At 70.4% G+C, this 52,584-nt stretch carries 46 protein-coding genes and 3 pseudogenes; 21 read left to right on the top strand and 28 right to left on the bottom strand.

Annotated elements, in window-relative coordinates; all coding sequences use genetic code 11:
• The 3 genes and pseudogenes from ACGFNK_RS44725 to solA form a co-directional block, all read right to left on the bottom strand.
• Positions 1-246 (bottom strand): annotated as a pseudogene (locus tag ACGFNK_RS44725) (ABC transporter substrate-binding protein); the annotation flags it as partial.
• 65 nt (positions 247-311) lie between these two features.
• The gene (locus ACGFNK_RS44720; protein WP_393426844.1) at positions 312-1,373 is read right to left on the bottom strand and encodes a succinylglutamate desuccinylase/aspartoacylase family protein; all 1,062 of its coding nucleotides are present in this window, start codon (positions 1,371-1,373) and stop codon (positions 312-314) included.
• Positions 1,374-1,375: 2 nt separating this feature from the next.
• Positions 1,376-2,515, bottom strand: coding sequence for an N-methyl-L-tryptophan oxidase (solA, locus tag ACGFNK_RS44715; RefSeq protein WP_393426841.1), 1,140 nt, complete (start codon positions 2,513-2,515; stop codon positions 1,376-1,378).
• 284 nt (positions 2,516-2,799) lie between these two features.
• Here solA and ACGFNK_RS44710 point away from each other — a divergent pair, with 284 nt between their 5' ends.
• Both ACGFNK_RS44710 and ACGFNK_RS44705 read left to right on the top strand, forming a co-directional pair.
• Positions 2,800-3,546: an IclR family transcriptional regulator gene (locus ACGFNK_RS44710; protein ID WP_393426857.1), complete on the top strand. Its 747-nt coding sequence runs from the start codon at positions 2,800-2,802 to the stop codon at positions 3,544-3,546.
• Between the two features lie 367 nt (positions 3,547-3,913).
• Entirely contained in the window at positions 3,914-4,657 is a 744-nt protein-coding gene (locus ACGFNK_RS44705; protein ID WP_393426838.1) for an IclR family transcriptional regulator, read from the top strand.
• Positions 4,658-4,959: 302 nt separating this feature from the next.
• Here the strand turns inward: ACGFNK_RS44705 and ACGFNK_RS44700 are convergent, their stop codons facing one another.
• From ACGFNK_RS44700 to ACGFNK_RS44690, 3 genes are read right to left on the bottom strand one after another with little or no spacing between them, the layout of a single operon-like run.
• On the bottom strand, positions 4,960-6,399 hold the full coding sequence (locus tag ACGFNK_RS44700; RefSeq protein WP_393426835.1) for an NAD-dependent succinate-semialdehyde dehydrogenase: 1,440 nt from the start codon (positions 6,397-6,399) through the stop codon (positions 4,960-4,962).
• A complete protein-coding gene (locus ACGFNK_RS44695; protein WP_393426832.1) occupies positions 6,396-9,281 on the bottom strand; it encodes an FAD-binding and (Fe-S)-binding domain-containing protein in 2,886 nt (961 codons plus the stop codon). Before ACGFNK_RS44695 ends, ACGFNK_RS44700 begins: the two co-directional genes overlap by 4 nt.
• A complete protein-coding gene (locus ACGFNK_RS44690) occupies positions 9,278-10,546 on the bottom strand; it encodes an aspartate aminotransferase family protein (RefSeq protein WP_393426829.1) in 1,269 nt (422 codons plus the stop codon). The genes ACGFNK_RS44695 and ACGFNK_RS44690 overlap by 4 nt, the downstream gene beginning before the upstream one ends.
• Positions 10,547-10,830: 284 nt before the next feature.
• Between ACGFNK_RS44690 and ACGFNK_RS44685 the strand changes: the two genes are divergently transcribed.
• Positions 10,831-12,510 (top strand): PucR family transcriptional regulator, encoded by a 1,680-nt coding sequence (locus ACGFNK_RS44685; protein ID WP_393426826.1) that lies wholly within the window; start codon positions 10,831-10,833, stop codon positions 12,508-12,510.
• Between the two features lie 100 nt (positions 12,511-12,610).
• Here the strand turns inward: ACGFNK_RS44685 and ACGFNK_RS44680 are convergent, their stop codons facing one another.
• The 5 genes from ACGFNK_RS44680 to ACGFNK_RS44660 form a co-directional block, all read right to left on the bottom strand.
• Positions 12,611-13,039 carry a tetratricopeptide repeat protein gene (locus ACGFNK_RS44680; protein WP_393426823.1) on the bottom strand — a complete coding sequence of 143 codons (429 nt, stop codon included), beginning with the start codon at positions 13,037-13,039 and terminating at the stop codon, positions 12,611-12,613.
• Positions 13,040-13,051: 12 nt separating this feature from the next.
• Positions 13,052-13,675: an FMN reductase gene (locus tag ACGFNK_RS44675; protein ID WP_393426820.1), complete on the bottom strand. Its 624-nt coding sequence runs from the start codon at positions 13,673-13,675 to the stop codon at positions 13,052-13,054.
• A 69-nt stretch (positions 13,676-13,744) separates the two neighbouring features.
• Complete coding sequence (locus tag ACGFNK_RS44670) at positions 13,745-14,851, bottom strand: LLM class flavin-dependent oxidoreductase (RefSeq protein WP_393426817.1); 1,107 nt, start codon at positions 14,849-14,851, stop codon at positions 13,745-13,747.
• 97 nt (positions 14,852-14,948) lie between these two features.
• Positions 14,949-15,287, bottom strand: coding sequence for a GNAT family N-acetyltransferase (locus ACGFNK_RS44665; RefSeq protein WP_393426814.1), 339 nt, complete (start codon positions 15,285-15,287; stop codon positions 14,949-14,951).
• 20 nt (positions 15,288-15,307) lie between these two features.
• A complete protein-coding gene (locus ACGFNK_RS44660) occupies positions 15,308-16,300 on the bottom strand; it encodes a pirin family protein (RefSeq protein WP_393426811.1) in 993 nt (330 codons plus the stop codon).
• A 122-nt stretch (positions 16,301-16,422) separates the two neighbouring features.
• Here ACGFNK_RS44660 and ACGFNK_RS44655 point away from each other — a divergent pair, with 122 nt between their 5' ends.
• Positions 16,423-16,911 (top strand): carboxymuconolactone decarboxylase family protein, encoded by a 489-nt coding sequence (locus ACGFNK_RS44655; protein ID WP_393426808.1) that lies wholly within the window; start codon positions 16,423-16,425, stop codon positions 16,909-16,911.
• 178 nt (positions 16,912-17,089) lie between these two features.
• Positions 17,090-17,461, top strand: a complete 372-nt coding sequence (locus ACGFNK_RS44650; RefSeq protein ID WP_393426805.1) for a DoxX family protein — start codon at positions 17,090-17,092, stop codon at positions 17,459-17,461.
• Positions 17,462-17,496: 35 nt separating this feature from the next.
• On the opposite strand, the gene ACGFNK_RS44645 is transcribed toward ACGFNK_RS44650, so the two are convergent.
• Together ACGFNK_RS44645 and ACGFNK_RS44640 are read right to left on the bottom strand one after the other, a co-directional pair.
• On the bottom strand, positions 17,497-17,964 hold the full coding sequence (locus ACGFNK_RS44645) for a MarR family winged helix-turn-helix transcriptional regulator (protein ID WP_393426802.1): 468 nt from the start codon (positions 17,962-17,964) through the stop codon (positions 17,497-17,499).
• 329 nt (positions 17,965-18,293) lie between these two features.
• The gene (locus ACGFNK_RS44640; RefSeq protein ID WP_393426799.1) at positions 18,294-19,085 is read right to left on the bottom strand and encodes a TioE family transcriptional regulator; all 792 of its coding nucleotides are present in this window, start codon (positions 19,083-19,085) and stop codon (positions 18,294-18,296) included.
• Positions 19,086-19,143: 58 nt separating this feature from the next.
• Here ACGFNK_RS44640 and ACGFNK_RS44635 point away from each other — a divergent pair, with 58 nt between their 5' ends.
• Positions 19,144-20,376 carry an erythromycin esterase family protein gene (locus tag ACGFNK_RS44635; protein ID WP_393426796.1) on the top strand — a complete coding sequence of 411 codons (1,233 nt, stop codon included), beginning with the start codon at positions 19,144-19,146 and terminating at the stop codon, positions 20,374-20,376.
• 58 nt (positions 20,377-20,434) lie between these two features.
• Here ACGFNK_RS44635 and ACGFNK_RS44630 read toward each other — a convergent pair whose 3' ends face one another.
• The 7 genes and pseudogenes from ACGFNK_RS44630 to ACGFNK_RS44600 form a co-directional block, all read right to left on the bottom strand.
• Positions 20,435-21,016, bottom strand: a complete 582-nt coding sequence (locus ACGFNK_RS44630) for a hypothetical protein (RefSeq protein WP_393426793.1) — start codon at positions 21,014-21,016, stop codon at positions 20,435-20,437.
• 311 nt (positions 21,017-21,327) lie between these two features.
• Positions 21,328-21,795, bottom strand: coding sequence for a MarR family winged helix-turn-helix transcriptional regulator (locus ACGFNK_RS44625; RefSeq protein WP_393426790.1), 468 nt, complete (start codon positions 21,793-21,795; stop codon positions 21,328-21,330).
• A gap of 115 nt (positions 21,796-21,910) precedes the next feature.
• On the bottom strand, positions 21,911-22,861 hold the full coding sequence (locus ACGFNK_RS44620; RefSeq protein ID WP_393426787.1) for an NmrA/HSCARG family protein: 951 nt from the start codon (positions 22,859-22,861) through the stop codon (positions 21,911-21,913).
• Between the two features lie 289 nt (positions 22,862-23,150).
• Positions 23,151-24,037, bottom strand: a pseudogene (gnd, locus tag ACGFNK_RS44615) (phosphogluconate dehydrogenase (NAD(+)-dependent, decarboxylating)).
• A 138-nt stretch (positions 24,038-24,175) separates the two neighbouring features.
• Positions 24,176-24,586, bottom strand: a complete 411-nt coding sequence (locus ACGFNK_RS44610; RefSeq protein ID WP_393426785.1) for a (4Fe-4S)-binding protein — start codon at positions 24,584-24,586, stop codon at positions 24,176-24,178.
• A 32-nt stretch (positions 24,587-24,618) separates the two neighbouring features.
• Positions 24,619-24,927, bottom strand: a complete 309-nt coding sequence (locus ACGFNK_RS44605) for a GNAT family N-acetyltransferase (RefSeq protein WP_393426782.1) — start codon at positions 24,925-24,927, stop codon at positions 24,619-24,621.
• A gap of 87 nt (positions 24,928-25,014) precedes the next feature.
• A pseudogene (locus ACGFNK_RS44600) lies at positions 25,015-26,151 on the bottom strand (alpha-L-rhamnosidase C-terminal domain-containing protein); the annotation flags it as partial.
• Here ACGFNK_RS44600 and ACGFNK_RS44595 point away from each other — a divergent pair.
• The gene (locus ACGFNK_RS44595; protein ID WP_393426854.1) at positions 26,081-26,317 is read left to right on the top strand and encodes a substrate-binding domain-containing protein; all 237 of its coding nucleotides are present in this window, start codon (positions 26,081-26,083) and stop codon (positions 26,315-26,317) included. The pseudogene ACGFNK_RS44600 and the gene ACGFNK_RS44595 overlap by 71 nt on opposite strands.
• A gap of 54 nt (positions 26,318-26,371) precedes the next feature.
• On the opposite strand, the gene gap is transcribed toward ACGFNK_RS44595, so the two are convergent.
• Complete coding sequence (gap, locus tag ACGFNK_RS44590) at positions 26,372-27,400, bottom strand: type I glyceraldehyde-3-phosphate dehydrogenase (RefSeq protein ID WP_393426779.1); 1,029 nt, start codon at positions 27,398-27,400, stop codon at positions 26,372-26,374.
• A gap of 268 nt (positions 27,401-27,668) precedes the next feature.
• Between gap and adhP the strand changes: the two genes are divergently transcribed.
• The 4 genes from adhP to ACGFNK_RS44570 all read left to right on the top strand — a co-directional run bounded on the left by adhP (position 27,669) and on the right by ACGFNK_RS44570 (position 33,281).
• Positions 27,669-28,679, top strand: a complete 1,011-nt coding sequence (gene adhP / locus ACGFNK_RS44585; RefSeq protein WP_393426776.1) for an alcohol dehydrogenase AdhP — start codon at positions 27,669-27,671, stop codon at positions 28,677-28,679.
• 100 nt (positions 28,680-28,779) lie between these two features.
• A complete protein-coding gene (gene ppdK, locus ACGFNK_RS44580; RefSeq protein WP_393426773.1) occupies positions 28,780-31,473 on the top strand; it encodes a pyruvate, phosphate dikinase in 2,694 nt (897 codons plus the stop codon).
• 298 nt (positions 31,474-31,771) lie between these two features.
• Positions 31,772-32,497 carry a CBS domain-containing protein gene (locus ACGFNK_RS44575; protein WP_393426851.1) on the top strand — a complete coding sequence of 242 codons (726 nt, stop codon included), beginning with the start codon at positions 31,772-31,774 and terminating at the stop codon, positions 32,495-32,497.
• A gap of 304 nt (positions 32,498-32,801) precedes the next feature.
• Complete coding sequence (locus ACGFNK_RS44570) at positions 32,802-33,281, top strand: hypothetical protein (protein WP_393426770.1); 480 nt, start codon at positions 32,802-32,804, stop codon at positions 33,279-33,281.
• Between the two features lie 79 nt (positions 33,282-33,360).
• Here ACGFNK_RS44570 and ACGFNK_RS44565 read toward each other — a convergent pair whose 3' ends face one another.
• The 3 genes from ACGFNK_RS44565 to ACGFNK_RS44555 are packed head-to-tail and all read right to left on the bottom strand — an operon-like array spanning position 33,361 to position 37,327.
• Positions 33,361-33,870 carry a flavodoxin domain-containing protein gene (locus ACGFNK_RS44565; protein WP_393426767.1) on the bottom strand — a complete coding sequence of 170 codons (510 nt, stop codon included), beginning with the start codon at positions 33,868-33,870 and terminating at the stop codon, positions 33,361-33,363.
• Between the two features lie 16 nt (positions 33,871-33,886).
• Positions 33,887-34,621 (bottom strand): CBS domain-containing protein, encoded by a 735-nt coding sequence (locus ACGFNK_RS44560; RefSeq protein ID WP_393426764.1) that lies wholly within the window; start codon positions 34,619-34,621, stop codon positions 33,887-33,889.
• A gap of 12 nt (positions 34,622-34,633) precedes the next feature.
• Complete coding sequence (locus ACGFNK_RS44555) at positions 34,634-37,327, bottom strand: GNAT family N-acetyltransferase (protein WP_393426761.1); 2,694 nt, start codon at positions 37,325-37,327, stop codon at positions 34,634-34,636.
• A gap of 334 nt (positions 37,328-37,661) precedes the next feature.
• Between ACGFNK_RS44555 and fxsT the strand changes: the two genes are divergently transcribed.
• A complete protein-coding gene (gene fxsT, locus ACGFNK_RS44550; RefSeq protein ID WP_393426758.1) occupies positions 37,662-39,680 on the top strand; it encodes an FxSxx-COOH system tetratricopeptide repeat protein in 2,019 nt (672 codons plus the stop codon).
• A gap of 11 nt (positions 39,681-39,691) precedes the next feature.
• On the opposite strand, the gene ACGFNK_RS44545 is transcribed toward fxsT, so the two are convergent.
• Positions 39,692-40,447, bottom strand: a complete 756-nt coding sequence (locus ACGFNK_RS44545) for a helix-turn-helix domain-containing protein (protein WP_393426755.1) — start codon at positions 40,445-40,447, stop codon at positions 39,692-39,694.
• Positions 40,448-40,668: 221 nt separating this feature from the next.
• Here ACGFNK_RS44545 and ACGFNK_RS44540 point away from each other — a divergent pair, with 221 nt between their 5' ends.
• Entirely contained in the window at positions 40,669-41,343 is a 675-nt protein-coding gene (locus tag ACGFNK_RS44540) for a DUF4097 family beta strand repeat-containing protein (RefSeq protein ID WP_393426848.1), read from the top strand.
• A 35-nt stretch (positions 41,344-41,378) separates the two neighbouring features.
• Positions 41,379-41,936: a GtrA family protein gene (locus ACGFNK_RS44535; protein ID WP_393426752.1), complete on the top strand. Its 558-nt coding sequence runs from the start codon at positions 41,379-41,381 to the stop codon at positions 41,934-41,936.
• Positions 41,937-41,966: 30 nt separating this feature from the next.
• Here the strand turns inward: ACGFNK_RS44535 and ACGFNK_RS44530 are convergent, their stop codons facing one another.
• The 3 genes from ACGFNK_RS44530 to ACGFNK_RS44520 are packed head-to-tail and all read right to left on the bottom strand — an operon-like array spanning position 41,967 to position 45,987.
• Positions 41,967-44,336: a glycoside hydrolase family 65 protein gene (locus ACGFNK_RS44530; protein ID WP_393426749.1), complete on the bottom strand. Its 2,370-nt coding sequence runs from the start codon at positions 44,334-44,336 to the stop codon at positions 41,967-41,969.
• Positions 44,333-45,112: an HAD family hydrolase gene (locus ACGFNK_RS44525; protein WP_393426746.1), complete on the bottom strand. Its 780-nt coding sequence runs from the start codon at positions 45,110-45,112 to the stop codon at positions 44,333-44,335. The genes ACGFNK_RS44530 and ACGFNK_RS44525 overlap by 4 nt, the downstream gene beginning before the upstream one ends.
• A complete protein-coding gene (locus ACGFNK_RS44520) occupies positions 45,109-45,987 on the bottom strand; it encodes a universal stress protein (protein WP_393426743.1) in 879 nt (292 codons plus the stop codon). Before ACGFNK_RS44520 ends, ACGFNK_RS44525 begins: the two co-directional genes overlap by 4 nt.
• A gap of 330 nt (positions 45,988-46,317) precedes the next feature.
• Between ACGFNK_RS44520 and ACGFNK_RS44515 the strand changes: the two genes are divergently transcribed.
• From ACGFNK_RS44515 to ACGFNK_RS44485, 7 genes are all read left to right on the top strand, one after another.
• Complete coding sequence (locus tag ACGFNK_RS44515) at positions 46,318-46,659, top strand: ArsR/SmtB family transcription factor (RefSeq protein WP_393426740.1); 342 nt, start codon at positions 46,318-46,320, stop codon at positions 46,657-46,659.
• Complete coding sequence (locus ACGFNK_RS44510) at positions 46,656-48,389, top strand: SulP family inorganic anion transporter (RefSeq protein ID WP_393426737.1); 1,734 nt, start codon at positions 46,656-46,658, stop codon at positions 48,387-48,389. The genes ACGFNK_RS44515 and ACGFNK_RS44510 overlap by 4 nt, the downstream gene beginning before the upstream one ends.
• 87 nt (positions 48,390-48,476) lie before the next feature.
• On the top strand, positions 48,477-48,869 hold the full coding sequence (locus ACGFNK_RS44505; RefSeq protein WP_393426734.1) for an STAS domain-containing protein: 393 nt from the start codon (positions 48,477-48,479) through the stop codon (positions 48,867-48,869).
• A 216-nt stretch (positions 48,870-49,085) separates the two neighbouring features.
• Positions 49,086-49,436, top strand: a complete 351-nt coding sequence (locus ACGFNK_RS44500; RefSeq protein ID WP_344395115.1) for a metalloregulator ArsR/SmtB family transcription factor — start codon at positions 49,086-49,088, stop codon at positions 49,434-49,436.
• 450 nt (positions 49,437-49,886) lie between these two features.
• Positions 49,887-50,759, top strand: a complete 873-nt coding sequence (gene purU, locus ACGFNK_RS44495; RefSeq protein WP_393426732.1) for a formyltetrahydrofolate deformylase — start codon at positions 49,887-49,889, stop codon at positions 50,757-50,759.
• Positions 50,760-50,844: 85 nt separating this feature from the next.
• On the top strand, positions 50,845-52,125 hold the full coding sequence (gene glyA, locus ACGFNK_RS44490; protein ID WP_393426729.1) for a serine hydroxymethyltransferase: 1,281 nt from the start codon (positions 50,845-50,847) through the stop codon (positions 52,123-52,125).
• A 9-nt stretch (positions 52,126-52,134) separates the two neighbouring features.
• Positions 52,135-52,584, top strand: a 450-nt coding sequence (locus ACGFNK_RS44485; protein ID WP_393426726.1) for a serine dehydratase beta chain, incomplete at its 3' end; no start/stop codon positions are given.

Here is a 52,584-nt window from a genome sequence, read left to right as displayed (position 1 = left end):
GAGCACCTTGACGGCGATACCGGTCTCCTGCGTGAACGGCGTGTAGATCGCCTTCTGCAGGGCCGCACCGTAGGCACCGCCGCTGTCACGGACGACCACCGTCTTGCTGCCGCCCTTCGCGCTGCCGGAAGGGGTGCGACTGGTGCCGGTGCCGCATGCGCTGAGGGCGGTCGCGGCGGCGAGACCCGCCGTGGCTCCGCCGACTCCGCGCAGGAAGAGCCTGCGGTCTATACGGGCGTCTCTCATGGTGTGCCTCCTGAGGGTGGTGCTACGGGGAAAGGGGGAAAGAGGGTCGGCTGGGGATGGGGGGTCTAGGGGCGGGGGTCCGCCTCGTCGGATCCGCGGCCCATGCCGGGGACCGGGAGGGTGTCGGGTCGCGTGGCCGTGTCGGGGTCCCACGGGATGGCCAGGGCGGCCAGTTCGGTGCCGGGGCGGACGGTGAGGCCGTGCATGCCGTAGACGATCCGCCCGCCGGCCGGGGCGTGGACCGTGTGCTCCGTGCCGTCGGCCGGGTCGACGATGCGGCCCAGGACGTCGCCCTCCGCCACTTCGCCGATGACGTCGGCGTCGAAGGAGAACTCCGGGTACCACAGGCCGGTGGCCTCGGCGGTGACGCCGGCGGACCAGACCCATTCGCGGATCGGCGCCGGGGCGGAGCCGTCCTGGTCGAGGACGTCCAGGTGGCGCAGTGCCGTGAGCAGGCCGTCGACGCGGCGGAGGGCCGTGGGCTCGTCCCGCTGCCCGCGTTGACCCACCTCGACGAGGACCGCCGAGATGCCCCGGCGGGCGGCGGCCGCGTGGCTGTTGCCGCCCTCGGCGGTCAGCCCGATCAGGACGTCCTCGATACCGAAGGAGCCGGCCAGTTCGGCCGTCGCCTTGTCGAGGTCCGGGTCCCCGGTGAGGCGGTAGCCGACGAAGTCCCGCAGGACCTGGTCGATGCCGCCGCAGTGCAGGTCGACGTAGACGTCGGCGCCGTCGACGAGGTGGGCGAAGAGCCAGGCGGCCATTCGCTCGGTGGGGCCGCCGTCCGGGTCGCCGGGGAAGACACGGTTGATGTTCACGCCGTCGACCGGGGAGACGTTGAGCCGGCCCTGGTACACGGCGTTGGGGTTGGCGACGGGACAGATGATCACCTGCCCGCGCACCTCAGAGGGTTCCAGCAGGTCTGCCAGGCGTACGGCGGCGTCGATGGGGGTGAACTCGCCGCCGTGCACCCCGGCGGTGATGACGACCCGGGGGCCGGGGCGGGTGCCGTTGACCAGGGTCAGCGGAATGTCCGCGGTGAGGATGCCCAGGTCCGCCCGGACGGTGCCGCGCGCCTTGGTGCCGGGCTCGGCGTGCAGGGAGCCGACGGAGAGGGTGGCGCCGCTCATGGTCATGCCTCCGTACGGTCGAGGGTGGAGATGAAGTCGATGGGCTGGGGTGAGGAGCCGTCCAGCGCGAGGTCGGCGGCGATGTCACCGAAGGCGGGCGAGAGCTTGAAGCCGTGGCCGGAGAACCCGGCGAGCAGAATCACGTTCTCGGCGCCGGGCAGCGGGCCGACCAGCGGACGGCTGCTCTTGGTGTAGCCCTCCATATAGACCGACAGGCGGGTCGGGTCGGGGTGCAGGTCGGGCAGGTAGCGGCCGATCAGATCGCTGTAGATCTCCAGCTCCTCCGGCCGCACCGTCCGGTTCAGCTGGTTGGGGTCGCCCGCGGGCTTGTGCAGGGCCTGGGAGAGGCCGAGCTTGACGGAGACGCCGTCCGGGGAGGGCAGGCCATAGCAGTGGATGGGGGCCGTGCGGATGAACGCGGGACGCTCCTCGCCGAACCAGACATCGGTGGTGGGCATGAACCAGGCGCTGACCACGCGGAGGATCTCCACCTCCCACGGCAGGCCGGGCAGCAGGTCGTTGACCCAGGGGCCGACAGTGACGACGGCCGCATCGAAGCGCTCGCTGCCGGCGTCGGTGCGGACCTCCACCCCGCCGCCCGCGACGGGCACGATCTCGCGGACCGTGGTGTAGCGGTGGATCACGGCGCCCAGCTGCTCGGCGCGGCGGGCGGCGGTCTGGATGGTCAGCTCGGGGCGGATGAAGCCGGCGCGGCGGTCGAGCACGGCCGCGTCGCCGTCCTCGATGCGGTACTGCGGGAAACGCTTGGCCAGCGTCTCGGCATCCAGGACGTCGTGGTCGAGGTCGTGCTCGGCGATGGACTCAAGGACGGTGGCCATCTGCTGCTGCTCGGTCGGCCCCATCAGCAGGCACCCGGTCAGACGGCGCAGCTCACGGCCCGTCTCCTGCTGGAGCTGCTCGTACAGGGCGTCGGCGTGCTTGAGGAGCGGGACGTAGCGGGAGTCCTCGAAGTGCGCGCTGCGGAAGATCCGGGTCTCACCGCCGGCGGCACTGCGGTCGTGGCCAGGGGCGTACCGGTCGTAGCCGACGACCTCGGCGCCGCGGGCCGCCAGCCGCCAGGCGGCCTGACTGCCCATCGTTCCCACGCCGACCACGGCGACGCGCTTCCTGGCAGCTGACACAGGACTTTCCTTTCGTATCGCCGGGGCGCATGCTGAGCCCCCGACGTGAGGCTGATCGATTCGAGGTCGTTCAGGCGGGGGCCGGGCCCTTCGTCGGGCCCACAGCTCGCAACCGTCGTGTCTCGGAGTTCCGGCTCATGTCTCCGGGATCTCTCCCGGTTGAGCCGTGCCACATTGTGGAACGCTGTGCTAGAATCTGGCACGAGAATGACAGCGGCTCGAAGGCGCGTCAAGAGGGTGTCCAGCAGAAATTCCGAGGATTAACAGGGGGAAACTGGATGGAAATGAAGAGCGTCACCAGGTCACTGCGCATCCTGGAGGCCGTCGCCCAGCATCAGCCGGTCACCGTCGGGGAGTTGACGAAGCTCTTCGGCCTCCCGAAGTCCACGGTGCAGCGCACCCTGGTCACGCTGGCGCAGGCCGGCTGGTTGCGAGCCAACCGCAAGGACACCACCCGCTGGGAGATCGGCGCCCGGGTTCTGGCCGTACGGCCCGCCGCACTGCAGGGGTCCAGCCTGTTCGCCGCCGCCCGCGAGCCCATGATCCGCCTCCGGGGCGCAGTGAACGAGACCATCCACCTGTCGGTGCCCGACGCCCTGCAGTGCATGGTCGTGGTGGACCGCGTCGACTGCGACCACGCGGTACGGACCTTCCACAACATCGGCGACACTTCTCCGCTGCACGCCACCGCAGTCGGGCGCACCATCCTCGCCCACCTTCCGAAGCAGGACGTCGAGGAACTCGTCGCGCAGGGACTGGAACGGTTCAGCGACACGACCCCCGCCAGCTCCGACGAGCTGCGCGCCGAGCTGGACCGCATCCGCACCGACAGGTACGCGATCAACACCAACCAGTACCGCCCGGGCGTCTGCGCCCTCGCCGCGCCCGTACTCGACGAGGCCGGAACACCGCTGGCCGCCGTGGCCATCTCGATGCCCGACTCCCGGTACGACGCGGACCGGGCACCGGAGTGGGGCCGCCTCGTCGCCGACACGGCCGCGGAGATCACCGGACGCCTGGTGGGTGCCTGAGCGGAAGGCGGTGGCCCGAGAGCCCCGCACCCGACAAGGGCCGGCTCGCACGCGCAAGCGTGGGAGCCGGCCCTCAGTGCATCTCGAGGCACCCACCGCCTGCGCCCACTGAAGGAGGGCCCGGGCACAAGGCGGCTGCCCCACACGGCGCGGCACAGCGCCGTCCGGGCGCTGTCGCCGGTCATCTCCGCGAGGAACAGCGGATTCCTGCAACTCGACACCGGCCCCATCACCGGCCCCACCGACTCTATGCCAGATTGTGGAACGCAGTGCTAGCATCTGGCACGACATGTCCACGACTCCTGGGAGGGAGTCGAGAAGTGAGCACGCCGCAGCCACACAACTGACGGGGGCACCGGAATTGGAAATGAAGAGCGTCACCAGGTCACTGCGCATCCTGGAGGCGGTCGCCAAGCATCAGCCCGTGACCGTGGGAGAGCTGACGAAGCTCTTCGGCCTGCCGAAATCGACCGTGCAGCGCACCCTGGTCACGCTGGCGCAGGCCGGCTGGCTGCGAGCCAACCGCAAGGACACCACCCGCTGGGAGATCGGCGCCCGCATCCTCGCTGTACGGCCCGCCGCCCTGCAGGGGTCCAGCCTGTTCGCCGCCGCCCGCGAGCCCATGACGCGGCTCCGCGACGCGGTGAACGAGACCATCCACCTGTCGGTGCCCGACGCCCTGCAGTGCATGGTCGTGGTGGACCGCGTCGACTGCGACCACGCCGTGCGGACGCACCACGCCATCGGCGACACCTCCCCCCTGCACGCCACGGCCGGCGGACACGCGGTCCTCGCCCATCTGCCGAAGTCCGAGGTCGACGAGGTCGCGTCCGGCACGCTCGAGGGTTACGGCGAGGAGACCATCACCGACCCGGCGGAGCTGCGCGCGGAGCTCCAGCGCGTCAGAGACCGTGGATACGCCGTCAACCACAACCAGTACCTCCAGGGTGTCTGTGCCATCGCGGCGCCCGTCCTGGACGGTGACGGCGTGCCACTGGCCGCCGTGGCCGTCTCCATGCCCGACTCCCGCTTCGAGCCCGGCCGGCTCGCGGATCTGGGTCAACTGGTGACCGACACCGCGACTGAAATCACCGCCCGACACCTGCGCTGAGGGCGTTCCCGGGCCGGAGACAGCCGCGTACCGCCGGGGGGACGACAGCACGCCGGTCCGAACCGTGCTTACTTGCGCTCTACGGCGCCCGCTCCCCCTGACTGGTGCAGGCCCCGCAGCGGCGGTTCCTGCCTGGCCACCCTGCGCGCGGTACGCCCCGTACCCAACCCTCACGTGCGCAGGCGGCCGTCGGGCTGGGCGAACGCGGGCCGCCTCCATGCCCGGCCACCAGGACAGGTCGGCCGGGCACGGGGTGGCCCACGGTGCGCGACGGGGCGTACGTCAGGGCAGGACAGCCGCCGTCACTGCACGGGCACCGCGAGGTACTGGTACTCCAGGAACTCGTCGATCCCGACCCTGCCGCCCTCGCGGCCCAGCCCGGACTGCTTGACGCCGCCGAAGGGCGCGGCCGGGTTGGAGACGAGGCCCGTGTTGAGGCCCACCATGCCCACCTCCAGGCGTTCGCTGACCCGCAGGGCGCGGTCGAGGCCCTCGGTGAAGAGGTAGCCGACCAGACCCCACGGCGTGTCGTTGGCGCGGCGTACGACCTCGTCCTCGTCTTCGAAGGTGAGGATCGCCGCCACGGGGCCGAAGATCTCCGTGTCCATCAAACGGCTCTCGGGATCGACATCCGCGAGCACGGTCGGCGGGTAGAAGCAGCCGGGGCCCTGAGGCGTACGGCCGCCGACGAGCACCTCGGCGCCGCGCTCCACCGCGTCGGCGACCAGCTCCTCGACCTTGGCCCGTCCCTTCGCGTCGATCAGCGGACCGACATCGACCCCGTCCCGGGTGCCGGGGCCCACCACCAACGCGCCCATGCGCTCGGCGAGCCGCCGCCCGAACTCCTCCGCCACCGACCGGTGCACGAAGAAGCGGTTCGCGGCCGTGCACGCCTCACCCATGTTGCGCATCTTGGCGACCATCGCGCCGTCCACGGCCTTGTCCAGGTCGGCGTCTTCAAAGACGACGAACGGCGCGTTGCCACCCAGCTCCATCGATGTACGTACGACGGTGTCGGCGCACTGCGCGAGCAGCAGCCGCCCGACCTGCGTGGAGCCGGTGAAAGAAAGCTTGCGAACCCGCCCGCCGCGAAGGAGCGGTTCGCACACCTCCCCCGCACGGGAGGTGGGGACGACGTTCAGCACGCCGTCCGGCAGCCCGGCCTCCTTGAGGATCGCGGCGAGAGCCAGGCTGGAGAGAGGAGTCTGCGGGGCCGGCTTGAGGATCATCGTGCAGCCGGCGGCGATCGCCGGGCCGATCTTGCGGGTGCCCATGGCCAGCGGGAAGTTCCACGGCGTGATCAGCAGGCAGGGGCCGACCGGGCGGCGGGAGAGCAGCATGCGGTTGCGGCCGTCGGGCAGGATGCCGGCGCTGCCGTCGATGCGTACGGCCTCCTCGGAGAACCAGCGGAAGAACTCCGCCGCGTACGCCACCTCTCCCCTGGCCTCGGCCAGCGGCTTGCCCATCTCGGCTGTCATCAGGTGGGCGAGTTCGTCGGTGCGGTCGATGATGATCTCGTACGCGCGGCGCAGGATCTCGCTGCGTGCCCGCGGTGCCGTACGAGCCCACCCCTCCTGTGCCCCCACGGCCGCGTCCTCCGCGAGCCGGGCGTCCTTGGGGCCCGCGTCGGCGACGTGAGCGATGATCTCGCCGGTCGCCGGGTCGTCCACGGGCAGGGTGGCGCCGTCCGCGGCGTCCACCCAGGCACCGCCGATGAACAACTGCGTGGGTGTGTCGGTCATGAGGTTTCTCCTGGTTGATCGGATCGATCGGCGGCGGGGTCGAGCAGTTCCGCGAGGTGCAGGGCGCGGATGTCGCGGTCTCCGGCGAGGTGGTCGATCTGTGTGGCGCAGCTGAATCCGTCGGCGACGACAACGGTCCGCTCGGCTCCGTCGACGGCGTCGAGGCGCGGTTTCAGTGCCAGGTCGGCGACGGCCATCGAGGTGTCGTAGTGCTGCTCCTCGAAGCCGAAGTTGCCGGCGAGTCCGCAGCAGCCCTCGGCCTCGTCGACCTTGCGTACGCCGAGTTTGCGCAGCAGGTCGCGCGGGCGGCGGCCGGTGAAGGTGGCGTATTCGTGGCAGTGGGTCTGCAGGACGACGTTGTCCGGCAGGTCGGGGGGCGTCCATTCGGGGGCGGCCAGGTCGGTCAGGGCGCCGGTGAGGGTGTGGACGCGGGCCGCGACGCGCTGGGCCGCGTCGGTGCCGAGGAGTTCGGGCACGTCACGCTTCAACGCGGCCGCACAGCTGGGCTCGGCCACGATGATGGGCCGGTCGTCGCCGTTGTCGAGGCGGGCGACCGTACGGGCCATGATGCGGCGGGCGACGGACAGCTGGCCGGTGCTGACCCAGGTCAGGCCGCAGCACAGGTCGTCCTTGGCGGTGCAGGGGATTCCGGCGTCGGCGAGTACGCGGCTCGTGGCGCCCGCGACCTCGGGGCGGAAGGCGCGCGTGAAGCTGTCGACGAAGAGCAGGGCCTTCGGAGGTTCGCCGGTCTTCGTGGCGCGCAGGGTCTTGCGCAGGGCGCGCCGGGAGGCGAACGCCGGGATCCTGCGCTTCGTGGTCACGCCTCCGAGGCGGGCGAGGACCCTGCCCGCCGGCCCGCGCAGCAGCGCGTTGACAGGCCGGGCGGCGTATCCGGCCAGGGCCGAGGTCAGGGGCAGCCAGCCCAGCGAGTAGTGGGAGCGGGGCCGGAGCCTGCCCTTGTAGTGGTGGTGCAGGAACTCCGCCTTGTACGTGGCCATGTCGACGCCGACCGGGCAGTCGCTGGAGCACGCCTTGCAGGACAGGCACAGATCGAGGGCGTCCTTGACCTCGGTCGAGCGCCAGCCGTCCTGGACGGTCCCGACCCGCACCATCTCCTGGAGGAGCCGGGCCCGGCCCCGCGTGGAGTGGTTCTCCTCGCCCGTGGCTCGGTAGCTGGGACACATCACACCGCCCGCGTCGCTGCGGCAGCGGCCGACGCCGACACAGCGGCGCACAGCGCCCTCGAAGCCGTCCTCGTCGTGCGGGAAGGAGAAGAGGGTCTCTACGGGCAGCACGACAGAGGGCGTGTGCAGCGCCAGATCGGCGTCCAGGGGAGCCGGGTCGACGATGACGCCGGGGTTCAGGAGCCCTTGAGGGTCGAAGGTCTCCTTGAAGGCGGCGAACGCCCGGATCATCCCGTGGCTGTACATGACCTCCAGCAGCTCACCGCGCGCCCGCCCGTCGCCGTGCTCACCGGACAGCGTTCCGCCGTGCTCGACGACCAGCGCGGCCGCTTCGGAGAGGAAGCGGCGGGTGGCAGCGCGCCCGGTGTCCGTGGCGAGGTCGAAGTCGATGCGTACGTGGACGCAGCCGGCACCGAAGTGCCCGTACAGCACCCCTGTCAGCCCGTGGGTGGTCAGCAGCCCGCGGAAGTCCCGCAGGTAGGCGGCCAGTTGCTCGGGCGCGACCGCCGCGTCCTCCCAGCCGGGCCAGGACTCCCCGCCGTCGACGAGACGGGCGGCGAGCCCGGCTCCGTCCTCGCGGACCCGCCACAGCGAGCGCCGCTCGGCCGCACTCTCCACGACTCGTCCGCCGGTCATCCGGCCCCGGGCCTTGAGCACGTCGAGCAGTTCGGCGGCACGGTGGTTCACCGCGGCCTCGTCGTCGCCGTCGAGTTCGACGTAGAGCCAGGCACGTCCCTCGGGCAGGCCGGTGACGGAGTCCGGCCCGCGGCGGGCGCGCATGGTGGCGACGATCGCCTCGTCCATGCCTTCCACGGCAGTGGGCGACCAGCGCAGGATCTCCGGCACGTCCTCGGCGGCGTCGACGACGTCGTCGTAGCCGAGAGTGAGCAGCGCCGTGGCGGGGGCCGTCGCGACGAGCCGTACCGTCGCCGCGGTGACGACCGCGCAGGTGCCCTCCGAGCCGACCAGCGCGCGGGCCATGTCGAAGCCGTTCTCCGGCAGCAGACGGTGCAGGTGGTAGCCGGAGACCTGGCGGGGGATGCGGCCCAGCTCGGTGCGGATCGGAGCCAGGTTGTCGGCGATCAGGTTCCGTATGTCCTGTTCCAGGCGGGAGATGTGTCCTGCGGCATCGGGGTCGACCGGGTGCAGCCCGTTGTGGTCGGCGATGGCGCGTACGCCGTCGGCGGTGACGATCTCCAGGGACTCGATGTGGCTGCTGGTCCGCCCGTGCCGCACGGACCGGTTGCCGCAGGCGTCGTTGCCGATCATGCCGCCGAGGGTGCAGCGGCTGTGCGAGGAGGGGTCGGGGCCGAAGGCCAGCCCGTACGGGCCCGTCGCGCTCTGGAGCGCGTCGAGGACCACTCCTGCCTCGACGCGCGCGGTGCGAGCCTCCTGGTCGATGTCCAGGATCCGGTTCATGTGCCGCGAGAAGTCCAGGACGACGCCGGGTCCGACGGCGTTGCCGGCCATGCTGGTGCCGCCGCCTCGCGCGGTGACCGGGACGCCCGTCTCACGGCAGGCCCGCAGCACCGCGCACACGTCGTCGGCGCTGCGGGGGAAGGCCACCGCCTGCGGCGGGACCCGGTAGTTCGAGGCGTCGTAGGCGTAAGCGCCGGTCCCTCCCGCGCCGGTCTCGATCCGCAGTCCGGGAGCGGTACGGGCGAGCTCGTCGACCAGGCGCGCGAGGGACTCCGTCATCGCTGCGACGCCCCTGCGGTACCGGCCTCCACCGCGGTCGTCCACGCCTGGAGGCCCTCGTCCACCGCCTTCTCGTCGATGACGAGCGCCGGGATCATCCGTACGACCTGGTTCCAGGCGCCGCACAGCAGCAGGAGCAGGCCCTCGTCGATGGCGGCGCGCTGCACACGGGCGGCAGTCTCGGGGTCGGGGCTGCCGTCCTCGGTGACGAACTCGCTGGCCAGCATCAGCCCCAGGCCGCGTACGTCCCCGATGGCCGGCGTCCGCTCGGCCACCGCCTCCAGGCCGGTGCGCAGCCGGGCACCCATCGCGTCGGCGTTCTCGACCAGCTTCTCGTCGCGGACGACATCGAGGGTGGCGCAGGCCGCGGCGCAGGCAACCGCGTTGGCGCCGTACGTGCCGCCCTGCGAGCCCGGCCATGCCTTGGCCATCAGCTCCTCGGAGGCGGCGATGCCGGAAATCGGGAAACCGCTGGCCAGGCCCTTCGCGGTGATCAGGATGTCCGGGGTGACGCCGAAGTGGTCATGGCCCCAGAACCGTCCGGTGCGGCCGACGCCGGTCTGCACCTCGTCGAGGATGAGCAGGAAGCCGTGCCGGTCCGCGCGCTCCCGCAGGCCCTCCATGAAGGCGCGGGTGGCGGGGACGTAGCCGCCTTCGCCGAGCACCGGCTCGACGATGATCGCGGCCGTGTCGGCGGGCGAGGAGATCGTCTGGAGGGTGTAGTCGAGCTCCTGGAGGGCGAAGCGGGTCGCGGTGTCCTCGTCCCAGCCGTAGCGGTAGGCGCTCGGGAAGGGGGTGACGACCACGCCGCTCATCAGCGGGGAGAAGCCGGAGCGGAAGCGGGTTCCCGAGGTGGTCATGGAGGCGGCGGCCACCGTACGGCCGTGGAAACCGCCGTGGCAGACAACGACGTTGGGGCGGCCGGTGGCCTGGCGGGCCAGCCGCAGCGCCGACTCGACAGCCTCGCTGCCGGAGTTGGTGAAGAACAGGCTGTCCAGGCCGGACGGCAGCACCTCGCCGAGCTTGTCGACCAGTCGCTGCAGCGGCTGGTGCATGACGGTCGTGTACTGGCCGTGGACCAGCGTGCCCACCTGCTCCTGGGCCGCGGCCACAACCCTGGGGTGGCAGTGCCCGGTGCTGGTGACGCCGATGCCGGCGGTGAAGTCGAGGTAACGGCGGCCGTCCTCGCCGTACAGGTGGACGCCCTCGCCCCGGACCGCCGTCACGGGGGTGGCCTGGCGAAGGTGCGGCGACAGTGCGGTCATGTTCGTCTCCCGGCCGTACGTCGTGATCTGCGTGGTCTGCTTGCCCTTGTTATCCCGAGTATTTCCGCCGGCGCGGACGGCTACAACGCGCGATCTGTCCGGCCTGAACGCGGTGATCGGACATTGTGTCAACCGCAGAGCCGCCGGCCGACGGGGCGTACGCCGGCGGACAGCTCTTGCGCAGGTCAGCGCCGCTTGCCACAGTGACCGGGCCACTGCCTCGAGGTCTCGGTTCCTCCCGCACTCCCGGCTTCTCGAGCGCGGGTACCCCCTATGGAGACACCGTGAACGACAAGCACCCGACGGATCGTCCACCGGCCGCCGACGACCGGGACACCTCCGCGGCCGGCCACGCGCCCACCGTCGCCGACGTCCTGGCTCTCCCCGTCATGGCCGCCGGACGGCCGGAGGTGGTGACCGGCGTCGCGCACCTCGACCGGCCGGTGCGCTGGGTCCACATCACCGAGCTCACGGATCCCGCTTCCTTCCTCAAGGGCGGCGAACTCGTCCTGACCACCGGCATGCCCCTGCCCGAGGACCCGGCGGGCGTGCGCCGGTACGTCGACGAACTCGCCCGCGTCGACGCCGCAGCCCTGGTCATCGAACTCGTACGCCGCTACCACCGCCCGCCCGACGCACTCGTCCAGGCCTGCCGGGCCCGCGGGCTCCCGCTGATCACCCTCGCCAAGGACGTCAACTTCCTGGAAGTCACCCAGGTCGTCCACGCACTCATCCTCGGCAGCCAGGCGGAGGCGATGCGCCGGACCCAGCGCATCCACGAGGCATTCACCGCCCTGACGCTGCGCGGTGCGGGACCGGAAGACGTGGTCCGCGTGGCGGCGCAGCTGAGCGGCCAGACGGTCGTACTGGAGAACCTGGTGCACCAGGTGCTGACGTACGAGGTCTCCGGCAGCACGCTGGAGGAGGCGCTCACCGACTGGGAACAGCGCTCCAGGGAGACGCCGACCGGTGACCACCCGGGCGTGGGAGGCCCCGAGGGCTGGCTCACCGCACCCGTCGAGTACCAGGGCGAACGCTGGGGTCGCGTGGCCATGCTCCCGGTCCGGGCCGTCGAGCCGTCTTTCGGCCCGGAGCACATCACCGTGCTGGAGCGTACGGCGATGGCCCTGGCCGTCGCCCGCCTCATCCACCCCACGCCCTGGGAGCGCACAGCACATCGAGACGCCCTGCGGGACCTGGCCGAACAGCGTCACCACTCCCCCGAGGACGCCCGCGCCCGCTTCGCCGCACTGGGTCTGCCCACGGAGGACAGCCGGTTCCTCGCGATCCTCGTGGATCTCGGTACACCGGACCTCCGTACGTCGGACTCGGACGAGGCCGCGGTCCTTGAGGCCCGTCTCTCCGAGGAAGCGCGGACCACAGGGATCCCGGCACTCGTCGGTGAGCTGGCTCCCGGCCGTCTCGGCGTCCTCCTGGCGCTGCGCCCGTCCCAGTCCTGGCGGCCTGTCGCCGAGTTGCTCGGCCGCGCCGCGCTGGACGTCGCCTCGACGGCGGTCGTGAGCGTCGGCTCCGAGGTCACGGACCTCCGCGACACCGCCCGCTCCTTCCGCGCGGCGGCCCGCGTCGCCGAGGCCACGCCGCCCGGCCAGCCCCTCCCCCCGGACCGCTCCTTCCACGAACTGCCCGACATCGGACTGCGCCGCCTGCTGTACGCATTCCGCGAGGACCCCCGCATCCAGGAGTACGCCGAACGCACGCTCAGCCCCCTCATCGACCACGACACCCGCCACGGCACCGACCTGCTGACGACCCTGCGCCACTACCTCGACGCGTCCGGCAACAAGACCACCACCGCACGCCGCGGCGGACTGTCCCGCGAGACCGTCTACCAACGTCTGCGCACCATCGAGCGTCTGTTGGCCTGCGACCTCGAGTCCGGCGAAGAGCGCACGGAACTCCATGTGGCGCTGACGGCACTGGACATCTTGCGGATCCATCCGTGAACCGGCCGGTTGCCTGACCGGCCACCTCGGCAACACGTCGGCGGCGGACACCGGTTGACCAGTGTCCGCCGCCAACAAACGCCTCGCCCGCGCCCTCGGCTCAGTCGTCGTCCGGAAACTCACCCGAGAACGCGGCCGCCATGCGCATCCAGGGCTCCGCCTCCCCGTGCCGACCCTGGCGTTGCAGGGTGCGGCCCAGCATCAGGTGGGCGTAGTGCTCCACGGGATCGCGCTCGACGATCAGGCGCAACTGCCCCTCGGCGCGCCGCAGTTGTGCGGAGTGGTAGTAGGCGCGGGCCAGCAGCAGCCGAGGTCCGGTCTCCGGGGCCTCCTCGACGACGGCGGCGAGCAGCTTCGCCGCGCCGATGTAGTCCCTGGCCTCGAACAGCAACCGAGCCCGCTCCCAGCGCTCGGCGGTGGTCTCCTCGTGCGGCACGCCGGCGCCGTTGTCGAACAGGTGCAGGGCGCTGGCCCAGCGGTCGGGCGCGACGCCGCCGTTCGCCCAGGCGTCGTTGAAGTTGTCGCTCATCAGTACTCTCCCTCACGCCGACCGGAGTGCGGCCAACTGCTGCTCGAAGGGCACGACGGTCTCTGTGGGCCGCGTAACGGCCCTGCCGCCGGCCATGAGCCCTGCCAGCTCGCCACCGGCCCGGCTGACCCGGGAAGCGAGACCACCCGTACGCCCGTCACCGGCTGTTCCCCAGTCCTCGGACGCCCCGTACACGGCAGTGGGTACGACGATCGCGCGCAGGTAGGCGAAGAGCGGGCGCAGCGCGTGCTCGAGGACGAGGGAATGCCGGGAGCTGCCGCCCGTGGCGGCGATCAGCACCGGCTTGCCGGTGAGTGCGCCCTCGTCCAGCACGTCGAAGAACGACTTGAACAGCCCGCTGTACGAGGCCGAGAACACCGGCGTGACCGCGATGACGCCGTCGGCTTCCGTGACGGCCTCCAGCGCCTCACGCAGGGCATGCCCCGGAAAGCCGTTGACCAGGTTGTGGGCGATGTCCGTGGCCAGGTCGCGCAGTTCGACCACCTGCACGTCCACCTCGCGTCCGGCGTCCGCCACACTCTGGCGGGTGGCGTCGGCGAGGCGGTCCGCGAGCAGCCGGGTGGAGGAGGGCTGGCGCAGGCCCGCCGACACGACCGCCAGCTTCAGGGGCTTCATCGTCAGGTCCTTTCGTATGGTCTCGGGTGCTGCGGTCGTCTCATCGTGCGGTCTCAGGCCGTACGGGTCTCAGGCCGTCCGTCCGGCGGCCGGCGCGCGTTCCGCGTCGCGGGCGGCGAGCAGTGAGGCGTGGGTGGGGGCGTCGGGCACGTCGGCCGGCCGGTACTTGGCGAACTCTTTCCGCAGCACCGGTACGACCTCCTCGCCGAGCATGTCGATCTGCTCCAGCACGGCTTTCTGCGGAACTCCGCCGCCGTCCACGATGAACAGCTGGCGCTGGTAGTCGCCGAAGTGCTCGCGGAAGGTGAGCGTCTTCTCGATGACCTGCTCGGGAGTGCCGACGGTGAGCGGGGTCTGCTCCATGTACTCCTCCATGGAGATCCCTCCACCCATCAGGGGCGAGTGGTCGAAGAACGGGCGGAACTCGCGGATCGCGTCCTGGGACTTGGGGCGCATGTAGACCTGGCCGCCGAGGCCGACGATGGCCTGCTCGGGGCTGCCATGGCCGTAGTACGCGTACCGCTCCCGGTACAGATCGATCAGTTTCTTGGTGTGCTCCTTGGGCCAGAAGATGTTGTTGTGGAAGAAACCGTCGCCGTAGTACGCGGCCTGCTCGGCGATCTCCGGGGAACGGATGGAGCCGTGCCAGACGAACGGCGGTATCCCGTCCAGCGGCCGGGGCGTGGAGGTGAAGCCCTGCAACGGCGTGCGGAACCGCCCCTCCCAGTCGACGACGTCCTCGCGCCACAGCCGGTGCAGCAGGGCGTAGTTCTCGATGGCGAGGTTGATGCCCTGCCGGATGTCCTGCCCGAACCATGGGTAGACCGGGCCGGTGTTGCCGCGGCCCATCGTCAGGTCCACGCGACCGTCGGCCAGGTGCTGGAGCATCGCGTAGTCCTCGGCGATCTTCACCGGGTCGTTGGTGGTGATCAGCGTGGTGGCCGTGGACAGGATGATCCGCTCGGTCCGCGCGGCGATCCAGCCCAGCATCGTCGTGGGCGAGGACGGCACGAACGGCGGGTTGTGGTGCTCGCCGGTCGCGAAGACGTCCAGCCCGGCCTCTTCGGCCTTCTGCGCGATGGTGACCATCGCCTTGATCCGCTCGTGCTCGGTCGGCGTACGGCCCGTGCTCGGGTCGGTGGTGACATCACCGACGGTGAAGATGCCGAACTGCATCGTCCTCAGCCTTTCATTCATGTGGTTGACAGATCAACCATACGCCTCCAACGCACTCCGGAGCTTCCCTATTCCGCCCCGCCGACAGCGGCTCCCGTCAGCCGAGTTCCGCCTCCAGCCACCTCAGGACGTCGGGTGTCACGGGGTCGGTGATGTCGGCGAACTCGGCATGCTTCTTGAGGAACTTGGCCACGTAGGGGCAGACGGGCACGATCCGTTTCCCGGACTCGCGCACGTCCACGAGGGCCTGCTGGACCAACTGCGCGGCCAGGCCCTGACCGGCGAAGGCGTCGTCGATCTCCGTATGGAAGAAGACCCGTTGCTCACCACGGTCGCGGTACGCGGTCAGACCGGCAGGCCGGCCGTCCACCAGGATCTCGTACCGGTGACGGGCGTCCACCCGCTCGACGATCGGAGCGGCGGGAGACTGGCTCATGATGTGCCCTTCGCAGGAGGTCAGCGACGCGGAGGATTCCGGCGCGGGGTGATGATGGCGTTCGGCAGGGCAGGCGCGGGAAGGCGATCCCCCGGATATCCCTCGACGGCGCCGAAACGGTCGGATGCCGCCTGCCATTCCTCGCGGGCCCGGACGATGTCCTCGTGGCTGCGTCCGATGAAGTTCCACCACATGACGATTTCCTCCTCGAAAGGAGGTCCCCCGAGCAGGATCACCCGCGCCGGAACGTCCGATTCGTTCGCGACCGTGAGGGCGTCGGCGCCGCAGCGAACGTAGCCGAGTTCGGCCGGGCGCAGCACGGTATCGAGCAAGCGGACATCACCGCTGTCCACGAGCAGACCGTGCTCGAAGGCGGTGTCCACGGGGAGGGTGATCGCCGCACGCGGTTCGAGGGTGATCTCGGCGCCGAGCAGGGGCGTGAAGGTCCGCACCGGGGAAGTGCTTCCGGCGAGCGAGCCCAGGAGGACCCTGATCTCGGCCCCGTCGATCCGCACGGGTTCGGGTACGTGGTGCTGGAAGTCCCGGCCGGCGTTCCGGTGCTCCCGGGGAAGCGCCACCCACAGCTGGACGCCATGGATGACGGTGGTGTGCGGGGTGGACATCTCCGAGTGGCAGATGCCGTATCCGCCGGTCATGAGGTTCATCTCGCCGGGCCGGATCAAGGCGCGGGTGCCGAGGCTGTCGCGATGCTCGATCTCCCCGCTGAACAGCCAGCTCACCGTCTGCAGCCCGGTGTGCGGATGCGGGGGAACATCCATGCCGCCCGACGTGGTGACCTGGTTGGGGCCGTAGTGGTCGGCGAAGCACCAGGCTCCGATCAGCGTACGGGCCCGCTGCGGCAGCGTCCGCCGCACGCGCATCGCACGCGGACCGCCCAGAGGCACCTCCCGCGCCGACAGCACCTCGACCACGGTCACTCCGGCCTGCCGCCCCTCGTCGTCGACCAGGGCTCCGCATCTCAGCTCCGCGGGTTTGGTTTCGACGTTGCTCATGGGGACCACCTTTCGCCACCTCTAGTTGTTACATCAACTACCATGCCACGAGAGCAGGGCTGACGGCCACAAGACGCATCCGGCGTACGGACCGGCCGCAGCGATCACAAAGGAGGCCCCGGGTGAGCAACCGCACCACCGGATCCGCACAGCGCAGGATCTTCCTCGACAAACAGAGCCCCAAAGCCTTCCACGCCCTCGCGCAGACCGCGGAGGCGGTACGCGCTGTCGCCGCCGAGGCAGAACTCGACCGCACCACGGTGGAACTGATCAACCTCCGCGTGTCCCAGATGAACGGCTGCGCCTACTGCCTGGACAGACACACCAAGGCGGCCCTACGCGAGGGCGAGTCGACACAGAGGCTGGGAGTACTGGCGGCCTGGCGGGACACCGACCTGTTCACCCGCTCGGAGCGCGCGGCGCTCACACTGGCCGAGGCGACGACTGATCCGACCAACGCCGGCGCACAGGCGTCCGCCTATGAAGCCGCCCGGCAGGTCCTCACCGACGACCAGGTCTCCGCCGCGATCTGGGTGGCGATCACCATGAACGCCTTCAACCGGGTGTCAATCATGAGCAAGCATCCGGTGACGGCACTCCGCGAGGCCTAGGCGCGACCGACGTAGCGGGCCCGGCTCGCCGTATCGCTCGATCATCGAACCTACGAAACGGTTCGCCATTTGATTGACACATCATCTACGTCTACTTAAAGTCCCCTGTTGACGAATCAACCACGAAGCACTGCATCCACCCCGCCCCCGGCGTGGACCGCATGAAAGGGACCACCCCATGTACGTCACCGCCGCCATCCTCAGCGTCCTCCTCGCCCTTGTGTCGCTGGCCGCGGGTGCGCCCAAGGCGCTTCTCAAGGGCGACGTCTCCGCCGGGCTGCAGTCGCACATGGGGCTGAGCGCGGGCCTCGTCCGCTTCGTCGGACTGGCCGAGGTCGCCGCCGCGGTGGGCCTGATCGTGGGCCTCTTCTGGCCGCCGCTCGGCATCGCGGCCGCCATAGGCTTCGCCATCACGATGGTCGGCGCGGTGGGCTTCCACGCCAAGGCCGGCGACTACGCCGATCCGGCCACGCGGGGGAACGCCATGGCTCCCATCTTCCTCATCCCGCTTTCAGTGGCCACTGCCGTGACGCTCGGACTCGCGATGTGACCCGCACATCACCGCGCGCCGACCGTCTTTCCGGGTCAGGACGCGTCCCCGTCCAACTTCTCCACGATGCGCTCGGAGACGTCGCCCAGGACCCGCAGCTCTGCCGGCGTGACATGGTCGAGGAACAGTTCGCGCACCGCCTCGACATGGAGCGGGGCAGCGGCCTCGATCGCCGTACGGCCCGCCTCCGTGATCACAACGAACGCGCCGCGGGCATCTTCAAGGCACTCCTCCCGCACCACCAGACCCCGCCCCGCCATCCGCGCGATGTGGTGGGACATCCTGCTCTTCTCCCACTCCAACGCGCGGGCCAGATCCTGATAGCGCCGCCGCCCTTCCGGCACGTCCGTCAGATTGACCAGGACCGCGAAGTCGGCAGCCGACAAACCCGACTCCGTTTGCAACAAGCGCGCCAAGCGGCCCCCGAGCCGTTCCTGCAGCCGGACAAAGCTCCGCCACGCATGCTGCTCGTCCGGTGTCAGCCACCGCACCGTTTCTCCCATGCTGCAATGGTAAACGTAGTTGACAGCTCACCAAACTCCGAAGGCGCGACCCGACCTGTCCTGCCCTGACTGTCCCGGGCCGCGCCTTCGGGCCCCGCGCGTCGGTACTGAGTGCTGCGTTGCCGGCTGATGCGGGCCGCCAATTCGCAGGGGCGGAATCTGCGGCCGTCCGCTTCGCGCAGCGCGAGGAGTACGGCGTAATCGCCGGGCGACAAGGAGGTCCCGTCGACGACCATCCACCCGACAGGCCCCGGTGGCGGGCACTCTCCGGCATTCGCTCTGCGGGCGCGAGGAGTCAGACGACGACCGTTGAGGGACGACGGTGACGATCAGCGAGAGCTACTGGGTGGCCGAACCGGAACCGTGGTTGACGAGGCGGTGGTGCGGGCGCTCGGTCTGTCTGCGGGCGGGGCCGTTCGGCAGTTGAGGTAGGTGTCCAGTGCGGCGGCGCCGGTGAGCATGGCGCGGCTTCGGGCCGAGAGACGGGCGTGCCAGTCACGCAGCGTCGACTCGAGAGGCGCGATGCCTCCGGCGGAACGGACCTGGGAGATCAGCGGGGCGACCTGTTCGAGCAGGTAGCCGCCCCGTCTGAGCTGGTGGGCCAGGAGGGCGTCGCGTACGTCGGCCGCGCTGTAGACCCGGTAGCCCGTCTGCGGGTCGCGGCGCGGCTGAACCAGGCCGGCGCGTTCCCATTTGCGCAGGGTGGCCGGGCGGATGCCGAGCCTTCTCGCCAGGGGGCCGACGAACATCTCGCCGCGTTCCTGGGGTGCGGGCTCGAGGTCACGGAGCGCGGCTTCGACGGCCTGGAGGGTGCGGCGGTCGTCGAGCAGCTGGGCGTGGCTTTCGTCGATGAGCCGAAGCGCGTCCTCGGTGGCGCCCTGGTTGATCGCCTGCATGATCGCCGTGGCCGTCTGGTGGCCGTGTCCGGGCACGAGAGCGAGGAACGCGTGCAGGGCTTGCGCGTGCAGCGATGTGTAGGTGCGGTAGCCGTGCGAGGTGCGTTCGGCGGCCGGAAGGATGCCGGCCGCCTCGTAGTTCCTGACCGCCTGTGTGGACAGACCGTGCGCTCGCGCCAGGTCAGCCGGCCTGAGCCGACCACCACTTTGAAGGTTTCGCCTCACTGTCCTGCCAATATCGACGACAAGTTTCCACCGTTGGTTCAACGATACCGTTGAGGGCATGACTGCTGGCATCTCAGACACCGCCCATGTCGTCGACCCTGCAACCGTCATGGGCTTGCTCCCGGCAAGGCCGCGGCTGCTCGCCCTGGGCGAGCCCACCCATGGCGAGGACGATCTGCTCGAGCTGCGAAACGATCTCTTCCGGCAACTCGTCGAGCAGGAGGGCTACCGCACGATCGCAATCGAGAGCGACTGCATGATGGGCCTGGTCGTGGACGACTACGTCACCTCGGGCACCAGCACCCTCGACGACGTCATGGAGCGCGGCTTCAGCCACGAGTGGGGCGCTTTCGCGGGCAACCGCGAGCTGGTGCGCTGGATGCACGCGTACAACGACGGCCGGCCCGCCTCCGAGCAGCTCCGCTTCGCCGGTTTCGACGGCCCGCTGGAGATCACCGGCGCGGCGAGCCCTCGGCAGGCCCTCACCGAACTCCACGCCTGCCTCACCGCCTGGGTCGCCGCCGATCTGCTTCCCTGCACCGCGGAAACGCTCGACCGCCTGCTCGACGCTGACGACCGGTGGACCAATCCGGCCGCGATGATGGACCCCTCCCAGTCCGTGGGGCAGACGCCCGACGCCACTCAGCTGCGACTGCTCGCCGATGATCTGGTGACCCTGCTCGACGCGCACACGCCACAGCTGATCGCGGCGTCCTCGCAGGAGGACTGGCACCGGGCACGCCTGTACGGGCGTACCGCCACCGGGCTGCTGCGCTACCACTACTGGATGGCCGACACGTCACCGAGCCGCATGCCGTGGCTGCTGTCCCTGCGGGACTCGATGATGGCCGCCAACCTGCTCGCCCTCGCCGAACGGGGCCCGACGCTGGTGTCCGCCCACAACGGCCACCTCCAGCGAGACAAGAGCACGATGCGCATGTGGGACCAGCCGCTGCTGGAGTGGTGGAGCGCCGGCGCGATCGTCAGCGCCCACCTGGGCGAGGAGTACGCCTTCCTGGCCACGGCCCTCGGCACGATCCGCCACCAGGGGGTGGGCGCCCCGCCCCCGGACACCGTCGAAGGGCTGCTGTACGCGCTTCCGCAACAGCCTTGCCTGATCGACGCCCGCCAACTGGCCGCCGCGCTCGCCGACGCGACACCCGCCCACCGAGAGTCCCCCTGGTACGGCTACTCCCCACTCGACCCGGCACACCTGGCCGGCACCGACGGGATCGTCTTCGTCAAGGACGCCCGGCGGAGCGAAACTCCCCCAGCGTTCAGCAACGACTGACCAGTACTGGTGGAGGTGGCGAGCGTGCGTCGTCGGCCACTCGTCGACGGCACCCGGGCTACGCAGCGGGCGATGTCCCCGCCGAACCGGCAGCGCCTACGGTGTGGTGCTGAGCACGACCCACGTGGACACCGATCCGGGCCCCCAGCGTGACGAGCCCGGCTACACATGCCCAGACAAGCCACATCAGCTGCCCGGCCGTCATCTGCACCTCGAGCTTGGCCTGCACCCTGCCCTCCGGGTCCTGGTAGACGGTCAGCCGGTCGCCGATCCGGGTGCCCTCGTCGCACCTCGGACCGGCGACTTCCGCCTCGGACCGGTCCGGCAGGCGAACCCGGCAGACATGGCCGGGGACACCACTCGGCTGCGAGACGACGTCGCGGCGCCCTGAAACCACGGCCGTCACCTGCTCCCCCCGCCGGTCGAGAACGGCGTCTTCGTAGAACATGAGCGGCATTACCATCAGGACCGCCAGCAGCCCTGTCGCAATGCAGTAGGGCCATGGGAGGCCCAGGATCCCCACGGCGACCATGACGACGAGGCCCGTCATGAAGATCACGATGCCCAGGATCGCCGGGCCTTCCACGCCGGATGAGCGGTGTATCACCAACGCGCCGGAGCCGATTCCCAGCGCGGCCACCGCCAGGCCGCCGGCCGCTCCCAACAGTCCCCGACCGACCATTCCCCGGCTCGGCGGGAGCCGCGACATTCGATTCGCCCCCACGGGACCTCCCAACCTCCGCGCCCGGATTCCAATGCCCGAGCCGCCCTGCGGCAACGTATCCACGCAAGCCCGGGAGGGGTCCGGGTCGACCGGCGGCCGCCTCGTCCCGGTCCGCTTCACCGTCCTGAGGGCGCTACGACGGGGCAGTCGGCGGCCGGCCCGGTACACCGCCGCCCGCCAGATGCCCGAACCATGCGCGACCGCGCCACGCGCCCCAGTTCCACGGATCAGGACGCGCCCTCATCCAACCTGCACACGACCCGTTCGGAGATCTGGGCCAGCGTCCGCAGTTCCGCCTGCGTGACGTGATCGAGGAACACGGCGCGCACCGCCGCCACATGACGCGGGGCCGCGGCCTCGATCGCCGCACGTCCCGCCTCCGTGATCACCACGAACGCGCCGCGCCCGTCCTCGGCGCACTCGTCCCGCGCCACCGTCCCGCGCTTCGCCATGCGGGCGATGTGATGGGACATCCGGCTCTTCTCCCACTCCAGGGCGCGGGCAAGATCCAGAATCCGCTTCCGACCGTCCGGTACGTCCGTGAGATTGACCAGGACCACGAAATCGGCGATCGACATCTTCGACTCCGCTTGCAACAAGCGCGACAACCGGGCCTCGAGCCGCTTCTGCAACCGCAAAAGGCTCCGCCACGCGTACTGCTCTTCCGGCGTCAACCACGGCACCGTCTCTCCCATGAGGCGAGTGTAACTAGTTGATAAATCATCGAACAGTGCGCGTGAGTCGACGCGTGGCAAGCTGGGGCACGACGGAGGCCCGGGACAGCGCCCCGGGCCTTGACTGATGCCAGTCTCAGCCCACCTGGATCTTCGAGGCATTCTCGGCCAGCCAGGCGTCGAAGCTCCTGAGCTCCGGGTTCAGCTCCCGCAGCCGGTTCAGGTCGCGGGCGCCGGTGAACTCCTGGTCGAAGTCGCCGTAGTACTGGAACATGTTGCCGAGCTCGTCGGCTGCCGGGATGTCGAGGGTGCGGAAGACGTCGTACGGGACGGACTGAAAGCGCACCGGCTCGCCGATCGCGGCACCCAGCTTCTCCGCATACTGCTCACCGGTGAGGTGGTCGCCCGCCAGGCTGATGGTGCTGCCGATGAACTGCTCGCCGCCCTTGAGGATGGCGAAAGCGGTTCGGCCGATGTCTGCCACGTCCACGCCGGCAAGGAGCTTGCCGTCCTCCAGCGGCAGGGTCAGCGTCAGTACGCCGTCCTCGGCACGCTGGGGGCCCAGGCCTTGCAGGAACCCCTGGAAGAAGAAGGTGGTGTTCAGGTGGGTCGTCGGCACTCCGGCCTGTGTGAACAGTTCGTTTCCCTCGCCCTTGGCGTCAAAGTGCGGCACGTTGTACTTGTCCTGCAAGACGGGCATCCGGTCGTCGTCCAGCGGCAGCAGTTCGCGGGTGTCCTCCAGCGTCGACCAGACCACGTGACGCAGGCCCGCAGCCTTGGCGGCCCGGACAAGCACGTTGATCTCGTCCGTCTCCTTGGCCGCTGAACCGTGTGCCCAGAAGTTGGTGACGAGGAAGGCGCCGTAGGCACCCTCGAACGCCTTGTGCACGCTCGGCTCGTCATGGAAGTCCGCCCGTACGACCTCGGCCCCGAGACCGGCAAGCTCCTTGGCGGCGGACGAGTCGGGATTCCGGGTCAGCGCGCGCACCGCGAAGCCCGAGTCCGGGTCGGCGAGGATCGCCCTTGCGGCGCCGCCGCCCTGTGCACCCGTCGCTCCGGCGATCGCGATGACCTTTTTGTCGCTCATGCCTGTTACTCCTGTCCGAGGAGAGAAACCTATAGTTGACGCGTCAACGGAAAAGCTACACCCATATGCTTGATGCATCAACTTCTCGAACTGCCGTACCGGAGCGCAACTTTCGCCCGCACGTCCTCCTCGACCCCGCGGCCCGCGACCTCTACACGAACTGGGACGCGGCCGTGGAGGGATCGTCGTGGCCGACCTGCGGCTGGCAGCCGCACGCCACCCCGAAGCCACGCCCGGCCACGGCGCTCCCATGCCGCAGGGCTCGGCATCAGCGCACGCGACGAGTGAGCTACTCCCCTTCGGCCGCGGCGGTGACGGCGTGGCCGCCGAACTGGTTGCGCAGGGCCGCGATCATCTTCATCTGCGGGGAGTTGTCCTGGCGGGACGCAAACCGGGAGAAGAGGGAGGCGCTGATGGTGGGCAACGGCACGGCGTTGTCGATGGCCGCCTCGACGGTCCAGCGGCCTTCCCCGGAGTCCTCCACGTAGCCGCGCAGCTTGTCCAGGTGCTCGGCGGCGTCGAGGGCGCTGACGGCGAGGTCCAGGAGCCAGGAGCGGATCACGGTGCCGTCCTGCCAGGAGCGGAAGACCTCGCGTACATCCGTGACCGCGTGGACCTTCTCCAGCAGCTCCCAGCCCTCGGCGTAGGCCTGCATCATCGCGTACTCGATGCCGTTGTGGACCATCTTCGAGAAGTGCCCTGCCCCGACCGCCCCCGCATGGACATAGCCGTACGGCCCGTCGGGCTTGAGCGCGTCGAAGACGGGCTTCACGACGGCTATGTCGGCGGCATCGCCCCGACCATGAGCGCGTAACCGTTCTCCAGGCCCCACACGCCGCCCGAAACGCCCGCGTCGACGAAGCCGACGCCCCACGCGGCGAGTTCGCAGGCGCGCTTCTCGTCGTCCGTCCAGCGGGAGTTGCCGCCGTCGACCACGATGTCACCGGGCGACAGCAACTCCGCGAGTTCGTCGATGACTTCCTGCGTCGCCTCCCCGACGGGAACCATCACCCACACCACACGCGGGCCGTCGAGTTCGCCGACGAGTTCGGCCAGGCTGCCGACGTCGGAGACTTCGGGATCGCGGTCGTAACCGATGACGGTGTGGCCCGCGCGGCGAAGCCGCTCGCGCATGTTGCTGCCCATTTTGCCGAGTCCGATGAGGCCAAGTCGCATAGCGGTCATGTCACTTGCTCCTGTGCTGTTCGCAGCCGGTCAACCAACAGTTGAGGAGCAAGCCTCTGTTCCCCGCCTGGGATCTCTTTTCCCAGCCCTGGGAGGCGATTACTTGCGCGCGGGGCGGGCCCGGCGGAATCACCGCCCGCAGGGCCCCGCATGATCGCAGTACGGCTGAAGCTGACTCTGCCTGCAGCCGCACAGAATGGCCCGGGTCTCGGCACGCGGACGTTCCGGTGTGTCCACGCGCAGCGCGCCGCGCACGGTCAGCCGGCCGGTGGAGCCGCGCGTGATCCGCGTGGGTCGCTCCGGGACCTCCGGCCCGCCGTCCGCGAGTTGGTACTGCAGCGCCCCCGAGGGGCAGCGCCGCACCACCTCGGCCAGGCGATCGGCCGCGGCGCCGTCAGGCCTGATCCACGGCCGCGCTGCCGTGTCGAAGACCTCCGGCAGACCACGGACGCATTCGGTGGCGTGCAGACAGCGCCGGGCCTCGAAGGTCACGGTGATCGACTCGCTCTTGTACGCCTTCTTCGCGGGCCTGTCGTTCATACCGGCCTCCCTCACCGCCGTGTGCGGCAGTGCTAGTCGATGACGTTGCTGCGGGACTGGTACAGCAGGTCCTGGTACCCGGGATGCCGGGCGATCCAGCCCGCGATGAAGGGGCAGGTGGCCAATACCCGCAGCCCCGAGGCGCGGGCGTCGTCAAGAGCGGTGCGGGCCAGCGCGGACCCGACTCCCTTGCCCTCGTATTCCGGTGCGACCTCGGTGTGCACGAACGCGACGAGCTCCGCCGTACGGATGTACTCCGCGACGCCCGCAACCTTGAGTTCTCCGTCAACCCGGGCCTCGTAGCGCCTCGACTCGGGAAGATCGTTCACTTCGACTGCCATGCGTCCTCCTCTTGGACCTGGTCCCGCCCGACTGGACGGGAGAGTCGGTCGGCCAGGACGTAAGACTATCGACACGTTGTTGATGTATCAACTTAGCCGCACCAGGGCGGTCAGGCGGTACCGGCCGGACGGAATCCGGTACGAGGCCACCCCGTCCGCGTGACCGAGGAAGCGCACCCCCTCCACTCGTGCCAGCGGCGTGCGTCCCTCGCGGACGGCGTCGGCGGAGGCGGCCGGAAGCCGCAGGGTCGCCTCGCTGTTCGCGGGCATCTCCGCCTCGTACACGAGGACGCCGCCTCCGTCCTCCACCTTCCACTCGCTCCTGATCTCGCCGTACGGCGACTCGTACGAACCCGACACCCGCGTGACCCTGCCCGTGGGATCGATGTGGGGCTGCAGCAGGAAGCGCTTGAAGCCGGGGCTGTCGGGGTCGCGGGCGATGCCGGCCATGTACGCGTACATCCACTCCATGATCGCGCCGTACGCGTAGTGGTTGAAGGAGTTCATGCTGACCGGGCCGAAGCCGGCGTCCTGGGAATAGGAGTTCCAGCGCTCCCAGACGGTGGTGGCGCCGTTCCTCACCGAGTAGAGCCAGGACGGCAGCGCTTCCTGGTGCAGCAGTTTGTACGCCAGGTCGGCGCGGCCCTCGTCGGTGAGGACGGGGGCGAGGACGTTGACGCCGAGGAAGCCGACGGACAGCGTGTTCTCGGCGTACTTGACCCGGCTGCTGCTCGTGTGGGCGGCCTTGTAGGCCTCGTCGTTGCCGATGTTGTCGGCCAGCAGGGCGACGAGCGTGCGGCGTTGAGCCTCCGTTTCGTAGAAGCCAAGCTTGAGGACCCACAGCAGCGCCGACTGGCTGTTGTCCTCCGTCTTCTCGTTGGGGTCGGCGCCCGGTTCGATCGGTGACGCTTCACCCAGGCTGGACTTCACCGTGACCCGGTCGCCCTCGGTGCTCAGGTACTTGGTGATGAACGCCTGCTTGATGCGTCCGAAGAGCCGCTCGTACGACTCCCCGTCCGCCGTCCGGCCGATCGCGCGGGCCATCTGTGCCATCAGCCGGGCGACATAGCCGTAGTAGACGTCGCTCATGAGCTGTGCGCTGGTCTTCTGCGGAGCCAGCCAGTCGCCGGTGAGGGAGCCCTGTCCGAAGTAGGTGTCGCCGGTCTGCTGCCGGATCCAGTCCAAGTACCTGGTCATCGCCGGCCAGTTGTCCCTGACGACGGTCAGCCCGGTGTCGCTGACCAGTGTCGACCAGGCGGGCCACGAGATCGGCAGGAACGCCGCCCGTCTGTTGCGGGACCGGATTGCCGACCGGCACAGACCGTCCGTCCAGATCAGGCTGTCCCCCACGCTGGTGCCGCGCCGGACCACGGCTCGGCCACCGGGGTAAGCCGACGAGCCTCGGGGCCTGGCCAAGGACGGCCCTCAGGTGTTCTCGGGGCCGTCAGCTCTGCGGTAGCCGGGTGGTGACGTATTCGGTGAGGTCGAGCAGACGGTTGGTGTAGCCCCACTCGTTGTCGTACCAGCCGAAGATCTTGACCAGCTCGCCGTGTGCCTGAGTCAGGGGTGCGTCCAGGACGCAGGAGGCGGGGTCGCCGACGACGTCGCGGGAGACGATCGGGGCGTCGGAGACGCGCAGGATGCCCTTCAGCGGCCCGTCGGCGGCCTCCCGGAACGCCGCATTGACCTCGTCCGCGCTCACGGGCCGGTCGAGGACCACGCTCAGGTCGGTCAGGGAGCCGTCCTCGACCGGGACGCGCACGGCGATGCCGTCCAGGGTGCCCGCCAGCTCCGGCAGGACCAGGCCGACGGCGCGGGCAGCTCCGGTGGACGTGGGGATGATGTTCACGGCGGCGCTGCGGCCGCGGCGCAGGTCCTTGTGGGGGCCGTCGAGGACGACCTGGTCGTTGGTGTAGCCGTGGATGGTCGTCATCAGCCCCTTGACGAGGCCGAAGTGCTCGTCGAGGACCTTCACCATGGGGGCAACGCAGTTGGTCGTGCAGGAGGCGTTGGAGACGACGTGGTCGTTCTCCGGGTCGTACGTGCCCTCGTTGACGCCCATCACGATGGTGGCGTCAACTCCCTTGCCCGGTACCGACAGCAGCACCTTGCGCGCCCCGGCCTTCAGGTGCTGTCCGGCCTGATCGCGGGTGCGGAAATGGCCGGTCGACTCGATCACGATGTCCACGCCGAGGTCGCCCCAGGCCAGGGCCGCCGGGTCACGCTCGGCGGTCACGGCGATCCGGTGCCCGCCGACCGTGAGCGACGTGTCGTCGTGCTCGACGGTGCGGCCGATACGCCCGTACGTCGAGTCGTACGCCAACAGGTGGGCCAGTGCCTCGGGCGAGGTGATGTCGTTGATGGCGACGACCTCGACCGGGGTGCCGGCGGCGGTCTCCGCGCGCTCCAGCACGCAGCGCAGGTAGTTGCGTCCGATGCGGCCGAAGCCGTTGATGCCCACGCGCACGCTCATGTCCGTTGTCCTCCCGGTCGGTCCGCGGCTGGTGCGCTGCCAGCCTGCTGACAGCGGATCGCATCTGGCATGGGCCGTACGGGGGCCAAGTGAGGGACGTTCGGCCCAGCGGCTCGCCGCGCGGATTCAGCGCCCCTCGTGGGTGGGGCCGATCGGCCCTACCCACGAGGACTTCCAGCACCTGCCGCCGCACTCGGCCCCGGATCGATGCTGGCACCGCACGGACAGAGACAGAGCTTCGACAGAGACAGAGCTTGGGGAGCATGCCATGAAGGCAGCAGTAGTCCGGTCGTTCGGCGAGCCGCTGGTGATCGAGGAGCGGCCCGATCCGGAGCCCGGCCCCGGCCAGGTCCGGATCCGGCTGGAGGCGTCCGGGCTGTGCCACACCGACATCCACGCCGCCCACGGCGACTGGCCCGTCAGGCCCAACCCCCCGTTCATCCCCGGCCACGAGGGCGTCGGCATCGTCGAGGCGCTCGGCGAAGGCGTGACCCACCTGGCCGTCGGCCGGCGGGTGGCCGTGCCCTGGCTGGGCTGGGCCTGCGGGCGGTGCGAGCACTGCCTGTCCGGCTGGGAGACGCTGTGCGAGAAGCAGCAGAACACCGGTTACAGCGTGGACGGCGGCTACGCCGAGAAGATGCTCGCCCCGGCCGACTTCGCCGCTGTGGTCCCCGACGGCATCGACCCGCGCGACGCGGCCCCGCTGACCTGTGCCGGTGTGACCACGTACAAGGCGCTCAAGGTCGCCGACGTACGCCCCACCCAACTCGTCGCGATCTCCGGCATCGGCGGTCTCGGCCACCTCGCCGTGCAGTACGCGAAGATCGCCGGAGCCACCGTCGCCGCGATCGACGTCACCGACGACAAGCTGGAACTCGCCCGGGAACTCGGCGCGGACATCCTCATCGACGCCCGCAAGGAGGACCCCGCCGAGGTGCTGAAGCAGCACGGCGGCGCCCACGCCGCGATCGCGCTGGCCGTCAACGAGCAGGCGTTCGCCTCCGTCTACGGCGGACTGCGGCGCGGCGGCAAGCTGGTCATGGTCGCCCTGCCCGCCGGCGGAACCATCCAGGTCCCGATCTTCGACACCGTCCTGAACGGCACCTCGGTCATCGGCTCCATCGTCGGCACCCGACAGGACCTGGACGAGGTCTTCCAGCTCCACGCCGCCGGCCGCACCAAGGTGATCTACGAAACCCGTCCCCTGGACACCGTCAACGACTGCATCGCCGAGGTCCTGAACGGCCAGATCAAGGCACGCATCGTCTTCGAGATGTGACCCACTCACCGCCTGGCTACCGCGTGCCGACCTCAGTACGGCATGCGGCAGACGGCCGGGCCCCACGATTCCCCGGGAAGCCGGAAGGAAGAGCACCGTCATGGTCCGTTACGTGTACGAGTTCACCGAGGGCGGCCGTGACATGGCCGACCTGCTCGGCGGCAAGGGCGCCAACCTGGCCGAGATGACCCGCATGGGCCTGCCCGTGCCACCCGGGTTCACCGTCACCACCGAAGCCTGCCGCGCCTTCCTCACCACCGGCAGGGAGCCGGACGGCCTGGCCCGCGAGATCTCCGAGCACCTGACCGTCCTGGAGCAGGCCGCCGGACGACGGCTGGGGCAGCCGGACGACCCGCTGCTGCTGTCCGTCCGTTCCGGGGCCCGGTTCTCCATGCCCGGCATGATGGAGACGATCCTCGACATCGGCCTGGGCGACGACTCCGTGCTCGGTCTGGCGAAGTCCTCCGGGAACGAGCGCTTCGCCTGGGACTCCTACCGGCGCCTGGTGCAGATGTTCGGCAGCACCGTCATGGGCGTCGACAGCGCAGTGTTCGAGCAGGCCATGACGCAGCTCAAGGAGCTGCGCGGCGCCCCGGACGATCTGCACCTGGACGCGGGCGACCTCGCCCAGCTCGTGGAGACGTACAAGAACCTGATCAAGTACGAGACCGGGGAGGACTTCCCCCAGCTCCCGGCCGAGCAGCTGCGGCGCGCGGTCCTCGCCGTCTTCGAATCCTGGAACGGCGAACGGGCGCGCCTGTACCGCCGCCGCGAACACATCCCCGACGACCTGGGCACCGCGGTCAACGTACAGACCATGGTCTTCGGCAACCTCGGCCCCGACTCCGGCAGCGGTGTCGCCTTCACCCGCGACCCGGCCACCGGCGCCCGCGGCGTATACGGCGACTACCTGTCCAACGCGCAAGGCGAGGACGTCGTCGCCGGCATCCGCAACACCGTGCCGCTGGACGAACTGGGCCGCCTGAACCCCGAGGCGTTCGCCCAACTCCGCGACCACATGCGGACGTTGGAGTCGCACTACCGGGACCTGTGCGACATCGAGTTCACCGTCGAGCGCGGCAAGCTGTGGATGCTGCAGACCCGCGTGGGCAAGCGCACCGCGGAGGCCGCGTTCGCCATCGCCGCCGAGCTGGTCGACGAGGATCTGATCACCCCGGACGAGGGTCTGGCGCGCGTCAGTGGTGACGGCCTCGCCCGGCTGATGTTCCCCCGCTTCGACACCGCGGCAGTCGGCCAGGCGCTCGCACACGGCATTCCGGCCTCGCCGGGCGCCGCCGTGGGCGCCGCGGTGTTCGACTCCGCCGAAGCGGTCCGCCGCGCCGCCGCCGGGGAGAAGGTCGTCCTCGTACGCCAGGAGACGACCCCCGACGACCTGCCGGGCATGGTCGCCGCCCAGGCCGTGCTGACCAGCCGGGGCGGCAAGACCAGCCACGCGGCCGTCGTCGCCCGCGGCATGGGCAAAGTCTGCGTCTGTGGGGCCGAAGAGATCACCGTGGACCCGCAGGGACGTCGCTTCATCGTGGGCGGCACCGCCGTGGAGGAGGGCACGGTCATTTCGGTGGACGGCTCCGAGGGCGCGGTCTACCCGGGCGCGGCTCCGTTGGTCGACTCCGCCGTGATGCGGTACTTCGAGACCGACGAGCGGGGCGAGCGCTCGGCCGGACTGGTCGACGCCGTGGCCCGCGCCATGCAAGAAGCTGACGGAGTACGGCGGTTGGGCGTCCGGGCCAACGCGGACACACCCGAGGACGCCGCCCGTGCCCGCCGGTTCGGAGCCGAGGGCATCGGCCTGTGCCGCACCGAGCACATGTTCCTCGGCGACCGCCGGCAACTGGTCGAGGCGATGATCCTGGCCCGCACCGACACCGAACGCGAACGCGCCCTCGCCGCGCTGCTGCCCCTGCAGCGGCAGGACTTCATCGGCATCCTGGAGGCCATGGACGGCCTGCCGGTCACCATCCGTCTCCTCGACCCACCGCTCCACGAGTTCCTGCCCGACCGCACCGAACTCGCCGTACGCCTCGCCGCCGCCGAAGCCCACGGCACCCCGCCCAGCGCACACGACGCCGAGCTGCTGGCCGCCGTGAACCGCATGCACGAGGAGAACCCGATGCTCGGCCTGCGCGGCGTACGCCTGGGGCTGGTGGCACCGGGACTGGTTGCCATGCAGGTACGGGCCATCGCCGAGGCGGTCGCGGACCGCAAGCGCGCGGGCGGAGACCCGCGGGCGGAGATCATGGTTCCGCTCATCGACACGGTCGAGGAGCTCCGGCTCGTCCGCGAAGAAGTGGAGCAGGTCCTGGGCGAGGTCTCCAAGAGCACGGGTGTCCCCGTCGACTGCCCGATCGGCACGATGATCGAGCTGCCGAGGGCCGCCCTGACGGCCGGCCGGATCGCCGAGGAAGCGCAGTTCTTCTCCTTCGGCACCAACGACCTGACCCAGACCACCTGGGGCTTCTCCCGCGACGACGTGGAGGCGGCGTTCTTCTCCGCCTATCTCGACAAGGGCATCTTCAAGGTGTCCCCGTTCGAGACGATCGACCGCGACGGCGTCGGCCGGCTGGTCGAGATCGCGGTCGCCGAGGGCCGCGCCGCCCGGCCCGGCCTGAAGATCGGCGTCTGTGGGGAGCACGGCGGGGATCCGGACTCGGTGCACTTCTTCCACGCGGCAGGCCTCGACTACGTCTCCTGCTCCCCGTTCCGCGTCCCGGTCGCCCGCCTGGAGGCCGGACGGGCCGCGCTTCCCGAGACCGATACCGGCGACAGCCGGTGACACACAGGGCCGCCCCGGTGTGCTGATGAGAGGGCGGTTCGGCCCGGGGACCGGGACCAGTTGGCCCCTGCATCGTCAAGCCGGTGTGCGGGAGGCTGAAGAGGCATCGGAGGGCCGGCTGCCCGGGACAGTCCAAAGGGACAACAGCGGCCGGATCGGCCGCCCTCACCCGCGAGTTCCGGCCCCCGATGCCCCACCGCAGGAGCACATCGCTCCGCGGGGATACGGGACGGTGTGCACGGGCGTACACAGGGGAAACCGGTCGTGCTCCGCTCGCACCGTGGAGAAGGGAACGGCCGTGAAGACCTGCAAGGTCGGCGAGGTGATGACCTCCGAGGTCATCGGGGCCCGCCAGGAGACACCGTTCAAGGACGTGGCGCAACTGCTGGCCCGGCACCGGATCAGCGGGCTGCCGGTCGTCGACGCCGACGACAAGGTCCTCGGCGTGATCTCCGAGACCGACCTGATGCGCCGGCAGGCGGCGAAGGCCGAACGGGACCGGGTAGGCCCCTTCCGGTTGCCGGCACTGCGCCGGAAGGCACGTACCACTGCTGCCAAGGCCCGTGCCCTGACCGCCGGACAGCTGATGTCGACACCCGCGATCACCGTGCATCCCGAACAGCGCGTCGCGGACGCCGCACGGGTGATGGAGCGCCACCACATCGAACGACTGCCCGTGGTGGACGAAGAGGACCGCTTGATCGGCATCGCCACCCGTCGCGACCTGCTGCGGGTCTTCCTGCGCACCGACGAGGAGATCCGTCAGGAGATCATCGACGAGGTCCTGACCCGCGCCATGTGCCTGCCGCCCCACACCGTCATCGTCTCGGTCCAGAACGGCACGGCCACGCTGGAGGGGCGCCTGGAACGCCGCAGCGACATTCCGCTGGTGGTCCAGCTGACCTGGCGGGTGGACGGCGTGGTGGGCGTGATGAACAGCCTCACCTTCCGCATCGACGACACCCGCCCGCCCGAGAAACACCCCTCGCGCCGGGTCGCCCACCACTGGCTTCCCGAGCGGTAGCGCTCCGCTGGGTGGGGTACGAAGCTGCGGGTCCGTTGTGGCTGGTCGCGCAGTTGCCCGCGCCCCTGAAAGGGCGCGATGGCGCACCCGACTCCGGGCAGGTGCCGACCGGCCCTGGTGCCCCGTCCCGGCCAGGCCCTGACCGGGACCTTCGGCGCCTGGGGGGTGACTCCCGCGTGCGGGACGGTGGTCGTGGGAGCGGTACCGGTCCCTCGCGGTGCGGCTCCCCGTACGGCCCGCTGCCGGCCTTCCGGCCGACGACCTCGACGACCTCGACGACCTCGACGATGGAGGCGTAATGCTCATGACCCGACAGGACGCTCGACCCCGAGCCGCCGCCTCGGGCGGTGCGCCGTCCGAGACCGCCATCGCGGTGGACCGGCTGGTCACAGGCGGGCTCAAGGCGCTCGACGACTACGAGGCGCCCGGCAGTCTTCGTCACGGAGGCGGGCCCCAGCCGCCAGCAGGTCCGCGCCAAGGTCCGCTGGACCACCGCGGACGGCTCCACGCACACCGGCAGGGCCAAGGTGGACACCGGGCACAAGGCCGGTGCGAAGGTCCGGGTCTGGGCGGACAACCAGGGGCAGCTCACCACGAGCCGGTCACTGCCGCCCAGGCCACCGTGTTCGCGGGCTACGCGGCCACCGCAGCCGCACTCGGGGTCGGCGGCGTGACGTACGCGGTCGGTCGCATCGCACGAGGGCACCTGGACCGGCGGCGCATCGACCAATGGGGCCGGGAGTGGGACCAGGTCGGACCGCAGTGGGCCCGCAAGACCACCTGAGCCGGGGCCAGTTGGCCATGGCATCGGCCAACGGCCGCACCGGGCCGGGCCGGGAAACCCGGCCCGGCCCCTGGGGGCTTCAGTTCGTCTCCCGTGTCTTCGCCAACTCTCCGGCGACACGCGCCGCCCATGCCTCGATCTCGGGGAAGTTCCGGAAGTCGCCGCCCTTTCCGGAGGACACGATCTTCCGTGCGATGAATCCCTTCGCGCCTTCCTCGAGGCACCCTCCGAAGGTGACGTGTCCCCTGGCGTCGAGCCGGGTCATGGCCTTCTTGACGCCGGGCACGGGCGGGATGTCCCGCTCCGAGGCCGAGGCGTCGAGCGGGCCGCTGCTGAACAGCCACAGCGGACGCTCGGCCAGCTCGCGGCGATGCCGGCGCACGAAGCGGCGCGCGTCCTTGTGCCAGCGCCCCGCGTACAGTCCACCGCCGACCACGACGGCGTCGTACGGTGTCACGCGCGTGACGGAGCCGGCCGGCAGCGCCTCGCTCGTGAAACCCTCCTTGCGCAGCACCGCGGCCACGGCCTCGGCGATCTGCGCGGTGGATCCGTTCGTCGTCCCGTAGGCGACCAGCACGTTGCCGGTCATGAGGGTCCGCCTCCTTTCACACTCTGGGCAGCCAGTTGGCGGCCATACCGTGAAATGCCCGCTCGTCCGGCCCTGGGAGCCCAGCGTCGTCAGAGCGGTAGGTGAGCTGGTCGACAACCGCGACCACCCCGTCGATCCGCTGCGTCATGGAGACAGCGATCTTCGTCTCGCTCTTGCGTTCCATGTCCCCGGAGAGCGTGACCACGCCCTCCACCACCATGACGTCGATGCTGCGCGGCGCCAGCCACAGTGCCCGTACCAGCACCTCCTCGACGACCTGGTCGCGGATCTCCGCATCCGGCCGCAGAAAGACCTGGAGCAGGTCGCGGCGGGTGACAATGCCGACGAGCCGCTCCTCCTCATCCAGGACGGGCAGCCGCTCCACACGGTGCCGCGCCATGGTCCGGGCCGCTTCGACGATGGTGTCGTCGGCGCGGACCGTGACGGGCGGCTCGGTCATCAGCCGGCCGGCGGTGCGGGCCCTGGCCTTCGCGGCCCGGCTGCGGGCGTCGCGGGTGAGGTCGGTGAGCCGGAAGCGCTTCTTCGGTTCGTACGGGTCGGGGGTCTCGGCCTGCCGGATGATGAGGTCCGTCTCGGAGATGACACCGATGACCTTCTCGTCGTCATCGACCACCGGCAGCCCGCTGATGCGGTGCCGGCCGAGCAGCCGGGCGACCTCTTTGAAGGGGGTGCCGTACGCGGCGCGGACCACCTCCGTGGTCATCACGGAACCGACCTTGTTCTGTTTCATGATTGTTCCTCCTCAGCGGAGCCGGCGCAGATACGGGTCGTGGGGCCTGCGGGGCAGCAGACGTACGCGCGCGTCGAGCACGGTGACGCCGTCCGGGGTCGCGAGAACGGGGTTGAAGTCGGCCTCGGCCAGCTGCGGCAGGTCGCTCGCCATGCGGGACAGCCGCAGCAGGAGCTGTTCGAGGCCTTCCAGGTCGACGGGCCGGGCGCCGTGCGCGCCGAACAGGAGCGGGGCGCAGCGCGGGGCCGTGATCAGGTCGTGCACGTCGTGGTCGGTGAGCGGAGCGAGGCGGGCGGCGTGGTCGGCCAGTACCTCTGTAGCGGTGCCGCCGAGTCCGAACAGGACGAGCGGGCCGAAGACCTGGTCCTGGACGACGCCCGCGAACAACTCGGTGCCGCGGTCGGCGAGCGGCTGCACGACGACTCCGGTCAGCAGGTCGGCGAAGCGGATCTCCAAGTCCCGGAAGGCGGCGCGAACTTGGGAGTCACCGCGGAGGTCGAGGTGGACGGCGTGCTCGACGGTCTTGTGCAGCAGGCCCGGCCAGTGGCCCTTCATGACGACCCGGCCGTCGGCACCGCGCAGCCGGTCGGCGGCAAGGACGGCGTCGTCCTCGGTCTCGGCCCAGGCCCACGGCAGTTGCCGAATGCCATAGCAGTCGAGGAGTTCGGCGCATTCGCGCGGCTCGAGCAGGCCGCCGTCCGGGTGCGCGTCGAGGTAGGCCTCGACGACCGCGTGGGCGCGTGCCGTGTCGGCGCCGTCGAGGTCGGGAACGGTACCGGCGGGCCGGGCGAGCCAGGCCGCGCGGTGAGCGGCGTGGGCCAACGCCCGTGCCGCGGCCTGGGGTTCGGCGTACGACGGAACGGTGCCGCCTTCGGCCGCGGGCAACAGCTCGACGGGCAGGGCCTGTTCGAGTCGTACCGCGGCGATCGGCTTGGCACGTCGTCCAGAAGCGTGGGTGAGGGCCCGGACGAGGTCGTCGCCGGTCGCCGCGGCGACCGCCGTGGGGACGAGGGCCACGAGGACGGCGTCGACACCGCTGTGCCCCATGATCCGGTTCACGCAATTCGCCAGCTGCTCCTCCGTGACGGCGGCGGTGGCGACGACGGGATTACCGACGGCGGCGCCGTCGGGCAGGACTGCGAGCAGGTCGTCGATCAGTTCCGGGGTGGGCGCCGGGAGCTGGAGCGCGGCCTCGGCGCAGGCGTCGGCCGCGAGCACACCGGCTCCGCCCGCGTTGGTGACGATCGCGACGCGGGGCCCGGCGGGCAGCGGCTGGGAGTGCAACAGGGCGGCGGCTTCCAGCAGTTCGCCCACCGAACGCGTGGCGGTGATGCCGGCCTGGGTGAACAGCGCCTCGCGGGTCATGGTGCGGGTGGCGGCGGCTGCGGTGTGCGAGGAAGCGGCGCGCCGGCCGGCTTCGGTACGGCCGGCGTCAACGGTCAGCACCGGCATCCGCCGGGTCACGCGCCGGGCCGTACGCGAGAACGCCCGCGGGCTGCCGAACGACTCCAGGTGCAGCAGGGCCAGTTCGGTGCGGCCGTCGCTCTCCCACCACTGGAGCATGTCGTTGCCGCTGACGTCGTACTTGTCGCCGAGGGAAGCGAAGGACGAGACGCCGATGCCGAGCCGGGACAGCCCGTCGAGCAGGGCGATGCCGACACCACCGGACTGTACGGCGACGCCAGCCGTCCCTGGGCGCGGATGCCTGGCGGCGAAGGTGGCGTCGAGGCGCAGCTCCGGGTCGGTGTGGGAGATGCCGAGGCAGTTGGGGCCGACGAGCCGCATGCCGTACGAGCGGCAGGCCGCCAGCAGGGCCTGCGCCTGGTCCGCGTCCAGGCCGGCGGTAATGACGAGCAGGCCCCGTACGCCCGCCTTGCCGCACTCCTCGGCGGTGTCCGGGATCGCGGCGGCGGGCACGGCGAGCACCGCGAGGTCGGGGGTCTTGGGCAGGGCGCTGACCGACGGGTGGCACGGCACGCCGAGGATCGAGTGCGCGGCGGGGTTCACCGCGAACAGCCGCCCGGTGTAGCCGCCCGCGTGCAGCTGGTGCAAGACCGCCCGGCCCACCGAGCCCGGCTTGCGACCGGCGCCGACGACGGCGACCACCTTCGGCCGCAGCAGCGGCTCCAGGCTGACGACATCGGCGGCACGGCCACGTTCCTCCACGGCCGTCAGGTAGGTGTCGCTCTGATCGAGGGCGATGGTGCAGAGCACCTCCGGGCCCTCGAAGCGGCGGGCCGTGCGCAGGCCGAGGTCGGCAAAGAGCCGCAGCACCTCGTTGTTCTCACTCAGCGCGTCGGCCGTGAAGGCCGTGATGCCCTCCGCGCGGGCGGCCGAGACCAGGTGCTCGACAAGGAGCGTGCCGACGCCCCGGTGGTGCAGTCCGTCGGCGACCGCGATAGACATGTCGGCCGTGTCTCCGGTGCCGCCGGTGTCGTACTCGGCGAGGCCGATGACCCGGCCCAGCGTCTCGGCCAGCAGGGCCCGGTACCCGGGACGCGGCGGACCGCAGGCCCGGTCGGCGGCCAGGCCGGCCGACCGGCGGCTCGCAGCGAAGAACCGCAACCGCAGATTCTCCGGGGACATCTCCTCGTAGAACCCCTGCAACTGCTCGTGATCGGCCCGCACCACCGGGCGGATGCACACGGTCGTGCCGTCCGCGAGCAGTGCGTGAACCGTGAGCCTGCTGAGCGCGTCGTCCGTCATCGCGGGTCTCCTCCAGATCTCCTGACACCACGAGCGTCCAGCGGAACGGGGCAGGGTCACATGGGCTGACCGGGGCCGAAAGGTGGGCCGGTCAGCCCTCAGTTCCTGTTCGAAGCCCTACGGCGGTGGGACAACAGGTTCCGTGAAAGCGCGGAGAGAAGCGTTCTCGGTTCTGTCTCTTTGGTCAGCGTCGTAACCTCTTTGGTCAGCGTCGTAACCGGTGCTGCCGGCCCGCTGACGTTCGTCGACGATTCCCCTCGGGCGGTGCAGTTCCTGGGATAAGATCACGTTGGCTGTTGATCATCGCGGTCGCCGTCATACCGAAGAGGAAGCCATGTGGCGAACGCTGGCCAGCGCGGTGGCCGGTCTGCTCGTTCTGTTCGTCGGCAGTCTTGCCTTCAACGCGGCGTCCGGCCAGAGCCGTTGGCCCGGGCCGCTGGACTTTGTGCGGGTCCACCCGTGGGTGGTACTCCTCATCCTGATCCCGTTGTCGTTGATCGGGCTGTGGCAGGGGCCGCGCCGCGTCCGTGCGCAGAACCCGCCCGCACCCATGGCGTACCGGCTGCCGCCGCGCAACACCAACTTCACCGGCCGCGACGCCACGCTGCGGGAGTTGCGGCAGCACCTCACCTCGGCGAACGACGTCGCGATGCTGGTCGTGCACGGGTTGGGTGGCGTCGGCAAGACCCAGCTCGCGGTCGAGTACGCCTACCGCTACCAGTCGAAGTACCGGTTCGTCGCGTTCGTGGACGCCGAGCAGTCCGATCTCGTGGCGTCGCAGTTCGTATCGCTGGCCAGGGAGCTGGGGCTGTCGGAGGTGAGCTCCGACCAGGTCATCCCACACGTGTACGGCAAGTTGGTGGACCGCAGGCCCTGGCTGATCATCTTCGACAACGGGGAGAAGCCGGCCACGCTCACGCACGCGCTGCCGTCGGGTGGCCTGGCGAGCAACGGCCACGTCATCGTCACGACCAGGGTGAGTGGCTGGTCGAGCAGAGGCGGCGTCATCGACCTGGATGTGTTCACCAGGCGAGAGTCGGTGGAGCTGCTGGTCCGGCGGGTGCCCGGCATCACCGCGGCGGTGGCGGACCGGATCGCCGAGCAACTGGGGGACCTGCCGCTGGCGTTGGAACAGGCGGCCGGGTACATGAGCTACAACCACACGGCGCCCGAGGAGTACCTGACTCTGCTGACGACGCGGCTGGAGGACATGATCGCGCGGGGCGAGCTGACCGACCGGCCTGCGGTGGTGGTCGCGACCCTGTGGCAGCTCAGTGTGCGAAGGCTGGAGACGGACGAGCCCCAGGCGGTGCGGCTGCTGGAGCTGTGTGCCCTGCTGGCGCCGGAGCCGATCCCGCTGGACCTGTTCACCGGCAGACCCGAGATGCTGAACGGAGCCGCAGCCGACCCGCTGGCGTGGGACACGACGGTCGGCGCCCTAGCCGGGCTGGGGCTCGCGAGGCGCGGGGACGCGTCCCTGGTGCTGCACCGGCTGGTTCAGGCCGCCATCCGGGCCGCGATGCCGGACGAGGTGCACACTGCCGCTCGGGTCCAGCTGTGTCGTGCGCTGCTCGCGGCCGTGCCGCACGACATCCACGGTGACCCGGATGCCGGGCCGCGGTGGCAGGAGCTGCTCCCGCACGTCATTGCGGTGACCAGGGCCGATCCACCGGCCGAGTGCGCTGCGGAGACGGCGGTGCTGCTGAGGCTCGCGTCGGAGTTCCTCCTCCGTATAGGCGATCCCTCGCTGGCGCTGCCCCTGTGTGAACGTGCCCTCGCGATTGACGAGTCGCTCGAGGGCCGGGATGCGGAGGCCGGCTTCGACCTCATAGCACTGGCGCAGATCCACAAGGACCTCGGCGCGGCGGAGAGGGCACGCCCGCTGGCGGAGCGCGCGCTGCGCCTGCACGAGTCCAGCCTGCCGGCGGGCAGTCCCGCCATCGCGACGGACCTGGCCAATCTGGCGCGGATACTCTGCATTCTCGGTGAACACCGGGCGGCGCAGCCACTGGCCGAGCGGGCGCTGCAGATCGACGAGGAGGCGTACGGGCCGGACGACCCGTATGTGAGCTTCGACCTGATAGCACTGGCGAACGTCCACGTCGACCTGGGCGACCACGCCACGGCCGTGCCGCTGATCTCGCGGGCGCTGAGGATCCGCGAGGCCAGGTACGCGCCGGACCACCTGTACATCGGGTACGTCCTGCTGTTCAAGGCCCGAGTCCTGCACACGTTGAACGACCCGACCGCAGCGGACCTCGCGCGCCGGGGTGCAGAGATCCTGCACACCCAGCTGGGCAAGACCCACCCCAAGACCGAGGAAGCATTCGCTCTGGTCAACCGTCTACGTTGACGACCCCATACCTATTCGCGGCCTGAGCGTGGCGTGCCGGTGTCGTCGGCGGTCGTTGCCGGTTTCGTGTGGAGGATCTCGCGGGCCTGTTCCGCGGCGCGGGCGGTGCTCTCGGCGACGAAGTCGAGGAAGCGGGCGATGTTCTCCAGGCGGGTGGCAGCCGGGCTGCCGGGGACGAGGACGCCGACGCCCTGCCGTGCGATCTCGACGACCTGGGCGAGAGAGCGGGCGCTGGCCACCATCGACTGGTACCAGACGTCGTCGTCGACGACGTAGCGCTCGCGGCGGCGTTCGCCCTGTTCCCTGCGGACGAAGGCCTGGCTCTCGAGGAACGCGATCGCTTTCGAGATGGACGCCGGGCTGACCTGGAGGCGCTGGACGAGTTCGGACGCGGTGAGGCTGCCGGAGTCGGTGAGGGTGAGGCAGACCATCACCCGGGCCGTCATCGTGGTCATGCCCGAAGCCATCATGACGCTGGTGAACATCTCCTCGTACTCGCGCACCGCCTCGGCGTCGCGTCCGTAGGCCTGCTCGGGTGCCTCGGTCCCCCGGGGCGTGGCCTGCCTGCGCCGGTGGGTGCGGTGTTCGGTGGCGCGGTGGGCCAGGTCGGCGCGGTAGGCGGTGGGGCCGCCGTTGCGCATCACCTCACGCGTGATCGTCGAGGTCGGGCGCTCGAGACGTCTGGCGATCTCCGCGTAGGCGAGGCCGTCGGCCAGCCCCAGCGCGATCTGCTGGCGCTCCTGCTGGGTGAGTCTGCCTCCCGGCATCGCGGTCTCCTTCATGCTCCGTGGCGCCCCAGAATAGCGTTCACCCCCAATCCATTGCAACGACCCGGGCACCGTCGTTGCATTAATCTCGAGACTCGTTGCAACGATTTCTCGCCTTCCACCTGCACAAATGGAAATTCATCGCAATGATTTTGTTGCCGACTCCATGAATGCAACGTAGCTTTTCCGTCATCGCAAACGACGAGTCCCAGGAGAGCATGATGCAGAAGTTCGACACCCCCGCCCCGATCGCCGCCGTCCTCGACATCCAGGCCGGGCGGGTGCAGGTGATCGCCGCCGACCGCACCGACACCACGGTCGAGATCCGGCCCGCGGACCCCTCCAAGAACCGGGATGTGAAGCTGGCCGAGCAGGCCACGGTCGAATACGCCGACGGCACCCTGCGGATCACGGCCACGGCGGCGACGAAGAACCGGATCCTGGGCCCGTCCGGCTCGGTCGAGGTGACCGTCCAGCTGCCCGCCGGATCCCGCATCGAGGCGAAGTCGGCCGGCGCCGAGTTCCGGGGGGTCGGACGGCTCGGCGAGGTCGCCGTCGAGGGCGCGCAGGGCCCGGTCAAGCTCGACGAGACCGCAGGCGCCCGCCTGACCGTCCTGGCCGGGGACGTCTCGGTCGGCCGGCTGGGCGGACCCGCGGAGATCAGCACCCAGCAGGGCGACATCCGCATCGACGAGGCTGTCCGCGGCACGGTCACGCTGCGCACCCAGCAGGGCCAGATCTCGGTCGGCGCCGCCCGCGGAGTCTCCGCCTCGCTGGACGCCGGCACCTCCTACGGCCGGATCCGCAACGCGCTCAAGAACACCGAAGGCGCCGCCGCAGGCCTGAACATCCAGGCGACCACCGCCTACGGCGACATCACCGCCCGCAGCCTCTAGCCCGCAGTCTCCAAGTCACCAAAGGAGTAACCGTCATGAAGTCGCCACTCGCACACAAGCCCGCGATGGCGACTTCGGCCGCCCCTGGCCCCGTCGCCTCCTTCCTAAGGTTCGCCATCACCGGAGGCGGCGTCGGGGTCCTCTCCAGCTTCGCGGTACCGCTGCTGGCCATGACCATGCCCTGGGCAATCTCGAACGCGATCATCACCGTCGCCTCCACCCTGCTGTGCACCGAACTCCACGCCCGCCTCACCTTCGCCAAAGGACGCAGCGCCCGATGGCAAGAGCACTGGCAGTCCGCCGGCTCAGCGACCGCCGCGTACCTGGCGACCAGCATCGCCATCTACGTCCTGCACCTGACCCAGCCCTCCCCCGGCACACTGACCCAGCAGACCGTCTACCTCAGTGCCTCCGCCCTCGCGGGCACAGCCCGCTTCGCCATCCTGCGCCTCTACGTCTTCACCAGCCGCCACAGCCAGACCACACGACCACTGACACAGCACGAGACGGTGCCCACGCCCGACCCCACGGCAGTACGCCAGCCATCGTGCACAAGCTGGCCCAACGGGTCGCGGCCACACCTGGCGGCGTGAGCCCCGGCCCCCTGGCGCCCGGGAGTGCCGTCACTCCGACAGCAGCAGTCGACCGGTCTCCCCCGGCTGCAGGCACACCGTGCGGTCCGGGAGCCGTACGTCGATCGGCGAGGCGTCGGACGACGGCACCTCGATCCGCAGCAGCTCTCGCTCCAGCCGCAGCCGTACGCCCCAGTGCCCCTGGTAGCGCAGGGCGAAGCCGTACGAGGACAGCTCGGGCAGCGGCACCGGGTCGAGCCACAGTGCACCGCCCCGTGTCTCCAGGCCGGTCAGTCCGCGCTGGACGAAGTCGAGGGTGCCGGCCATGGCGCCCAGGTGGATCCCCTCGCCGGTGGTGCCGCCCTGCAGGTCGGCGATGTCGCCCTGCAGGGCCTCCTGGCAGAACTTCCAGGCCTCCGCCCGACGGGCCCGGGCCAGCACCCAGCCGTGGACGAGACCGCTGAGGGTGGAGCCGTGGCTGGTGCGGTGCAGGTAGTAGTCGACGGTGCGTTGCCAGGTGTCCTCATCGAGATGTACGCCCAACCGGCGGAAAAGGCTCTGCAGTTCGGCCGGTGAGAAGAGATAGCCGAGCATCAGGACGTCGGCCTGCTTGGAGGCCTGGTAGCGGTTGACGCTGTCGCCCTCCGCCTCCAGGATCCGGTCCAGGCGCCGGATGTCGCCGTACCGCTCGCGGTAACCGTCCCAGTCGAGCTCCTCCAGCCGGCCGTAGCCCTCGAACTGGCTGATGACGTCGTCGTGGAAGGGCACGTGGAGCGTGCGGGACACGTCCTCCCACAGTTCGAGTTCGCCCCCGTCCAGACCTGTGCGCTCGACGAGTTCGCGGCGGCGTGGCTCCGGGAGGGTCTCCAACAGCTCCAGTGTGCGGGCAAGCACCCAGGCGGCGGTGAGGTTCGTGTACGCGTTGTCGTCGAGGCCCGGCACCCGCGCGCCGGGGTACGCCTCGTGGTACTCGTCGGGGCCGACCACACCCCTGATGCGGTGCCGTCCGAGGGACTCGTCGTAGACGGCGGCGTCCGCCCAGAAGCGGGCGATCTGCAGCAGCATCTCGGCGCCCTTGGTGTGCAGGAACTCCATGTCGCCGCTGGCCTCGCAGTACTGCCACACGTTGTACGCGATCGCCGAGCCGACGTGGTGCTGGAGCCGGGAATGGTCGGACAGCCAGCGTCCGGAGCGCGGGTTGAGGTGGAGCTGCTGGGTCTCCTCGCGTCCGTCGCTGCCGCTCTGCCAGGGGTACATGGCCCCCCTGCGGCCCGCCGCCCGGGCATTCATCCGGGCCTGTTCGAGGCGGCGGTGGCGGTAGCCGAGCAGGGCGCGGGAGACCTCGGGCAAGTGCAGGTTGAGGTAGGGCAGGACGAACAGTTCGTCCCAGAAGACGTGCCCGCGATAGGCCTCGCCGTGCAGTCCCCGCGCCGGCACACCGACGTCGAGCTCGGCGGTGTGCGGCGAGAGGGTCTGCAGGACGTGGAAGAGGTGCAGCCGCAGGATGCGGCCCGCCTCGCCGGGAACGTCGAGCTCCGCCCGGCGCCACAGCTGGTCCCAGGCGGTCAGGTGCGACTCCACCAGCGCGTCGAAGCCGGGTGCCTGGCCCACCCGGTCGACGGCGGCGTGGAGCGGGTCGCTGATCGCGGGGTCGCGGGACGTGTGCAGGGCGACGGTCTTGTCGACGGTCGCGGTGCGTCCAGAGGCCAGGTCGAGGGTCAACTGCTGGAGGGCGTACGGGGTTTCATGGTTGATGGAGACGGGCGCCTCGGCGGTGACGCGGGCCGCCATGCCGATGCGGATGTCCGAGGTGCGGGTGCGGCAGCGCAGCCATACCGTGTCCGGGGCGGCGGTACCGGTGTGCACGTGGGTGAGGTGGCGGCCGTCCAGGTCCCGGTAGCGCGGCACGCCGGAGTTGGTGACGCCGCCGTCGAGGGCTGCCTCGACCTGGAGTTCGCCCGAGAAGCCCTCGGCCGTGAACTCGGTGCGCAGTGCGGCCAGATGCGGGTCCGCCATGTGCACCAACCTCTGCTGACGCACCCTCAATTCCCGTCCTTCGCCCAGGTCGTACCGCGTCCGGCGCTCCAACAGCCCTGCCGACAGGTGCAGGATCTGACGGTGGTCGAGCACGGCCGCGGTGTCGGGGGTGAGCCATGGCCCGTCGGAGAGGCGGAAGCGCAGGGGGAGCCAGTTCGGGACGTTGACCATGTCCTCGTTCTCGACCTGGCGGCCCGCGACCTCGGAGGTGAGCCGGTTGTAGCAGCCGGCCACATACGTGCCCGGGTAATGCACCTCGTCGGCGGCGCACTCCGGCAGCGCGCCACGGGTGGCGAAATAGCCGTTGCCCAGGGTGCACAGCGACTCCCGCAGGCGCTCGTCGGCAGGTTCGTAGCCCTCGTACTCCCAGCTCCAGCCCGTCACTTCGGCGCTCCTCCCCCACATAGTTCTCCCAGGTCTCGTACGACGATGTCGGCGCCGTGCCGCAGCAGCCGCGCCCCGGTGTCCTCACCGGCGGTGCGGTCCACGCCGATCACCAGGGCGAACCCGCCGCGCCGGCCCGCCTCCACGCCCGCGAGGGCGTCTTCCACGACGGCGGCGCGGTCGGCGGGGACGCCGAGCCGGCGGACCGCTTCCAGGAACAGGTCGGGCTGCGGCTTGCCCGCCAAGCCCAGTCGGGCCGCCTCGCCGCCGTCCATGAGGACGTCGAACAGGTCGAGTACCCCGGCCCGGGCCAGCAGTTCACCTGCGTGGCGGGACGCCGAGGCCGCCGCTCGGGGTACCCCCGCCCGGCGCAGGGCATGCACCAGCCGTATGGTCCCCGGATAGGCGTCGACGCCGTGCTCGCGCAGCCGCTGCACGAACAGGCGCTCCTTGTCCGCGGCGACGGCACGCACCGTCTCATCCGACAGCTCGATGCCGCGTGCGGCCAGGAACGCGGCGGCGCCGTCGAGGCGGGACTTGCCGTCGACGTGGCGCAGATAGTCGTCCCGTACGTCGAACGGGCGGCGCCGTTCGGGGTCTTCGGGCGGGTGGGCGCGCAGGTAGGCGTCGAAGGCCGCTTTCCAGGCCGCGGCGTGCACCCGGGCCGAATCGGTGATCACTCCGTCGGTGTCGAAGACGACGGCCTGCACGTCCCGCAGCACCGGTGCGAGCGCTTCGCGGGACGTCCCAGGGGCGAGTGGGCGGTTCACGGTCACGCCCGCTGCGGCACGATCGCCACCGGGCACGCCGCATGGTGCAGCAGCGTGTGCCCTGCGCGGCCGAGCTGGAGCCCGAGATGGCCGGACCGGCGGTGCGCCCCGACAATCACCAGATCCGCGGCGGCCGACCGGTGCAACAGCACCTTGCGGGCCGGTCCTTCCACGGTGTGACGGCGCACCCGTACCCCGGGGTGGTCCGCCATCGGGTCGTGGAGCAAGGCATCGAGCACGGCGGACGCCTGCTCCTCGTGGTAGTGCGCCGGATCCCCGGCGAGGAGCGGATGATCGGCGGCCTCGTGCGCGGGGCAGCGCCAGGCACGTACGACATCGAGGGTGCACCCGCGCGCCTCGGCCTCACGGAACGCGAACCGCACCGCCTCACCACCGGTCGCGGACTCGCCCGCGCCGAGCAGGATCCGCTCGTGGCTACCCGCCAGGCCGGCCTTGTCGCCGCGAACCACGATCACCGGGCAGTGGGCTCGGGACGCCACGGCCAGCGAGACCGACCCGAGGAGCAGGCCCGTCAGCTCACCTCGGCCACGCGATCCCGTCACGAGGGCGGAGGCATTGTGGCCCTTGAGCACAAGGGCGGACGCCGCGTCCTCGGGCACCACCTCGATGGAGACCTTCACCTCGGGATTGCGCCGCCGGGCACGCTCCGCCGCGGAACCGACGATGTTGTCCGCCAGCACCTCCTCGGACGGGTGTTCAGCAGCGCTCCCGGACGGGGCGACCCCTTCGTAGCGCTCCCACAGGGAGGCGTACACCAGCCGCAACGGCAGTCCGTGCCGGGCCGCTTCATCGACCGCCCAGTCGACTGCGACGAGGCTCGAACTCGATCCGTCGACACCCACGATCAGGGGCAGCTCCATGTCCCTCACCACCTTTCGCCGGGCTGTGCAGACGTGCAGCAGCACGGGTTCCCCTCACCGTTGCATCCATGGCCGGGTGGCGGGAGGGGCGGTTCGTCCACGGCTTGGGCCATTCGGCCCCTGTGTTCGGCTCGCAGTCGAGCCCTTGGGCAGCGCGCCCGACTCGCCCTGCCCCACGACTCCGTCCTGGGAGGAACGTTCAGTGCCACCTGATGCGGAATTGCAAAATTTCGCAATTGGTTAGATGCTGTGTTGGCTGTGTTCGCAGGTAGCCGCCGGCACGGCCTTCGCTTGCCCCGGGTGGGGCGCTGTCGGGAAAGTCGAGAAGCCGTGTCCGTTCCGCTGTACCAGGCCAAGGCCGAGTTCTTCAGGATGCTGGGGCACCCCGTACGGATAAGGGTGCTGGAGCTGCTGCAGGACGGACCGATGCCGGTACGGGGGCTGCGGGCCCGGATCGAGGTGGAGCCCTCCAGCCTGTCGCAGCAGCTGGCGGTGCTGCGCCGGTCGGGCATCGTCAGCTCCAGGCGCGAGGGCTCGACAGTGGTGTACGCGCTCGCCAGCGGGGACGTCGCCGACCTGATGAAGGCCGCACGCCGGATCCTGACCGAGATGCTGGCTGGGCGGAACGAGCTCCTGGCCGAGCTGCGGGACGCCGAGGTGACCCCGCGATGAGGAGCTCGTTCGCCCGGGCCGGGGCCCGGCTCACCGCGCTGCTGCCCGGCCGTACCGATCTGACGGAGATGCGCCGGGACCCGCGCCGGGACCTGCTGGCCGGGCTGACGGTGGCGATCGTCGCACTGCCGCTCGCGCTGGGGTTCGGCGTCTCCTCCGGGCTCGGTGCCGAGGCCGGGCTGGCGACCGCGGTCATCGCCGGTGCGCTGGCCGCGGTGTTCGGCGGTTCGAATCTGCAGGTGTCGGGGCCGACGGGCGCGATGACGGTGGTGCTGGTGCCGATCGTCGCGGAGCACGGGCCGTCCGGGGTTCTGGCCGTGGGGCTGATGGCAGGCGTGATGCTCGTCGCGCTCGCCCTGCTCCGGGCCGGGAAGTACATGCAGTACGTGCCTGCCCCGGTCGTCGAGGGCTTCACGCTCGGCATCGCCTGCGTGATCGGTCTGCAGCAGATCCCGAATGCCCTGGGGGTGCCCAAGCCGGAAGGCGACCGCGTCCTCGTGGTGACCTGGCGTGCCCTGGAGGAGTTCGCGAAGCACCCGAACTGGACCGCCGCCGCCTTCGCCCTGGCGGTCGCCGCCGTGATGCTGATGGGCGCCCGCCTGCGGCCCACGGTCCCCTTCTCCATCCTCGCGGTGATCGCCGCCACCGTCGTTGCGCAGGTGGCCGGACTGGACGCCGCGCAGCCGATCGGCGAGCTGCCGTCAGGACTGCCCGCGCCGTCTCTCTCCTTCCTGGACCCGGGCTCGCTCGGCTCCCTGTTCGCCCCCGCGGTCGCGGTGGCGGCGCTGGCCGCCCTGGAGTCACTGCTGTCGGCCTCGGTCGCCGACGGCATGACGGTCGGCCAGAAGCACGACCCGGAGCGCGAGCTGTTCGGGCAGGGTCTGGCCAACATCGCGGCCCCGCTGTTCGGCGGCGTGCCGGCGACGGGCGCGATCGCGCGGACGGCGGTCAACGTCCGTACGGGCGCCAGCTCCCGGCTGTCGTCTCTCACCCACGCGGCGGTCCTCGCCGTGATCGTCTTCGCCGCCGCGCCCCTGGTCTCCAGGATCCCGCTCGCCGCGCTGGCGGGCGTCCTGCTGGCCACGGCGATCCGCATGGTCGAGGTCGGCTCGCTCCGGGCGATGGCGAAGGCCACCCGTTCCGACGCGCTGATCCTGGTGCTGACCGCCGTCGCGACCCTCGCACTCGACCTCGTGTACGCGGTGATCATCGGCCTGGTGGTCGCGGGTGCGCTGGCCCTGCGTGCGGTAGCCGTACAGGCCCGCCTGGACCAGGTCCCCCTGGACCGGGGCGACCACAGCGCCGAGGAGCATGCGCTGCTGGCCGAGCACATCGTGGCCTACCGCATCGACGGGCCCTTGTTCTTCGCCGCCGCCCACCGCTTCCTTCTCGAGCTGGCCGAGGTCGCCGACGTACGCGTCGTCATCCTGCGGATGTCCCGCGTGACGACCATCGACGCCACCGGTGCCCTCGTCCTCAAGGACGCGGTGGAGAAGCTCCACCGGCGCGGCATCGTCGTCATGACCTCTGGGATCCGCGCCGGTCAGCGCCAGGTCCTGGACTCGGTCGGCGCGCTGGAGCTGCTGCGCCTGGAGGGGCGTGAGTACGCCACCACGCCCGAGGCGATCCAGGGCGCCCGTACTCACCTGGAGTGCGCCGGCGTCATGCCGGCCCTCCCCGCCCAGACGTCCCGGCCCGTCAGCGAGGAAACGGAGGAACCCGTCGGATGAGTACTCCGCCGAGTACTCCGCCAAGAACATCTGGATCGCCCTCCCCTCTGAACCGAACAGGCTGATCGCGCAAGAAAGTTGACGCCCATGACCATCGAGTGGCGCTACACCGTCGAGCAGAACCTCGGCATCCTGTCCGTCTCCGGATACCTGGGTCTGGACGCCGTTCGCCGCTTCGCGGGTGCCGTCGGCTGGGTCGTGGGACGCGGGACCGGCCCGGTCATCGTGGACCTGACCGGACTGCGCGGCTGGTCGGCCGAGGGCCAGTTGGCGATCACCGAGGCCGCGCGCCGCCTTGCCGAAGCGGGCCGCAGCCTGGAACTGGCCGCGATCCCCGCCGACGGATCCCTGGTCCCCGTCGGTGACTGCCCGCCCATCCCCGTGCACCCCGACCTGTCCGGCGCGCTCGCGGCACACAGGACACGAGCGGCCGCCTCGGCGGACAGCGGTCCCCGCCCCGGGCACGCAGCTCGCAGATGAGACCACCGGCCCCGAACAGCTCCTCCAGCGCGGGCGGCAGACTGTCGTCCGGTGCACAGATTCGGTGTGGCCGCCGCCGCGCGCGAGGATGGGCCGCATGTGTGTGACGAGCGAAGCGAGATGGAGGTCCCCCCGCCCGAAGGGTGGAGCGTGGATGCGATGCGCCGAGGACCGGCCCATACCGCCGTACTGCTCCGCCGGGGAGAGGACGGCACGATGACGACCCCGCTGTACCAACTGAAGGCCGAGTTCTTCAAGACACTGGGCCATCCCGCACGCATCCGGGTGTTGGAGCTGCTGAGCGAGCGCGAGCACGCCGTGGCGGAGATGCTGCCCGAGGTGGGCATCGAGCCGGCCCACCTGTCGCAGCAGCTCGCGGTGCTGCGGCGGGCGAACCTGGTGGTGACCCGCAAGGAGGGCTCGACCGTGTACTACTCGCTGACCAGCCCGCACATCGCCGAGTTGCTCAGGGTCGCCCGCACCATCCTGTCCGGCGTGCTCGCCGGCCAGGCCGAACTGCTCGCCGACCTTCAGGCCGCCCAGACGCAGCCGAAACCGCCGTCGTGACGCCGGCCCTCAATCAGCGGCCAACTCCCGAGAGTCGACAGCGCTCTTCGGTGCGGGAGGCGGTCGCTTCACCCGGCGTGCCATAAGTCCGGCCGCGGGTGGCCTGTTGGACACACACGGAGCCGCTCAAGTTCCGGTTCTCGCCGGACGCCGCCGAACTCCCCGCTCCGGTGCGGCCGCCGTCCGACTGGACCTGTCTCGGCAGAGCCGCCCGGTGTGGGGGCGTTTTGGCGACGCACGCCGCATCGGGCGTTGCCATCCGGGCGACGGTGGCGCGATCGCTTGGCGTGGGTTGCTCATCACGCTGCGAATTTCTCATTACACAACGGCGCCACGAAAGCCCGGCTGGCGGACTTCTGTCAAGACACACCCTTGACCGGACACCCTCACCCTTGGACCATGTTGCGTATTGCTCGCTCTGTTGCTCATTACGCACCATTGGAGGATGTCATGTCACCTCGCCCCGACCCCGGCCGCGAGTTCGTCCTCACTCTCTCGTGCCCCGACCAGGCCGGCCTGGTCCACGCCGTCAGCGGCTTCCTTGTCGACCACTCCGGGAACATCCTGGAGAGCCAGCAGTTCGACGACCGCCTGCAGGGCCGCTTCTTCATGCGCGTCCACTTCGACGTCTCGGACCCCAGGGCGTCGCTGGAACGCCTGCGCACCGATTTCGCCCCGGTGGCCGAGGCGTACCGGATCGAGTGGCGGCTGTGGGACGCGGCCGCCCCCACGCGCACCCTGATCATGGTCTCCAAGTACGGCCACTGCCTGAACGACCTGCTGTTCCGCAAGAGCACCGGCGCACTCAACATCGAGGTGCCTGTGATTGTCTCCAATCACCGGGACTTCGAGCCGCTCGCACACAGCCACGGCATCCCCTTCCACCACATCCCCGTCACACCGCAGACCAAGGCGGAGGCGGAGGCGGAACTGCTGGATCTGGTAGGGCGGTTCGAGATCGACGTCGTGGTCCTCGCCCGCTACATGCAGATCCTCTCGGACGACCTGTGCAAACGACTCGAGGGCCGGGCCATCAACATCCACCACTCCTTCCTCCCCAGCTTCAAGGGAGCCCGCCCCTACCTCCAGGCCCACCAACGAGGAGTCAAGCTGGTCGGGGCCACCGCCCACTACGTCACCCCCGACCTGGACGAGGGGCCCATCATCGAGCAGGACGTCGTCCGCGTGGACCACTCCCACGACCCCGACGAGCTGGTCACCATGGGCCGGGACGTCGAGGCCCGGGTACTGGCGCGCGCCGTGCAGTGGCACAGCGAGAGCCGCATCCTGCTCAACGGCCACCACACCGTGGTCTTCCGCTGAGGACGCCGCCGAGCACGTCGGCGCAGCACTTCTCCCCCGCCGAGGCGTACGGCGCACCCTGCGCCCCAACACGAGGAAGCCGCAGATGACCGTTCTGAACACGCCCCTGCACGAGCTCGACCCCGAGGTCGCCGCCGCGGTCGACGCCGAGCTGAACCGTCAGCAGTCCACCCTGGAGATGATCGCCTCCGAGAACTTCGCTCCAGTCGCGGTCATGGAGGCGCAGGGCTCGGTGCTGACCAACAAGTACGCCGAGGGCTACCCGGGCCGCCGCTACTACGGCGGCTGCGAACACGTCGACGTGGCCGAGCAGATCGCGATCGACCGGCTCAAGGAACTGTTCGGCGCCGAGTACGCCAACGTCCAGCCGCACTCCGGCGCCTCCGCCAACCAGGCCGCGCTCTTCGCGCTGGCCCAGCCCGGTGACACCATCCTGGGCCTGGATCTGGCCCACGGCGGCCACCTCACCCACGGGATGCGGCTGAACTTCTCCGGCAAGCAGTTCAACGTGGTCGCCTACCACGTGGACTCCGCCACCGGCCTGGTCGACATGGCCGAGCTGGAGCGGCTGGCCAAGGAGCACCGCCCGAAGGTGATCATCGCGGGCTGGTCGGCGTACCCGCGGCAGCTGGACTTCGCAGAGTTCCGCCGGATCGCCGACGAGGTCGAGGCGTACCTGTGGGTCGACATGGCGCACTTCGCGGGCCTGGTCGCCGCGGGCCTGCACCCGAACCCGGTCCAGTACGCGGACGTGGTCACCTCCACCACCCACAAGACGCTGGGCGGCCCGCGCGGCGGCTTCATCCTGGCCAAGAAGGACTTCGCCAAGAAGCTGAACTCCTCGGTCTTCCCCGGCTTCCAGGGCGGCCCGCTGGAGCACGTGATCGCGGCCAAGGCGGTCTCCTTCAAGGTCGCCGCCTCCGAGGACTTCAAGGAGCGTCAGCGCCGTACGGTCGAGGGCGCGAAGATCCTCGCCGAGCGGCTCACCGCACCGGACGCCCGCGAGGCCGGCGTCAACGTGCTGTCGGGCGGCACGGATGTGCACCTGATCCTGGTCGACCTGCGCGAGAGCGAGCTGGACGGGCAGCAGGCCGAGGACCGCCTCCACGAGGTCGGCATCACCGTCAACCGCAACGCCGTCCCGAACGACCCGCGCCCGCCGATGGTCACCTCGGGCCTGCGCATCGGCACGCCGGCCCTGGCCACCCGTGGCTTCCAGGCCGAGGACTTCGCCGAGGTCGCGGACGTCATCGCGCAGGCGCTCAAGGCGGCTTCTCCCTTCGGGGAGGCCGACGCGGACGCGTTGAAGGCCCGGGTGAAGGCGCTGGCCGACAAGCACCCGCTGTACCCCGGTCTCAACCAGTAAGGAGTGACCGTGGCCATCTCGGTCTTCGACCTGTTCTCGATCGGCATCGGCCCGTCCAGCTCCCACACGGTCGGCCCGATGCGCGCGGCACGCATGTTCGCCGCCCGGCTGAAGGGGGACGGCGTACTCGCCGAGACCACCACGGTCCACGCCGAGTTGTACGGCTCCCTGGGCGCGACCGGCCACGGCCACGGCACCCCGAAGGCCGTCCTGCTCGGTCTGGAGGGCAACGAGCCGCACACCGTCGACGTCCTCCAGGCCGAGCACGAGGTCGAGCGGATCAAGTCGACCGGAAGGCTGCGGCTGTTGGGCGTCGAGATCGGCGATGCTCAGGAGATCCCCTTCTCCTTCGACGACGACCTGGTCCTGCACCGCCGCAAGACGCTGCCGTACCACGCGAACGGCATGACGCTCTGGGCGTACGACGCGTCCGGCGCCGAACTCCTGACGAAGACGTAC

This window comes from Streptomyces sp. NPDC048825, from assembly GCF_043198355.1.
GTDB classification, from domain to species: Bacteria; Actinomycetota; Actinomycetes; order Streptomycetales; family Streptomycetaceae; genus Streptomyces; species Streptomyces xiangluensis.
Note: the sequence above shows the minus strand (reverse complement) of the source record. Positions and strands in the feature narration are given on the sequence as shown.

Excerpts from the sequence above, each read along its gene's own strand:
- ACGFNK_RS44710 (WP_393426857.1), top strand. The coding sequence starts at position 2,800 with ATGAAGAGCGTCACCAGGTCACTGCGCATCCTGGAGGCCGTCGCCCAG.
- ACGFNK_RS44675 (WP_393426820.1), bottom strand. The coding sequence starts at position 13,675 with ATGAAGCCCCTGAAGCTGGCGGTCGTGTCGGCGGGCCTGCGCCAGCCC.
- ACGFNK_RS44650 (WP_393426805.1), top strand. The coding sequence starts at position 17,090 with ATGTACGTCACCGCCGCCATCCTCAGCGTCCTCCTCGCCCTTGTGTCG.
- ACGFNK_RS44665 (WP_393426814.1), bottom strand. The coding sequence starts at position 15,287 with ATGAGCCAGTCTCCCGCCGCTCCGATCGTCGAGCGGGTGGACGCCCGT.
- adhP (WP_393426776.1), top strand. The coding sequence starts at position 27,669 with ATGAAGGCAGCAGTAGTCCGGTCGTTCGGCGAGCCGCTGGTGATCGAG.
- ACGFNK_RS44570 (WP_393426770.1), top strand. The coding sequence starts at position 32,802 with ATGACCCGACAGGACGCTCGACCCCGAGCCGCCGCCTCGGGCGGTGCG.
- ACGFNK_RS44695 (WP_393426832.1), bottom strand. The coding sequence starts at position 9,281 with ATGACGGAGTCCCTCGCGCGCCTGGTCGACGAGCTCGCCCGTACCGCT.
- ACGFNK_RS44705 (WP_393426838.1), top strand. The coding sequence starts at position 3,914 with ATGAAGAGCGTCACCAGGTCACTGCGCATCCTGGAGGCGGTCGCCAAG.
- ACGFNK_RS44545 (WP_393426755.1), bottom strand. The coding sequence starts at position 40,447 with ATGCCGGGAGGCAGACTCACCCAGCAGGAGCGCCAGCAGATCGCGCTG.
- purU (WP_393426732.1), top strand. The coding sequence starts at position 49,887 with ATGTCACCTCGCCCCGACCCCGGCCGCGAGTTCGTCCTCACTCTCTCG.
- ACGFNK_RS44505 (WP_393426734.1), top strand. The coding sequence starts at position 48,477 with ATGACCATCGAGTGGCGCTACACCGTCGAGCAGAACCTCGGCATCCTG.
- ACGFNK_RS44635 (WP_393426796.1), top strand. The coding sequence starts at position 19,144 with ATGACTGCTGGCATCTCAGACACCGCCCATGTCGTCGACCCTGCAACC.
- ACGFNK_RS44700 (WP_393426835.1), bottom strand. The coding sequence starts at position 6,399 with ATGACCGACACACCCACGCAGTTGTTCATCGGCGGTGCCTGGGTGGAC.
- ACGFNK_RS44645 (WP_393426802.1), bottom strand. The coding sequence starts at position 17,964 with ATGGGAGAAACGGTGCGGTGGCTGACACCGGACGAGCAGCATGCGTGG.
- glyA (WP_393426729.1), top strand. The coding sequence starts at position 50,845 with ATGACCGTTCTGAACACGCCCCTGCACGAGCTCGACCCCGAGGTCGCC.
- ACGFNK_RS44555 (WP_393426761.1), bottom strand. The coding sequence starts at position 37,327 with ATGACGGACGACGCGCTCAGCAGGCTCACGGTTCACGCACTGCTCGCG.
- ACGFNK_RS44520 (WP_393426743.1), bottom strand. The coding sequence starts at position 45,987 with ATGGAGCTGCCCCTGATCGTGGGTGTCGACGGATCGAGTTCGAGCCTC.
- ppdK (WP_393426773.1), top strand. The coding sequence starts at position 28,780 with ATGGTCCGTTACGTGTACGAGTTCACCGAGGGCGGCCGTGACATGGCC.
- ACGFNK_RS44620 (WP_393426787.1), bottom strand. The coding sequence starts at position 22,861 with ATGAGCGACAAAAAGGTCATCGCGATCGCCGGAGCGACGGGTGCACAG.
- ACGFNK_RS44605 (WP_393426782.1), bottom strand. The coding sequence starts at position 24,927 with ATGGCAGTCGAAGTGAACGATCTTCCCGAGTCGAGGCGCTACGAGGCC.
- ACGFNK_RS44610 (WP_393426785.1), bottom strand. The coding sequence starts at position 24,586 with ATGAACGACAGGCCCGCGAAGAAGGCGTACAAGAGCGAGTCGATCACC.
- ACGFNK_RS44670 (WP_393426817.1), bottom strand. The coding sequence starts at position 14,851 with ATGCAGTTCGGCATCTTCACCGTCGGTGATGTCACCACCGACCCGAGC.
- ACGFNK_RS44660 (WP_393426811.1), bottom strand. The coding sequence starts at position 16,300 with ATGAGCAACGTCGAAACCAAACCCGCGGAGCTGAGATGCGGAGCCCTG.
- ACGFNK_RS44540 (WP_393426848.1), top strand. The coding sequence starts at position 40,669 with ATGCAGAAGTTCGACACCCCCGCCCCGATCGCCGCCGTCCTCGACATC.
- ACGFNK_RS44510 (WP_393426737.1), top strand. The coding sequence starts at position 46,656 with ATGAGGAGCTCGTTCGCCCGGGCCGGGGCCCGGCTCACCGCGCTGCTG.
- ACGFNK_RS44535 (WP_393426752.1), top strand. The coding sequence starts at position 41,379 with ATGAAGTCGCCACTCGCACACAAGCCCGCGATGGCGACTTCGGCCGCC.
- ACGFNK_RS44500 (WP_344395115.1), top strand. The coding sequence starts at position 49,086 with ATGACGACCCCGCTGTACCAACTGAAGGCCGAGTTCTTCAAGACACTG.
- ACGFNK_RS44690 (WP_393426829.1), bottom strand. The coding sequence starts at position 10,546 with ATGACCGCACTGTCGCCGCACCTTCGCCAGGCCACCCCCGTGACGGCG.
- ACGFNK_RS44720 (WP_393426844.1), bottom strand. The coding sequence starts at position 1,373 with ATGAGCGGCGCCACCCTCTCCGTCGGCTCCCTGCACGCCGAGCCCGGC.
- gap (WP_393426779.1), bottom strand. The coding sequence starts at position 27,400 with ATGAGCGTGCGCGTGGGCATCAACGGCTTCGGCCGCATCGGACGCAAC.
- ACGFNK_RS44680 (WP_393426823.1), bottom strand. The coding sequence starts at position 13,039 with ATGAGCGACAACTTCAACGACGCCTGGGCGAACGGCGGCGTCGCGCCC.
- ACGFNK_RS44625 (WP_393426790.1), bottom strand. The coding sequence starts at position 21,795 with ATGGGAGAGACGGTGCCGTGGTTGACGCCGGAAGAGCAGTACGCGTGG.
- ACGFNK_RS44560 (WP_393426764.1), bottom strand. The coding sequence starts at position 34,621 with ATGAAACAGAACAAGGTCGGTTCCGTGATGACCACGGAGGTGGTCCGC.
- ACGFNK_RS44565 (WP_393426767.1), bottom strand. The coding sequence starts at position 33,870 with ATGACCGGCAACGTGCTGGTCGCCTACGGGACGACGAACGGATCCACC.
- fxsT (WP_393426758.1), top strand. The coding sequence starts at position 37,662 with ATGTGGCGAACGCTGGCCAGCGCGGTGGCCGGTCTGCTCGTTCTGTTC.